At 41.5% G+C, this 57,671-nt stretch carries 43 protein-coding genes and 2 tRNA genes (2 of these 45 cut by a window edge); 17 read left to right on the forward strand and 28 right to left on the reverse strand.

Annotated features, from left to right (window positions below):
* Positions 1-73, reverse strand: partial view of an acyl-CoA thioesterase gene (locus tag IPP86_14770; GenBank protein MBL0139768.1) — the start only. 338 nt of this gene lie to the left of the window's left edge; only the first 73 of its 411 coding nucleotides appear in the window; it begins with the start codon at positions 71-73; the stop codon falls past the left edge of the window.
* 71 nt (positions 74-144) lie between these two features.
* Between IPP86_14770 and IPP86_14775 the strand changes: the two genes are divergently transcribed.
* The 4 genes from IPP86_14775 (at position 145) to IPP86_14790 (ending at position 4,768) form a co-directional block, all read left to right on the forward strand.
* Positions 145-915 (forward strand): 5'-nucleotidase C-terminal domain-containing protein, encoded by a 771-nt coding sequence (locus IPP86_14775; GenBank protein ID MBL0139769.1) that lies wholly within the window; start codon positions 145-147, stop codon positions 913-915.
* On the forward strand, positions 890-1,840 hold the full coding sequence (locus tag IPP86_14780) for a metallophosphatase (GenBank protein MBL0139770.1): 951 nt from the start codon (positions 890-892) through the stop codon (positions 1,838-1,840). The genes IPP86_14775 and IPP86_14780 overlap by 26 nt, the downstream gene beginning before the upstream one ends.
* Before the next feature lie 143 nt (positions 1,841-1,983).
* Entirely contained in the window at positions 1,984-3,423 is a 1,440-nt protein-coding gene (dnaA, locus tag IPP86_14785) for a chromosomal replication initiator protein DnaA (GenBank protein ID MBL0139771.1), read from the forward strand.
* A gap of 184 nt (positions 3,424-3,607) precedes the next feature.
* A complete protein-coding gene (locus IPP86_14790; GenBank protein ID MBL0139772.1) occupies positions 3,608-4,768 on the forward strand; it encodes a hypothetical protein in 1,161 nt (386 codons plus the stop codon).
* Positions 4,769-4,798: 30 nt separating this feature from the next.
* On the opposite strand, the gene IPP86_14795 is transcribed toward IPP86_14790, so the two are convergent.
* From IPP86_14795 to IPP86_14805, 3 genes are all read right to left on the reverse strand, one after another.
* Positions 4,799-5,311: a DUF4833 domain-containing protein gene (locus tag IPP86_14795; GenBank protein ID MBL0139773.1), complete on the reverse strand. Its 513-nt coding sequence runs from the start codon at positions 5,309-5,311 to the stop codon at positions 4,799-4,801.
* 210 nt (positions 5,312-5,521) lie between these two features.
* Positions 5,522-5,597: transfer RNA gene (locus tag IPP86_14800), tRNA-Lys, on the reverse strand.
* A 50-nt stretch (positions 5,598-5,647) separates the two neighbouring features.
* A tRNA-Lys gene (locus tag IPP86_14805) sits at positions 5,648-5,720 on the reverse strand.
* 306 nt (positions 5,721-6,026) lie between these two features.
* Between IPP86_14805 and IPP86_14810 the strand changes: the two genes are divergently transcribed.
* From IPP86_14810 to IPP86_14820, 3 genes are all read left to right on the forward strand, one after another.
* A complete protein-coding gene (locus IPP86_14810) occupies positions 6,027-6,863 on the forward strand; it encodes a deoxyribonuclease IV (GenBank protein MBL0139774.1) in 837 nt (278 codons plus the stop codon).
* Positions 6,864-6,962: 99 nt separating this feature from the next.
* Positions 6,963-7,391, forward strand: coding sequence for a GNAT family N-acetyltransferase (locus IPP86_14815; GenBank protein MBL0139775.1), 429 nt, complete (start codon positions 6,963-6,965; stop codon positions 7,389-7,391).
* 179 nt (positions 7,392-7,570) lie between these two features.
* Positions 7,571-8,434: a hypothetical protein gene (locus tag IPP86_14820; GenBank protein MBL0139776.1), complete on the forward strand. Its 864-nt coding sequence runs from the start codon at positions 7,571-7,573 to the stop codon at positions 8,432-8,434.
* Positions 8,435-8,509: 75 nt separating this feature from the next.
* Here the strand turns inward: IPP86_14820 and IPP86_14825 are convergent, their stop codons facing one another.
* The 5 genes from IPP86_14825 to IPP86_14845 form a co-directional block, all read right to left on the reverse strand.
* On the reverse strand, positions 8,510-9,079 hold the full coding sequence (locus tag IPP86_14825) for a YqgE/AlgH family protein (protein ID MBL0139777.1): 570 nt from the start codon (positions 9,077-9,079) through the stop codon (positions 8,510-8,512).
* 97 nt (positions 9,080-9,176) lie between these two features.
* Entirely contained in the window at positions 9,177-10,433 is a 1,257-nt protein-coding gene (locus tag IPP86_14830; protein ID MBL0139778.1) for a T9SS type A sorting domain-containing protein, read from the reverse strand.
* 11 nt (positions 10,434-10,444) lie between these two features.
* On the reverse strand, positions 10,445-12,037 hold the full coding sequence (locus IPP86_14835; protein ID MBL0139779.1) for a S41 family peptidase: 1,593 nt from the start codon (positions 12,035-12,037) through the stop codon (positions 10,445-10,447).
* Between the two features lie 226 nt (positions 12,038-12,263).
* On the reverse strand, positions 12,264-14,612 hold the full coding sequence (locus IPP86_14840; GenBank protein MBL0139780.1) for a TonB-dependent receptor: 2,349 nt from the start codon (positions 14,610-14,612) through the stop codon (positions 12,264-12,266).
* Between the two features lie 159 nt (positions 14,613-14,771).
* Entirely contained in the window at positions 14,772-16,004 is a 1,233-nt protein-coding gene (locus IPP86_14845) for an NAD(P)/FAD-dependent oxidoreductase (GenBank protein MBL0139781.1), read from the reverse strand.
* Between the two features lie 262 nt (positions 16,005-16,266).
* Here IPP86_14845 and IPP86_14850 point away from each other — a divergent pair, with 262 nt between their 5' ends.
* Positions 16,267-18,348: a DNA mismatch repair protein MutS gene (locus tag IPP86_14850; protein MBL0139782.1), complete on the forward strand. Its 2,082-nt coding sequence runs from the start codon at positions 16,267-16,269 to the stop codon at positions 18,346-18,348.
* A gap of 585 nt (positions 18,349-18,933) precedes the next feature.
* On the opposite strand, the gene IPP86_14855 is transcribed toward IPP86_14850, so the two are convergent.
* The 10 genes from IPP86_14855 to IPP86_14900 all read right to left on the reverse strand — a co-directional run bounded on the left by IPP86_14855 (position 18,934) and on the right by IPP86_14900 (position 33,276).
* Positions 18,934-19,971 (reverse strand): hypothetical protein, encoded by a 1,038-nt coding sequence (locus tag IPP86_14855; protein ID MBL0139783.1) that lies wholly within the window; start codon positions 19,969-19,971, stop codon positions 18,934-18,936.
* 31 nt (positions 19,972-20,002) lie between these two features.
* Positions 20,003-20,977, reverse strand: a complete 975-nt coding sequence (locus IPP86_14860; protein ID MBL0139784.1) for an AAA family ATPase — start codon at positions 20,975-20,977, stop codon at positions 20,003-20,005.
* An 81-nt stretch (positions 20,978-21,058) separates the two neighbouring features.
* The gene (locus IPP86_14865) at positions 21,059-22,408 is read right to left on the reverse strand and encodes a peptidylprolyl isomerase (GenBank protein MBL0139785.1); all 1,350 of its coding nucleotides are present in this window, start codon (positions 22,406-22,408) and stop codon (positions 21,059-21,061) included.
* Between the two features lie 150 nt (positions 22,409-22,558).
* Positions 22,559-23,410 carry a hypothetical protein gene (locus IPP86_14870; GenBank protein ID MBL0139786.1) on the reverse strand — a complete coding sequence of 284 codons (852 nt, stop codon included), beginning with the start codon at positions 23,408-23,410 and terminating at the stop codon, positions 22,559-22,561.
* A gap of 223 nt (positions 23,411-23,633) precedes the next feature.
* Positions 23,634-25,592, reverse strand: a complete 1,959-nt coding sequence (locus tag IPP86_14875; protein ID MBL0139787.1) for a peptidylprolyl isomerase — start codon at positions 25,590-25,592, stop codon at positions 23,634-23,636.
* 232 nt (positions 25,593-25,824) lie between these two features.
* Entirely contained in the window at positions 25,825-27,294 is a 1,470-nt protein-coding gene (gene guaB / locus IPP86_14880) for an IMP dehydrogenase (GenBank protein ID MBL0139788.1), read from the reverse strand.
* 192 nt (positions 27,295-27,486) lie between these two features.
* On the reverse strand, positions 27,487-29,526 hold the full coding sequence (locus tag IPP86_14885) for a gliding motility-associated C-terminal domain-containing protein (protein ID MBL0139789.1): 2,040 nt from the start codon (positions 29,524-29,526) through the stop codon (positions 27,487-27,489).
* A gap of 48 nt (positions 29,527-29,574) precedes the next feature.
* Positions 29,575-30,864, reverse strand: coding sequence for an insulinase family protein (locus IPP86_14890; GenBank protein MBL0139790.1), 1,290 nt, complete (start codon positions 30,862-30,864; stop codon positions 29,575-29,577).
* 19 nt (positions 30,865-30,883) lie between these two features.
* Positions 30,884-32,125 carry an insulinase family protein gene (locus IPP86_14895; GenBank protein ID MBL0139791.1) on the reverse strand — a complete coding sequence of 414 codons (1,242 nt, stop codon included), beginning with the start codon at positions 32,123-32,125 and terminating at the stop codon, positions 30,884-30,886.
* A 197-nt stretch (positions 32,126-32,322) separates the two neighbouring features.
* A complete protein-coding gene (locus IPP86_14900) occupies positions 32,323-33,276 on the reverse strand; it encodes a nitronate monooxygenase (protein ID MBL0139792.1) in 954 nt (317 codons plus the stop codon).
* 141 nt (positions 33,277-33,417) lie between these two features.
* Between IPP86_14900 and IPP86_14905 the strand changes: the two genes are divergently transcribed.
* Both IPP86_14905 and IPP86_14910 read left to right on the forward strand, forming a co-directional pair.
* The gene (locus IPP86_14905) at positions 33,418-34,413 is read left to right on the forward strand and encodes an NTP transferase domain-containing protein (GenBank protein MBL0139793.1); all 996 of its coding nucleotides are present in this window, start codon (positions 33,418-33,420) and stop codon (positions 34,411-34,413) included.
* Positions 34,414-34,592: 179 nt separating this feature from the next.
* Complete coding sequence (locus IPP86_14910) at positions 34,593-35,861, forward strand: serine hydroxymethyltransferase (protein ID MBL0139794.1); 1,269 nt, start codon at positions 34,593-34,595, stop codon at positions 35,859-35,861.
* 50 nt (positions 35,862-35,911) lie between these two features.
* Here IPP86_14910 and IPP86_14915 read toward each other — a convergent pair whose 3' ends face one another.
* Both IPP86_14915 and IPP86_14920 read right to left on the reverse strand, forming a co-directional pair.
* Positions 35,912-39,403, reverse strand: coding sequence for a T9SS type A sorting domain-containing protein (locus IPP86_14915; GenBank protein ID MBL0139795.1), 3,492 nt, complete (start codon positions 39,401-39,403; stop codon positions 35,912-35,914).
* Between the two features lie 295 nt (positions 39,404-39,698).
* Entirely contained in the window at positions 39,699-40,859 is a 1,161-nt protein-coding gene (locus IPP86_14920) for a homogentisate 1,2-dioxygenase (GenBank protein MBL0139796.1), read from the reverse strand.
* A gap of 320 nt (positions 40,860-41,179) precedes the next feature.
* On the opposite strand from IPP86_14920, the gene IPP86_14925 reads away from it, so the two are divergent.
* The 6 genes from IPP86_14925 (at position 41,180) to IPP86_14950 (ending at position 49,953) form a co-directional block, all read left to right on the forward strand.
* The gene (locus IPP86_14925; GenBank protein MBL0139797.1) at positions 41,180-43,939 is read left to right on the forward strand and encodes a hypothetical protein; all 2,760 of its coding nucleotides are present in this window, start codon (positions 41,180-41,182) and stop codon (positions 43,937-43,939) included.
* A 139-nt stretch (positions 43,940-44,078) separates the two neighbouring features.
* Positions 44,079-45,119: a fumarylacetoacetate hydrolase family protein gene (locus tag IPP86_14930; protein MBL0139798.1), complete on the forward strand. Its 1,041-nt coding sequence runs from the start codon at positions 44,079-44,081 to the stop codon at positions 45,117-45,119.
* 79 nt (positions 45,120-45,198) lie between these two features.
* Entirely contained in the window at positions 45,199-47,418 is a 2,220-nt protein-coding gene (locus tag IPP86_14935) for a bifunctional (p)ppGpp synthetase/guanosine-3',5'-bis(diphosphate) 3'-pyrophosphohydrolase (GenBank protein ID MBL0139799.1), read from the forward strand.
* Positions 47,419-47,467: 49 nt separating this feature from the next.
* Positions 47,468-47,941: a transcriptional repressor gene (locus IPP86_14940; GenBank protein ID MBL0139800.1), complete on the forward strand. Its 474-nt coding sequence runs from the start codon at positions 47,468-47,470 to the stop codon at positions 47,939-47,941.
* 253 nt (positions 47,942-48,194) lie between these two features.
* A complete protein-coding gene (locus IPP86_14945; protein ID MBL0139801.1) occupies positions 48,195-48,542 on the forward strand; it encodes an STAS domain-containing protein in 348 nt (115 codons plus the stop codon).
* A gap of 142 nt (positions 48,543-48,684) precedes the next feature.
* Entirely contained in the window at positions 48,685-49,953 is a 1,269-nt protein-coding gene (locus IPP86_14950) for an adenylosuccinate synthase (GenBank protein ID MBL0139802.1), read from the forward strand.
* Between the two features lie 24 nt (positions 49,954-49,977).
* Here the strand turns inward: IPP86_14950 and IPP86_14955 are convergent, their stop codons facing one another.
* The 7 genes from IPP86_14955 to IPP86_14985 form a co-directional block, all read right to left on the reverse strand.
* Positions 49,978-50,943 (reverse strand): S1/P1 Nuclease, encoded by a 966-nt coding sequence (locus IPP86_14955; GenBank protein ID MBL0139803.1) that lies wholly within the window; start codon positions 50,941-50,943, stop codon positions 49,978-49,980.
* Between the two features lie 66 nt (positions 50,944-51,009).
* A complete protein-coding gene (locus IPP86_14960; GenBank protein ID MBL0139804.1) occupies positions 51,010-51,678 on the reverse strand; it encodes a hypothetical protein in 669 nt (222 codons plus the stop codon).
* Positions 51,679-51,839: 161 nt separating this feature from the next.
* A complete protein-coding gene (locus tag IPP86_14965) occupies positions 51,840-52,535 on the reverse strand; it encodes a response regulator transcription factor (protein MBL0139805.1) in 696 nt (231 codons plus the stop codon).
* Positions 52,532-53,593 carry a sensor histidine kinase gene (locus IPP86_14970; protein ID MBL0139806.1) on the reverse strand — a complete coding sequence of 354 codons (1,062 nt, stop codon included), beginning with the start codon at positions 53,591-53,593 and terminating at the stop codon, positions 52,532-52,534. Before IPP86_14970 ends, IPP86_14965 begins: the two co-directional genes overlap by 4 nt.
* Positions 53,594-53,719: 126 nt before the next feature.
* Positions 53,720-54,478, reverse strand: a complete 759-nt coding sequence (locus tag IPP86_14975; GenBank protein ID MBL0139807.1) for a 2-phosphosulfolactate phosphatase — start codon at positions 54,476-54,478, stop codon at positions 53,720-53,722.
* 75 nt (positions 54,479-54,553) lie between these two features.
* On the reverse strand, positions 54,554-55,657 hold the full coding sequence (gene gcvT, locus IPP86_14980; protein ID MBL0139808.1) for a glycine cleavage system aminomethyltransferase GcvT: 1,104 nt from the start codon (positions 55,655-55,657) through the stop codon (positions 54,554-54,556).
* Between the two features lie 100 nt (positions 55,658-55,757).
* The gene (locus IPP86_14985; protein ID MBL0139809.1) at positions 55,758-56,834 is read right to left on the reverse strand and encodes a glycosyltransferase family 4 protein; all 1,077 of its coding nucleotides are present in this window, start codon (positions 56,832-56,834) and stop codon (positions 55,758-55,760) included.
* A gap of 227 nt (positions 56,835-57,061) precedes the next feature.
* On the opposite strand from IPP86_14985, the gene IPP86_14990 reads away from it, so the two are divergent.
* Positions 57,062-57,671 carry the beginning of a polysaccharide biosynthesis protein gene (locus tag IPP86_14990; GenBank protein MBL0139810.1) on the forward strand. Its footprint extends 1,268 nt past the window's final position, so 610 of the gene's 1,878 nt are visible here — the first part of the coding sequence; it begins with the start codon at positions 57,062-57,064; its stop codon lies off the right edge, out of view.

Genomic DNA, 57,671 nt, shown 5'->3' on the forward strand with positions numbered 1-57,671 from the left:
TTCCATAGTAAACATAACCCATTTGATCAGTTTCTGCATAGCGCACTCTCACCTGTACTTCGCTCGTATACATTGCAAATAAATTTTTCTGTGAAGATAAAAATGGAATTAAAATTCTTTATCATTGTTGAGTAATTTACAAAAATGATTTTGGTCCATCGGAATTTATTGCTTTTCGCGCTGACCATTACCCTGTTAACCGGTTGTTCTACAAAAGTCAGTTTACAAAAAACAGAAACAAAGGAATATGCATTTTCAAAAGATGGAAATGCTGACATTGATTCTGTACTTGATAAAAGAATCCGGCCTTACAGGGAGAAAATGTCGGGCGATATGAGTATCGTACTTGCAGAGAGTGTGCATCCTCTGGAGAAAGCCACTCCTGAAAGCAGACTGGGAAATCTGGTTTCAGATGCATGTATGTTGCAATGTACTCAGCGTTACAGCCCGGCAGATGGCAAGGCTCCGGATTTCCTGGTGCTGAACAATGGAGGTTTGAGAAAAGGATTGCCGAAAGGAAATATTACGAAGGGCGATGTATACGAATTGATGCCTTTTGAAAATGAATTGGTAGTTTTAACAATGAATGGTGAAAGTGTCAAAAAAATTTTTAACTTCATCGCTTCCAAAGACGGAGCACCTGTTTCAGGTACCCGTTTTCAGATTCAGGATAAGCACGCAATAAACATTACAATCCAGGGAGCACCATTTGATTCCAGCAAAACATACAAAGTAGTCACTTCTGATTATCTTGCAAACGGTGGCGATCAATTCTCAATGTTTTCAGAGTCCACCTTGCGGGAATCAACCGGATTGAAAGTTAGAGACGCGATTATTCAGTATTTATACATCCAGGGAAAAACAGAACAAAAAATTTCTGTTGAGCCCGATGGCAGAATCAGCTATGTCAAGTAGAAGAACCTTCATACGAAATCTTGCAGGCAGCGCGGCACTAATCGGTTTGACCGGTATTCCGTCGGAGCTCTGGGCTCGTCATGAACTCGTTAAACTGACGATCCTACATACCAACGATGTGCATAGCCGAATTGATCCTTTTCCTGACAATGATCCGAAATACCCGGGAATGGCAGGTGTTGCAAGACGTTCAGCCCTGATCCGGAAGATTCGTGCGGAAGAAAAAAATGTCCTGCTTCTGGATTCAGGTGATATTTTTCAGGGTACACCCTACTTCAATTTGTATGGTGGAGAACTGGAACTTAGTCTGATGAGTGATATGGGCTATGACGCGGCGACAATCGGCAACCATGATTTTGATAATGGAATTGACGGATTGATAAAACAAATGCCACATGCAAATTTTCCATTCGTAAACGCAAATTATGATTTTTCTGATACCGCATTGAACGGAAAAATCATACCTTACAAAATATTTCAGAAAGGAGGCCTGAACATTGGCGTCTTCGGACTTGGTATCGAACTCCAGGGACTGGTAGACGCAAAACTTTACGGAAACACACGCTACACCGACCCGGTGACAAAAGCAAACGCGACTGCACAGTTGTTAAAACACGAAATGAATTGCCAGCTGGTAATCTGTTTGTCTCACCTGGGTTACAAATACAACGAGAAAAAAATTTCAGATGAAATTCTTGCTCAGCAAACTTCAAACATTGATCTTATCCTGGGTGGACACACTCATACATTCCTGGATGAACCTGTATCGTATAAAAACACTGACGGAAAACAAGTACTCGTTGCACAGGTAGGCTGGGCAGGTATTCGTTTGGGTCGTGTCGACTTCTACTACAATGTACATTCCGGAAAAAAAGAATCATTCGGCTCAAGTGTAAAAATTTCTAGAAAAACAATAGCCGTTTAATTTTTTTTTTATTTTTTTTTGAAGAATCTTTGTTAGCGAATTTCAGTACTCAATATCACTAAGAAATTCCTCTTTCGAGGGAAAGGGAACACAAATTGGAAAACGAAACACAACCATTAAAAAAAATTTTCTTGGAGACAACTATGGAGAAAACTTGCGAGAGTGTTTGGAAAAAATGTCTGCAGATCATTAAGGACAACGTAAGTGCTCAAAGTTTTAAAACCTGGTTCGAACCTATCAAACCTGTTAAGCTGGAAGGCAAAATTCTGACCATCGAAGTGCCCAGTCAGTTTTTCTACGAATGGCTCGAAGAACACTACATCACCCTGCTTCGCAAAACAATCCGTCAGCAACTCGGTACGGAAGGCCGTCTCGAGTACAGTATCGTGATGGAGCACGCGAATGCGGATGCAAAACCTTACACTGTGAAAATCCCTACCCGGACTCATGGTGATCTGAAAAACAGTCCTGTAACTGTACCGCTGAATGCAAACAGCAACAGTACGATCCGGAATCCATTCATCATTCCCGGTCTGAAAAAGGTAAACGTTGAATCTCAACTGAATCCAAACTACACCTTTGAGAATTTCATCGAAGGTGATTGTAACAGACTTGCACGATCTGCCGGTTACGCGGTTTCAAACAAGCCTGGTGGCACTTCTTTTAATCCATTACTGATCTACGGTGGCGTTGGAATGGGAAAAACCCACCTCGCGCACGCGATTGGTATTGAAATTAAAAATCAACATCCCGGGAAAACAGTTCTTTACGTTTCTTCTGAAAAATTTACGCATCAATTTATTGATGCCGTAAAAAATAACGAGCAAAACGATTTCGTACATTTTTATCAAATGATTGATGTACTGATCCTCGATGATATCCAGTTTTTTGCAGGTAAAGAAAAGACTCAGGATGTGTTTTTCCATGTGTTCAATCACCTCCATCAGACCGGTAAACAACTTATCCTTACATCGGATAAAGCCCCTGTGGATCTGCAAGGTATGGAACAGCGCTTGCTCAGTCGCTTTAAGTGGGGACTGGCTGCGGATCTTCAAATGCCCGACCTCGAAACACGTATCGCTATCCTGAATAAGAAGATGTACCTGGATGGAATTGAACTTCCAAAGGACATCGTGGAATACATCGCCTACTCCATCACTTCCAATGTTCGTGAGCTGGAAGGTGCATTGATTTCAATCCTTGCACAGGCTTCCCTGAACAAAAAAGCGGTTACTCTGGAGCTTGCCAAACAGATGATCGACAAATTCGTGAAAAATACTACTCACGAAGTTTCTATCGATTACATCCAAAAAGTTGTTTGTGACTATTTTGACCTTCCAATCGAAATGTTGAAGTCAAAGACCCGCAAACGCCAGGTTGTTCAGGCACGCCAGATTGCCATGTATTTCGCCAAGAATATGACCAAGTCATCTCTGAGCAGTATTGGTGCTCATTGTGGCGGAAAAGACCACGCTACAGTGCTTCACGCCTGCCGGACCGTCAATAACCTCATTGAAACTGATAAGAAGTTTAAAGCAAGTGTTCTTGAGCTTCAGAAGAAGATCAGCATCAACGGAAAATAGTTCGTTTAACCAAAACCAAACATTAGCCGCCCTGAGCTTTCAGGGCGGCTTTTTTTATACCCGGACGGCCGGCAGGATGAATTGCTTATACAAGTGGTCTCATGACTCTATCCGATCCGAATAAGTTAAAATTTAAAGAGTCGATCCTGTCCAAAAAAAATTAATTTTGTTCAGCCAACATGCTATGAAGATCACTGAAGTAAGCTCCGCAAAGGACGAAAAAGATTTCCTCAACATCAGCCGTAAAATTTATGCGGATGATCCGAATTGGGCTATGCCTTTGGAAAAAGATATAAAAGCTGTTTTTGACCCGGCACAAAACAAGTTTTTTCGCCATGGTCAATGCACACGATTCGTACTTCGCGATGATCAGGGTGAATGTATTGGAAGAATCGCCGCTTTTATCAATGATAAATTAGCCAAAAGAGAACATCCCTATACCGGAGGTATTGGCTTCTTTGAATGTATCAACGACCAAAAAGCTGCTCACTTGCTTTTTGAAACCGGAAAAAAATGGCTTGAAGAAAGAGGCATGGAAGCTATGGATGGCCCGATAAATTTCGGGGAACGAGATAGCTGGTGGGGTTTGATTACGGAGGGGTTCACTCCTACTCCTTATAAGATGAATTATAACAGACCTTATTATAAAGAACTGTTTGAGTCCTATGGATTCAAGACATACTTTGAACAATGGTGTTATTCGCTCAAAGTCATGAGCAAGTTGTTGCCAAAATTTTATGAAAGACATCTGAATGTAAAAAGTAATCCGGATTACCAGGCTCGACATCTCAGGAAAAAAGATCTGGAAAAATATGCAGAAGATTTCAGGACAGTATACAATAAAGCATGGGGCAACAAGCATGGTGCCGGGAAGGATCTGGAAAAAAAGCAGGTCCAGAAATTTTTTAAATCCATGAAACCTGTCATCGATGAAAAAGTCATCTGGTATGTGTATTACAAGAATGAACCAATAGCCATGTGGGTCAATCTCCCGGATATCAACCAAATCTTTGCCCGTTTCAAAGGGAAATTTGGTTGGATCCAAAAACTTCAGTTCATTCTTCTTTTGAAACGAAGAAAAACCAAAAAATTCATCGGACTGGTTTTTGGAATTGTACCTGAATTTCAGGGCAAAGGAATTGACAGCTTTATGATTGTTGAAGGAGCCGCACTCATACAGAAAGAAAAACTCTACGACGATTTTGAAATGCAATGGATCGGAGATTTCAATCCCAAAATGATCAGTATCGCTGAAAATCTGGGAACGTACAAAAGCAGGACACTGGTTACTTACCGTTTTCTATTTGACAGAACAGCAGAATTCAAGCGTCATCCGATGATTTGAATAGATAGGTTGCCTGATTGAAAAAATAGATCAGGGTTTAAAATGCTCTATGATTGGCTGCTGTGTTAATGGATCTTTTCCGGTAATTTCTATATCCACAATATTGGGAAACCAAAAAGTACCGCCATCCAGATAAATAAAGATCCTTTTTAATTCTGCCATCTTCCCGTTGATGGAAACAAATGCTTTGTATTTTTTTCCGTCAGCATCTCCAATGAGATAAAATTTCTTTTTCTCATAGGACACAAAATTCAATACAAATTGTCCGGGATGCCCTTTCACAGGTGTTGCCTGAATTCCGTATGCATAGCGGCGTTGCACATAATTCAAATCCGTACGTGAACTGTCAGTAGCGTATTGCAGCCAGTAAATTTTAACAGGATCCTCGAGGTTGATTTTGCCTGAAGGCAAATAATTGGTTTCGTATACAATTGAATTGGTATTCTTACTCCTTTGGACATAAAATAAACTGTGGTCTGTTTGAGGAGGTACGGGATAACTTGCTGCCAAAGCGCTTCTCGAACTAATTGTATTGTCAGCCATGCTCCAATTGATCCCACATGGAAATATAAATAGTAAGCTTAGGATCAGGTATCTTAACATGGATCGGATTAAAGTATTGCAATCATATACGAAGTCGAATGGCTTAAGTTCTGATTTTCGATGATCCCGATCCTCTGAAAAAAAAGAAAATTGATCGATGTAAAATTTAATTATGCTAGTGTATCAGTAATCTCAGAATCTTTTCCGGATTGGTGTCCTCGACAGGACTCGAACCTGTGGCCCGCTGATTAAGAGTCAGCTGCTCTACCAACTGAGCTACGAAGACAATTAAAAGGAAAAAAAAAGGAACCATACAGTTCCTTTTTTTGTTTTCAGTGATCCCGCTGGGACTCGAACCCAGGACCCATACATTAAAAGTGTATTGCTCTACCAGCTGAGCTACGGAATCCTACTTGTTTAAAGCGGGTGCAAAAATAGGATTATTCGGGAATCTGCAATAGTTTGTGGAAAAATATTTCAAATTTACTAAGTTTTCAGGCATTCATGGGTGATTGCTTCATACGTTTGATTCTCAGGCTGAAACAGTTCAATTCTTCCTGGAGTCCGGATGTCTTCAACAGTTGCATTAATAGGTTATTCAAAAAAAATGTAAGTACACTGAAATGGCCCGGCATTTTTTCCTCAAAATATGATTCTGAACAATCAAAAGAGAGGGAAATATTACCTTTAGAAGACCAACTTCCATCCAATATCTATGAAACCCACACTTCTTGGTGTTCATTGTTCAATTAGTGGCGGACTTCATAATGCATTTGAAGAAGCGAACGCATTAGGCATTGATACTTTTCAGATTTTTACACAAAATCAACGACAATGGATTAACAAATCCATCGATAAAGAACAGGCCTCACAATTTGAAGCTGCCTGGAAATCCAGTAAGGTCAAAATAGTGTTTTCACATTGCTCCTATTTGTTGAATCTCGCCAGTGAAGATCCTGAATTGAGAAGAAAATCTGTAGACGCGTTGACCGGAGAAGTTCACAGATGCCATGACCTCGGGCTTTCCTTTTGTGTACTGCATCCGGGTGCTGCTAAAAGTCAGTCACCGGAAATTGCAATAGAAAACATTATACATGGACTAAAGCATGTTTTGAAAAGTACAGCTCATTCGCATGTAAAAATTCTTCTGGAGAATACAGCCGGTCAGGGATCAAGCGTTGGTCACTCTTTTGAACAGCTTGGAAAAATGTTGCATGGTGCTTCATCCTCTCGAATAGGAATTTGTTTTGATACGTGTCATGCATTTGCCGCAGGTTATGATCTGCGTACCCGGACCGCATTCGAAGAAACCATATCGGAATTTGAAAAGCACATCGGACTGAGTCACCTTCAGGCCATTCATCTGAATGATTCCAAAGGAGAATTGGGCTGTAAAACAGATCGACACGAACATATTGGAAAAGGAAAAATTGGAATCGAAGCCTTCAAACTCGCTTTAAAACATTTTGCAAAACTTCCAAAAGTTCTCGAAACAGATAAAGAGGATGATATGGACAGAAAGAACTTGGATATACTGAGGAGCCTGGATTAGGGTTCGATGTTCAAGGTTTATAACGGTTTCAAGATAGCACTAACCACCAAGCACTAAGCACTAACCACTAACAACTAACCACTAAGCACTAAAAAAAAAATGAAAGTAAAACGCGCAAGTACACCTGAAGAAATCCTGAAATGTTTCGATGCGATTCATTCGCTTCGTCCAAAGATGACAAGAGAAAACATTGTTGAGAGAATCACAGGGATGATGTCTGAAGGATATATATTAATATATGTAGAAGACGATGGAAAAGTTCCCTGCTTTTGTGGGTACAGGTATGCAAACCTCCTGGCTTGGGGAAAAGCGATATACATTGACGATCTCGGAACAGTTGCTGAAGGAAGAGGAAAGGGTTATGCTTCCGCTCTGTTGGATTACGTATTTGATGAAGCGAGAAAAAATAGTTGTGAGCAAATTCATCTTGACTCCGGCTGTTTTCCGGAGCGCTATGATGCCCATCGATTGTATCTGAACAAAGGATTCAACATTGTTTCTCACCATTTTACGTATAAATTTAAATGAGCCAAAGGGCAGAAAAGCCTCATTTTACCTGATATTTTAAAGGAAAAATGAATTTTCACTACCATTCAAAATAAAAAATATCAATTAACAATAAACGATTTAAACCATTGCCTGTCCCGGGGGTCTTAAGCTCATAAAATCACAATTCTAAAAAACCCCATTACAAAAACATTTTAAAAATGAGCAAGACAAAAAATCTTCTTTCCTTACTGACAATTGGTATTGCCGTGTCAGCTATGACAATGATGAGTGGTTGCAGAAAAGAAAACAACAATTTATCTGACAACAAAGACGACTTTTCAAGCTCTGCCGCGGATCTTGGACAAACAGAAAACATTTATTCTGATGTGGACAATATGGTAGCGCAGGCTTCAACATCCACTACCGGTGGCATTGACCAGCGTACCGGTGCTCCTGCGGAAGATCTTCAGTTCAATTTTACGGGATGCGCATTAGTAACCAGAGACACTGTGAATCATACATTAACAATTGATTTCGGTACGGGTTGTACCGGTCATGATGGCCGACTGCGCAGTGGTAAAGTGATTGTTACTTACACCGGAGGAGGCTATTTCACTCCGGGAGCTTCCTGGGTAGTTACTTTTGACAATTACTTTGTGAATGGCCGTCATATCGAAGGAACCAGAACTGTTACCAACAACGGCTTTAATACATCCGGAAACATGAACTGGAGCATCAATGCTGTAAACATGAAAGTTACACGTCCTGACGGCACGTGGAGAACATGGAACAGTCAGCGTACCCGTGAAATGATCCAGGGATATGGTGACAGTTTGTATGTCAACGACATTTACAAAGTAAATGGCACTGCCAATTCCACCAATAATTCCGGTGATGTATTCAGCGCAGTGATAACAGATCTTATCCGCGACAATTCATGCTATTGGATCACCAGCGGTACGATCGCCATCACTCCTTCAAGCGGAATAGTGCGCACAATTGATTTCGGAAACGGAAGCTGCGATGATCTTGCTACAGTCACTAAGAATGGAAATACAGTGAGCTTCCATCTTCGTCCCTGAATAATAAAATAATAAAAAAGAAAAAGCTCACCGGAATTGTCCTGTGAGCTTTTTCATTATAAAGTTTTGTGAGTTTTAATTGATCCCCGGATCCTCAGGGAAATTGTTCAGGATTCCGTATACGTGACCCATTTTCCGAAGTACACTTCCCCAGACCACTGTTGGTTCTTCAAGCAATGTGCTGTATTGATCAGCTTCAGTAATCCACCAGTTTTCTGATTTTATTTCTTCTTCCAGTTGCTTGGAATCCCATGCTGAATATCCCGCAAGGAATTTTATCTGATCCGGCAAAATCTCACCGGCTTCGATCATCATTTTTAATTGCTGATAATTTCCTCCCCAGTATACACCCTCTGCAATTTTGTGACTCCCCTCCAATGCGGGAACGGAATGCACATAATAAATAGAATCCAAACGTAAAGATCCGCCCCAATATACAGGAGCATCGAATTCAGGGAAATCATCCAATGCCTCGTGGATCAATAAAGGTGTAGGTTTATTGATGATAAATCCGATGGAACCTTTCTTGGTATGCTGACTGATCAGCACCACAGAACGTTTAAATGTTGGCTCAGGGTTAAAAGGCTCAGAGATCAGCAAGGCGCCTACTTTCGGTTTAGGTTTCCGACTGCTCTTCTTGGCCATGTTGGTTTACGTTTATATTGCTTTAACTAAAATTGGATACAAAAGTTCCAGTACAAACGCCTGAAAGCAGTTTGTCTTATTAAAAACCAATAAAAAATTAATTGAGAATAAGTATCTTCTTGTTAATCAGTATATTATCTGATTTCAAGGAAAGGAAATAAAGACCAGGATTTTTCAATAAAAAAGCTGGAATCTCAAGTTCTGACCTTCCCGGCGGGTAAAAATTCATCCCGGAATCCCAGATGACTTTTCCGGTAATATCGCTCAGCTGCAGGTTTGCATAAGCTGAATGTGTTGTTTGAAAAGTAATTTTCCCATGATCCTGAATTGGATTTGGATACACATTCAGGTTAAAGACAGAAGTATTTTGTTCTTCTATTCCGCTAGTCGGACCGATATCAAACCATGCATATACCGGTAAATGATCAGAAGAGTAATACAAAGCATTCGCCACGTTTGTGGGAACAGCGGTATTGGTGCCATAGTTCACAGACTGATCGTAATGGTTTCCGTCGTTTCCCATCGGTGTGAGCGAACCGGGTTGATAATAAATACCTGTGGGTTCAGTTACAGCACGAGAAAGTAAAATCATATCAAAGCGATCATTCATACCTCCGTATGAACCACCGCCAAGGGAATTTAATCTTGTCGACTGAGTGTGATAAATACTGTAAACCGGATCGTTCCAGGTGCCTGTCATGATTAGCGGATCATAAAACCTGCCATCAGTACCAGCATGCGGCTGAAGAAGTTTCTGATAAGCGCTTTCATAGTCGCCATAGATATTAAAATCACCACATACTATAAAGTTAGTTCCGGCTGGCAGCTGATCAGTAACCGCCCGAAGATCGTCCACCTCCCCTGCTCTTTGCAACTCATTGGAAGTTCCACTGCTCGCTTTAAGATGAACAGCATAAATCAGAATTGTATCGTCCGTCGCTTTGAAGACAAGTGTAAATTGACTGATGTCTCTGAGCGATGTTGTAATCCGGACGTTACTCACAAACCGAAAAAGTGAATCCTTGTAAAAGATGCCATTGTTCGTATCCTGTCCCTGAATATAAGTTCCCTGACGGTATACAGGACCATTGGCATTCATCACACTATTCAGAAACCAGGTGGTACTATAAGTCGAAGTATTTTCTTCTGTGACCAGAATATCCGGTTCTTCGTATTGCACAACTGTACGGTAATCAGGACAGCGATCGGTACTATCCTGTGTTGCCGAACTGGTATTCGGCCAGTTGAGCAGATTCCAGCACATGATTTTCACAGATGAAATCTGTGCAATCGCTGGCAAAGAAATCAGTGCCATACCGGCAAAGAAGAAAAAGAAACGTATGAGCCTTGGCATTATTACAAAAATTATTTACCGGCGAGTTTCATTTTCTCGAATGTGTTGTTGCTGATTGCTTCTATCGCTTTTTGTAATGCACCATTGAGATCATTGATCACTTCAAAATATGCATCCGTATCCCAAAGATTTCGGGCTAACAAAGCTTTGAGTTGAATTTTTATTAGCGGTAAGGAAGCATTATAGCCGGCAGTATCCATGGTTACCCCTTGTTTTGCAGCAAATGCAAAAAAGTCGTCGAGGAATTTTTGTTCAATTTTAAATTTCTCGCGGAACACCTGGATGGTTGGATAATCTGTTTTTAACTGATTACGGTTGTTATCGGTATAGGTCAGTGTAAAATCATTTAATGCTCCTTTGCGAAGCAGGTTGCTGTAATAATTGCTGCCCATAGTTGTATCAAGTGGAACAAACAAATCCGGCATAATTCCACCGCCACCTTTTACAACACGTTTTGCATTGGTAAAATACTTTGTTGAATCAGCAAAATGAATGCTGTCCGCATTAAACAATTCGCCTTGTTTGTACCGGTTGTTCAGATCGGAATCGTATTCATCTTCATCACCCAATTGATAAGGTTTCTGAATACATCTTCCTGAAGGCGTATAATAGTGTGCAACGGTCAAACGGATGACGGAACCATCAGGCAACTGAAAAGGTTTCTGAACAAGGCCTTTCCCGAATGAACGGCGACCGATAATCAGTCCGCGGTCCCAATCCTGTACAGCTCCGGAAACAATTTCAGAAGCAGATGCGGATGTCTCGTCGATCAGAATTGCAAGTTTTCCTTTTTCCCATCCTCCGGTAGTAGTAGAATTAAAATCGTCAGACGGACTGTTTCTGCCTCGTGTGTATACAATTTTCTTTCCTTCAGAGAGGAATTCATCCGAAAGTTCTACAGCACGGTTGAGATAACCACCACCGTTATTTTGCAAATCCAGGATAAGACTGGTCGCGCCTTGTTCTTTCAGTTTGCTCAAAGCCTTTTTAAATTCTTCTACCGTTGAATCAGCAAAACGGCTGATTTTAATATAACCAATCTGCGGAGCGACCATGTAGGAGGCATCCACACTAAACAATGGAATCTGATCCCTGGTAATGACGTATTCAATAAGCTCAGGAACCCCACGACGGAAAATCGCTACTTTCACTTTCGTTCCTTTATCGCCGCGAAGTTTTTTAAGGACATCATTGTTAGTGATTTTGATACTGGCTACATTTTTATCATCAATGGTAACGATCCTGTCACCGGCACGAATTCCGAGTTTTTCAGAAGGGCCTCCGGGAATGGTTTGTGTGACCATGATGGTATCTTCATGGATATTGAATTGAATTCCCACTCCTTCAAACTTACCCACCAATGGTTCATTCATTTCACGCATTTCCTCAAGCGGAATATAAACTGAATGCGGATCCAGGGTTTTGATCATCGCTTTCAAAGCTTCTTCGGTAAGCTTCTTATCATTTACCGTATCCACATAATAATATTTAATCACTTCCAGAGCATAATCCATTTTTGTAGGCTGGAGCGCCTGTGAGTATGAGGAATGAATAGTTCCTGCGAACAAGTAAGCAGTAAGAATTAATGCCAGGTAACGGGAAATCACGTTTTGATTCATTTTGATTTTCATAGATAAATTAAAGGAAATACAAAGATACGCACAGAGGTGTTAATAAGTGTGAATGCGCTTATTTCTTTCAACCGGAGCTATCTTAATAAAGTTTCATGCAATCCGGCTAATTTGTGATAAAACGCTTCTCTCCTGCCGGAATCAAGCATTCTACCGGCAAGATAATCTGAAGAAGAAATGAAGAAATTTTAAGCGGATTTTATTTAGGTCTTTTTATTCCAAAAGGAATCTTCAGATTCACACACACGTTTCTTCCCATATCACGAACTCCAATTGTGCGGATGAGTGACAGATGATTGAAATAACCGGTGTTCATCAGGTTATTCGCCGAGATGCTCAAATCAAACATCTCGTGTCCCCAGCGGAAACTACCTCCGAGGTGGAGATCCAGAAGATCATAGCCTTCGCTTGTTGTTTCAAAGGTGGCCACTTCTCCCTGTTCAAAATATTTGCTGTATACAAGCTGCAGGTATGGATTGTACACATAATTCATTTTGTTCTTTTTAAATTTCAATGCGGCTACAAATTTATCCGCCGGTATATAGGGTAGGTTTCCTCCATTCTCCAATTCAGCCTTCATGATTCCGTACGACAAATTCAAATCAATCCATTGCGCTTTTTCAGGGTGGATATCAAGGGCAAATTCAGCGCCTGAAATTGTAGCATCGTCCTGGCGATATTCATAGAACGGAAGTAATGAATCTACACCACCGATTGAAACGGTTTTGAATCCTCCGTTATTTTTCAAATAAATATAACCTGTAATTTTATTATAAAAACCTTCCAGATGGATATCTAAATTTTTGCTATTCAGTATGGCAGCAAAATCGCCTTCCAAATTTTGTTCAATGTCGAGGTTTTTATTTCCTGCTTCAAAACGATAGGTTCCCTCGTGTTTTCCATACACTCCCAACTGAGCATAATTTGGCGCGGTAAAACCGGTTGAAACATTCGCCTTCAATGTAAGGTGTTCAATCGGATGATAGGCAGTACCGATAGAACCATTTGCCAGAGAGAAATTCCTGTCAAATTTTAGAAATGGCCGTTCATCCGGACTTACTGAAATTTCGGAACTTTCATAGGATTTAACACTCAGACTTCTCGCATCAAATCGGCCGCCGGCAAGGAAATTCCATTTCTTCACATCATAGCGAATCAAGGCGTAAAATCCAAGATCAGTTTCGTCAGCATCCGGAACCAGTCCTTCTTTTCCTGAATTCTTATTACTTTGAATCAATCCCTGTGTTCCTATTGTGTAACCAAATTTTTTCTCTGAATTGGAAGAATATTTTAAATCATAAGTAATGGAATTAAGTTTTAACGCGATTGCATCTTCTTTTTGCTTATCAGGCAATGGTTCGAATTCCTTACGGTCGTTAAGCTGATATGATAAATTGAAATTGACTTTCGAAGAACCCAACACGATTGTATTTTCCAGAGCCGCCACATGGGAAGTCACATCCTGATAAGGAGCTTCCATTTCCCGGTCACGTTGTTCGGCATTGAGGTCACCGGGTTCAAGGGTTGAATCATTTTCAATTTCAACAATTCCGATTTGTTGATTCAAATAGGAATAAGTGAATTTACTGACTCCCCATTTTTTACTCATACCAATCACAAATTTACCATTGGTAGACATGAATTTTGAATTGGCTGCAAACTCTTTGTCTTCCGTATTCTTTTTCACTTCTTCTCCTTCACCCTGTACATAACTGGTATGAGAATTCGCGCCAAAGCGGACGGAATAGAAAAGTCCTTTTGCGGATGTACCTTTTACACCTGCTTCTGAAACGATACCCAAGGTGTTTGTATGAAATCCAAGATTTACATCGCCTACTACATTCCCACTGATGGCCGGTTTTTCATCCGTAAAAATGATGGTTCCTCCCATGGCATCAGCACCATAAATCAAAGCGGCAGGGCCTTTGATGACTTCCACTTTATCGACTCCATTTTCATTGATGCCCATGTCGTGACGGTCATCCCAGGGCTGATTATCAATCCGTGTACCATATTGATAAAGCAATAAACGGTTGAATGATAAACCACGGATCACAGGTTTGGTGATTCCGTTTCCCAGAGAGATTTTATCAATACCCTGCTCATATGACAAGCGTTGCAGTAATCCCATATTTCCATCGCGTTTGAGATCATGTGCAGAATAAGTGATTACGGGATAAGGTATATCATCCGGCAATTTTGTACTGTTGCTCGTAATTGCAACCTCTTCCAATTCCATAGCAGACGGCTCCATTTCAATGTTGAGCACAGTGGCGCTGTCTTTTGTGTTGATTGTACGAACAACAGATTTATAACCGATTCTCGTGAACTGAATATTCACCACTCCTATTCCGACATTTCGTAAAATGTAAGTTCCTCCTTCTTTAGAAATATCATAGCGATTAAAATCCGGAATATATACGGCAACATTATCCAGAAATTTGGTTTTGTCCTTTTGATCCGAGACAATTCCGCTGACGGTATGCTGTGCCATTGACTCCATTGACAATGCAAAAATGAAGATCACCAGGGATAGATACTTGTACATACTTAAATATTTGCAGTAAAAATAAGTAAACTCCGCTAATGATGAAGCGGAAAATAAAATAGAACAGATTGATGTTGAGAGAGTTCTAAAGTATTTTAAAACCGGTCCGATTTTTCAAACAATTCAGGCAATATGTGTATGTGATTTTTCCTGATATGCCTATACGCCTGACATGGATTCGCCGGCAATATATCCGGTTGTCCATGCTGCCTGAAAATTAAAGCCACCCGTCAGTGCATCAATATCCAATACCTCTCCTGCGAAATACAAATTAGGGACAACTTTACTTTGCATGGTTTTGAAATCAACTTCCTTTAATGAAACTCCACCACAGGTTACAAATTCTTCTTTGAAAGTTGTTTTACCGCTGACTGTATATTTATCCGAATAAATAATTTCGGAAAGACGATTCAATTCTTTTGAAGAAAAATCCGCCCAGATAGTATCATCAGAAATACCGGCTTTGTAGACTAAAAATTCCCATAATCGTTTTGGTATTCCGGTAGATGGTGTTTGTGCTACGGCTTTTTTAGGAGAGTTCTTTTTTAAAGAGTGCAGGAACTCTTTTATCTCCTCCTGATTGAGCTTACCTGTCCAGTTGACATTTATTTCAAACTGATAATTCAATTCCTCCAGCTTTCTTGCACCCAGTGAACTCAGCTTTAAAATCGCAGGGCCACTCATTCCCCAGTGTGTGATTAAGAGTGGGCCTTCCTGTTGAAATTTTGTCCCGTTAATCTTAACCAATGCATTGGAAACACTCAGTCCCATCAACGAGGTAATCTGATTTCCCGGCATATTGAAAGTAAACAATGAAGGAACCGGAGGAACAATTTTATGTCCCAAATCCGCGAGCCAGTTGAAGGAAGCAAGCGAAGGAAATCCGCCACTGGCGACAAGGACAGCATCCGCGATAACATCCTCGTGTCCGTCAAAAAATAAACGGATCTTTTTTGAAGGCATTGGCTGCAACTTTTTCACTTTGGCTTCCCTTTCTATAATCACTCCTACCCGGTTTGCCTGTTCCAAAAGACATTCAACAATTGTAGAAGAATCATTGCTGATTGGAAACATTCTCCCATCCTCTTCCACTTTCAAATCAACTCCATTATTCCGAAACCATTCTACTGTTTGTTCCGGTCCAAAACGATGAAAAGGACCCAACAATTCCTTACTTCCTCTTGGGTAAAAGTGTACTAAAACCGAAGGATCAAAACAGTGATGCGTCACATTGCAGCGTCCGCCACCGCTGATTCTGACCTTGGTTAAAAGTTTATCACTCTTTTCATAAATGACCACCCTTGCTGATGGATTCATTTGTGCCGACTGAATTGCAGCAAAGAAACCGGCAGCACCTGCACCAATTATTGCGATATGTCTGGGTGAATCCATTTGGTGGACTAAGATAGGGAATCGTTGGTAGTTGTTAGTTGTTAGTTGTTAGTGCTTGGTGGTTAGTGCTTGGTGGTTAGTGCTTGGTGGTTAGTGCTTGGTGGTTAGTGCTTGGTGGTTAGTGCTTGGTGGTTAGTGCTTGGTGGTTAGAGACTGGTGCTTAGTTGTGAGTGGATTTGATGTTTATTGGATGTGCGGTTTTATTCAATTTTCATATTAAAATTCATATTGTCATGTGAAGAAAATTCAAATCTTTGCGGGGATGAAATTATTCGGTGACGATACTTTAGCATTGTTTGAATTTGACAGGGTCAGAGACCGTGTGGAACATCATTGCAGATCGGCTTCCGGCAAGCGTAAAGCGCTGGAACTCGCACCAATAGCGGATCGCGACTACCTCACACTGGTCTTAAAGCAAGTTGATGAATTCAAGCAAACACTGAATCAGCATGGTTATTTTCCGGATCTGACTTTTGAAGACTTTGAAGAAGAATCCCAGCTATTGCTTATTTCGGGATCCATGTTACTTGAAGTGCAGTTCAGTAAGATCCGATCAGCATCCGTCTCCATTAACGCGATCCTGAAATTTCTGAATGACCGGAAAGCTTCTTATCCCAATCTCCTCCTGCTGACTCAAAATGTCTACATCACGCAGGAAATTATCGCGGCAATTGACTCGATCATCGATGCACATTCACAGGTAAAAAGCAGCGCCTCTCCAACTTTACAGGATATCCGGAATCAATTGAGTTCTAAACGGCGCGAAGCAGATAAACGCTTCCGTAGTTTTATTCTGGATCTGAAGAAAAAAGGTTGGTTGCGTGATAACGAAGAAAACTTTTACAACAACAGACGTGTACTTGCCATGCCTTCTGAATACAAAAGAGAAGTCAAAGGCATTGTGCATGGAAAAAGTGAAAGTGGGAAAACCACATTTGTGGAACCGGAAGCACTGGTTGAACTGAACAATGAAATTGCGGAACTGGAACAGGATGAACGCTATGAAATCAACCGTTTGTTACGGGAGTTAACGGATACATTGCGTCCGTTCAGCGCTTTGATCAGAGCCTATCATGAAGTGCTGACAGCATTTGATCTTGTGAGGGCAAAAGCAAATTTCGCTCTGGAGATCAAAGCGAATTTACCGCAGTTGAGTAAAAATTCAGTCGTGCGCCTGGTTAATGCATACCATCCCCTGCTCTATTTACAGAATCGTATTCAGAATAAAGAAATCATTCCGTTGTCCATTGAACTCAAGCAGGACAGCAGGATTGTGATCATCAGCGGACCAAATGCCGGAGGAAAATCGATTACCTTAAAAACGGTCGGGCTCTTGCAGATCATGTTGCAAAGCGGTTTGCTCGTTCCCGCGGAAGAAAAATCAGAAATGTGTTTCTTCAATCATTTACTGGCAGATATCGGCGATAGTCAGTCAATAGAATACGCTCTCAGTACCTATAGCTCCCGCCTGATCCGGATGAATCAGTTTCTTCGGATGGCCAACAACCGTACCCTGATTCTGATCGATGAATTTGGCACGGGTACGGATCCTGAGCTTGGCGGAGCGATCGCGGAAGTTGTACTCGAGGAATTGAACAAACGAAAAGCTTTTGGTGTGTTTACTACCCATTACACCAATATCAAATTGCTGGCGGATCATCTGGATGGCGTACGCAATGCTTCCATGCTTTTTGATCCTGAGACTTTGCAGCCCAAATACAAATTAATATCCGGACAACCCGGAAGTTCCTACACTTTTGAAGTAGCTGAAAGAATCGGTTTACCAAGACATGTTTTGGACAGAGCAAAGAAAAAAGTACAGCAGGACAAAATCAAACTGAACGCGATGTTATCCACTTTGCATTCACAAAAAGTGCAGCTTGAACAACAGCTTCATTCTTTGAAGAATAAAGAAGACCGGACCACCGCTTCTGCTGAAAAATTCGAGCAACTGCGTGAAAAGCTGGAAAGCAAACTGGAACAGGAAAAATCCAAACGGGACGAGAATCGCAAGCTCCTCGAATTGGGACGACGCATGCAAATTCTCGCGGAAGAATGGGATAAGTCAAAAGACAAGAAACCCATTATTAAAAAGTTTGTCGGTCAGATGACCGCAGAGAAAAAGAAAAAAGCCGCTGACAATGCTCCCGAAAAAATCGAGAAACGTCGCCAGGCTTTAATCGAAAAGCTGAAAAAAGAAATTCAGATTGGCAGTAAAGTGAGGATGCTGAAAGGCAAACAAATTGGTATCGTTGAAGAAATAAAAAAGAATACGATTTATGTCAACTTCGGAACAATGTTGGCAAAAGTGGCGATTGAAAACCTGGAGATTGCGGAGGAGTGATTTTGGATTTTGGATTTTAGATTTTAGATTTTAGATTTTAGATTGATGAGTTACGAGTTACGAGTGAAAAAATTTGGGGGGGAAAAAAAAAAAATTTTTTTTAAATTTTTTTTTACAACCCCCACCCCCGCGGGGGGGGGGGGGGGGGGGGGGTGGGGGGGGGGGGGGGGGAGGGGGGGGGGGGGGGAAAAAAGGTGCCGGGTTATGGTTGGGGGGGGGGGGCCCTTATTACCCAAAAACCCAAAACCCCCCCCCGCGGGGGAAAAGGGGGGGAAAAATAGTAAAAAATTTTGTTTTTTTTTTTGTTGGGTTGAAAAGATTGTTCGTTTTCATTCCTCATTAATCACAAAGCGCATTTGCTATAAATAAAAGTATTTAAGAGCAAACCACTCAGCAACCTAACCCCGGGCGCAGCGAGGAACGAGCGGAGCACGGGAAGGGCGGAATTGAGGAGAACAAAAGGATCGTTCCAAAAATTCTTTCAAAAATATTTTCTGATTTGGTGGAATGATTTCTATAATAGCGAAAATGAGGATCAGTTCTAGAGAATTTCCGGACATTGACAATCCGGAATGATGATGTTTTTTACAGTACGGAGGCCATTGTATCTTTTCCAATGATGTAAACCGGTAACAGAAGATTGATCAGGATGATGATGATGGAAAGTGCCAGGGTTTGTACAGGCTTGTTCCGAAAAAGGTAATCAAAAGATAAAACGAAGGCAGGAAAACATAGACACAATAGACGATTGATATCGTATGCAATGAATAACTGAAAAAACGGGAATATCAGCATGCAGGATAATACAATGGTGGTCCTGTATTCTTTTTTCTGAATTGTTGAGATGAGGGCAAGTAAGGGAAGAATCCATGCCATCCGAAAACTGTAAAATACTCCGTTGAATAAATGAGAAAAATTCGCGTAAATATTTCCAATGATATTTTCTTTGCTCAGATAGAAACTGAAATCATAACGAACAGGAGTAAACTCTGAAATTGTCCAGCGGAAAAGAGCGTAAAGGATAATAACAGGAAGTAAATCAAACAGACTTTGTTGAAGAACTTTTTTATAGGGAAGTTCCCTGTATCTCCACAAAAGTAATCCCGGAAAAGCGAAGATGGAGGATTCATGATTGAGCAATACAAGTAATAAGCAGGCTACAAATGCAATTCTGTTTAATCCCGGAAGCAGACAGATCATCAGAAATTGCCAGCTTATGCTGTCGACATAGCCCGGACCGGCCAGACATAAAAACAGCATGAAAGAAAAAGACAGCAAGGTGACTTTGATAAATCCGGCATACAACGGAATGCTGCCCAAGAGGGAGAAACGTTGGACGAGGGTCATGAATGCAATCATCATGATCCAGGGAAACAGGAAAAAGAGCTTCCCGCTCAATCCAATTGCATGAGCAAGTAATGGTGAAAGGATTCTGTATCGGGCGGGATTTTCTGTAGAAAAATCAAATGGCGCGATGGACAAATTCGAAAAAAGAATTCCGTGAAACTGCACCTCCCTGGATGGGTGAATCCAGAACCAGGCAATCGCAAAAAGTAACAGGGAAAAGCCGGCAGAAAAGATCCACGACAGGTAATATCCAGACCGGATCTTTTCTTGAAGCATGAAATAATATCAGGATTATTTCAGGGAATGTTTAACTCTGAAGCAGGTCGTTGATGATCTTTTCAACGGTTACTCCGTCCGCTTCAGCTCTGTAATTGCGAACAATACGGTGACGAAGAATCGGATGAGCAACAGCTTTGACATCCGCGATATCCGGGGAGAATTTTCCGTTGAGCGCGGCGTGACATTTCGCGCCAATCACCAGGTATTGTGATGCACGTGGACCGGCACCCCAGGAAAGGAAATTATTTACATCCTTGGTAGCTGCCGCTGTGTTTGGACGGGTTTTGGTTGCCAATGCAACCGCATATTGCAACACATTATCAGGAATCGGAATACGACGAATGAGTTCCTGGAAATAGAGAATTTCCTCGGCAGAAATAATTTTCTCCAGCTTCGGACGATAATCGGATGTAGTATTTTTCACCACCAATAATTCCTGTTCAAATTCAGGATAGGTCAGCAATACGTTAAACATAAAACGGTCGAGCTGTGCTTCCGGCAACGGATAGGTTCCCTCCTGTTCGATCGGGTTTTGAGTCGCGAGAACGAAAAATGGGAGATCAAGGGCATAGCGTTTCCCGGCAGCAGTTACTGCATATTCCTGCATGGCTTCCAGCAGCGCGCTTTGCGTTTTTGGAGGTGTCCGGTTGATTTCATCGGCAAGGATAATGTTGGAGAACAAAGGCCCTTTAATGAAACGGAAATGACGGGATTCGTCAAGAATTTCTGTCCCGATGATATCCGAAGGCATCAGATCCGGAGTGAACTGAATCCGGTTGTACGTGAGTCCGAGTGACTGAGCGATGGTGTTTACCAAAAGCGTTTTTGCCAATCCGGGTACGCCCACCAACAGGCAATGTCCGCGACTGAAAATGGAAATGAGTACATCACGTACAACTTCATCCTGTCCGATGATGACTTTTCCGATTTCCTTACGAAGAGAATTGTATTTTACGACGAGATCCTGAACTGCTTCAACATCGCTTTTATAATTTGCTGCCATAGGCTGATAGTAGTGCTTAAATTTAGTGTAGACTGATTATTGGTCTGCTTACGGATTTTTCCGAAATGCAAAATAAAAAAACTATTCGTTCAACTTCCAGTGCTTCAGAACCTCGCATCCGGCATATTCCTGGTTGATATGGAAATATGTTGTTTTGCGTTTTTTCTCCACCCATTCACTCAGTGCTTTGTTTTGTTTTTCCTGCAAAGCGACTTCCTGAATTTTCTGGTAATCATCTTTCAGGTTGGCTTTGTGCGGCTGAGTCTTGGATTTCACTTTAACGATCCTGTAGGCATTTTTATTATCCGTTGTAGTCATCAGCAAAGGCGCAGAGATACGATCCAAAGGCATGCTGTCGACCTGGAAGAACAATAAACGATCAATCTTATCGGGAGCAAGGCGGGTTGTATTGGTCTCCGGATTGATCATCAGACCTCCGCTGTTTCGGGTATCTTCATCGTCAGAATACTTTTGCGCGGCTTCTTCAAAAGTGATTGAGCCCTTGTTGATTTCTGCACGAAGGCTGTCGAGGAAATAAACACTTTTTACAAGATCCGCGTCATTTGTTTTCGCCTGAAGAAGGATGTGACGGACATTGATCTGATCCGCTCTGCGTTCGATCAACTGGAGAATATGAAAACCAAATTTTGTTTCAATCACCGGTGATACTTCGCCCGGTTTCAGACGAAAAGCCGCGGCTTCGAATTCAGGTACCATGGTACCACGTTCAAACATACCGAGCTCTCCTCCTTTTTTTGCTGAACCCTGATCCTGTGAATACAATGCAGCGTACACAGCGAAATCTTCACCGGTCATGATTTTGGTACGGAACTCTTCGAGACGGGCTTTTACTTCCTTTTTCTCCGCTTCACTCACCGGAGGATTGCGAACGATTTGGGCAATCTCCATTTCCGCGTCGATATAGGGAAGGCTGTCGGAAGGAATGCTTTCAAAATAAGCCCTTACATCGTTTGGAGTGGCAGTGATATCCTTTGTAATCTTTGATTGCATGGTTTGAACCAGCAATTGATCGTGGATCATTTCACGAAATTCAGTTTTGAGCTGACGGATGCTTGAATGAAAATAAGCTTCCAGTTGTTCTTCGGAACCGATCTGGCGAATGTAATAACGCATCCGGCGATCCAGTTCACCTTCCACCTGAGATTCAGGAACAGTCACACTGTCGATATCGGCCTGGTTGAGGAGCAATTTCTGCATCAGCAGCTGATCAAAAATGAGGCAGCGGGTGTTTTCGCCGGTTTCCATTCCCTGTGCCGTAAACTGGACATATTGCTTTTCAATATCAGAACGGAGAAGGATTTTATCACCGACAACGGCCATTACCTGATCAATTACCTGTTGTGCCGAACCGGTTGTACTTGCAAAAAGTAATACAAGCAGTATGTAACGAGAAATTCTATTTTTTTTCACCAGAAATTTTGAATCTATAATTTGAATCGCAAAGTTAATCTTTTATACCGCTTAATGGAAAGTTTTTGAATCCCTTCCGGCCATCTAATATTATGTAAGACAAGTTCTTAATGAATCTTAAAATATTGGTTCTTCCCTCCGGTTCCGGATTCAATAGACTTCAACATCCCCGCTTTTTCGGGCATCCTCATACGCTTTTTGCTCCATCTGCTCAATGAGCTTCAGTTTTCGCTGGTTGATGATCAGACTTCTGATGTTGTTCTTCTCAAAGCTTAAAGGAGAAGTGCTGTTTTTGATCATGAATCCCTTGATACTCACCATGTAAACATGACTTGAATCCTCGATTTCAATATTCCTGTTGTTCTGGAGGAATTGTTCTTTGTCGTAAGTCTTGATTGGAATTTCCTTTAATAAATCGTCAAAGAGCAGCCAGGTCTGGTCATCCAGAAAATAGTTAACGGCATATTGATGGCAATATTCTGCAAGTGCTTCACGATCTTTCGTAGAATTGCTACGGTAGAGGTTTCTCACTTTGTCCATTTTCGGGGACTTCTTGTTCAATTTAAGATAGATTACCTTAATGATATTGTCCTTGAGTTCAAAGTTGTTCTGATTGGCCTTATAATACTCTTCAATTTCATTGTCGGCCACGACGGTATCCAATTTTTGAGCGATCAATTCCGTCTCGTAAGCGTAGGTGATTAGGGTCTTGCGGTAATCTTCAAGCTTTTTCTCGACATTCTTTTTTTCTTCATTCAAGTTGTTTTCCGCCTTTTCCAAAACTGCCTGCTGACGAATCCAATTTTCAATAAATGACTTGGTGATATTGACGCTGTCTTGTTTGGATGCTCCTTTCGGAACCACACCCTGCAGATCATCCGGATACAAATAATAATTATAGGCACGGGCAATAGCATCCTTCCCCCTGTCTTCCTGGTTCTTCCTGAAGTAGGAACAGCCTGACAGTGTTGTTAGAATGAGAGTTAGGAGGAGAAGGCGCACTGGCTGGATTTTAGATTTTAGATTTTAGATTTTAGATTTTAGATTTTGGTAGAATGGAAAAAAATGAAATGACTCCGTACTCCATTCTCCCGGATGTATCGATGTTCGTCCCTTGTCCCTCGTCCCTGACAATTCGATAGCCAGTGCTTATTCAATGTTCGCTCAAAAAAGTATGGCGCTCGCTTTTTCAAGGAACGCCATATTTCTCTATACATAGATAAGATTATTTATTAGCGATGGAATCGACAACATCCTGCTTGATTTGAACGGGATATTTGGCGCGTAAGGTCTGGATCCATTCTTTTTCAAGAGCATTTTGATAATCGGCAGTTACCAGTCCTTTTGATTCATCGAGTGATTTTGGCTGAGCAGGGAGAACCTGTTTTACATCGACAAACACAACCTGATTGTCTTTCGGGATGTCTTTTGTCAGTCCGGTTTTCCATTCGATTTTATCGATGACTTCGTTATCATTTTTCGCAAACTTCGCGGATTTCACCTGAAGATTTAATTGTGAGCTCTTGTTGATTTTTGCAAGAAGGGTATCAACATCATCAATTTTCTTCATTTGCTTTCTGACTTCTTTTGCAATTTCAGCATTTGCGCAAGTGTAGACAGTAGCATCAAGACGATCACCCCACATGTAATTTGTTTTATTCTTCTCATAGAATTCTTTGAGACCGGTGGTATCTTTTACCGCTTTTGACCAAACCTTTTTATCGGTAAGTTCAAACAGTAAAATTCCATCACGATACTCACCCATGAGATTGCGGAAATCAGGATAGAGAGAATCCAGTTTTGTTTCTTCGTAAGCCAAACAGCTTTCATTTACCCAATCGGTGTACATGTTTGAAGCCAGTATTTTTGGATCGAGTCCTGCTCCTCTTTTGCTTTGGTGATCGGCAACATAGGTTGCGAAATCTTTTTGGGAGTAGAATTTGTTACGGAGAGAGAACATGTTTCCTTTGAGAGCAGCCGCATTGTCGGCAGACCATTTACCTGAAGATAAAGTGGTGTCAATGGTTTTCATGAATTCATCTTTCGCTTTTGGAACTTCCATGAAACCATATTTCGCTTTGATTCTGGAAATCATGGAGGATTTGCTCAGCTCTGAACGGGAATCTTTCTGAACTTTTTGTTTCAGATCAGCCTGGAGTTCTTCGTAAGTACCCAATGATTTCTTCTCAATCAATTTGATGATGTGCCATCCGTAGGAAGTACGAACTGGTTCTGAATAATCTCCGGCAGTTTTTAAAGCGAACGCCGCTTTTTCAAATTCAGGAACCATTCTTCCTGTTCCAAACATTGGCAGCAAACCACCGTTTTTCGCGGAGCTCTGATCATCGGAAAACTGACGGGCAAGGTCTTCGAATTTCTCACCGGCTTTCAGTTTGGTGTAGATTTCATTTATTTTCTGAACAGCTTTGGTAGAATCATCTTCCTTCGCGTTAGCGGCAACTTTCACCATGATGTGTGCAACTTTCACTTCACCCTGAGCCGGACGGGAATCTGTTACTTTGATAATGTGATAACCGAAACGGGTACGAACCGGAGCGGAGATTTCACCATTCTTTGTATTGTATGCAGCTGATTCAAATGGATAAACCATTTGCATCGCGCTGAAGTAACCGAGATCACCACCATTGTCTTTAGCTGAAGGATCGTCGGAATATTTTTTCGCGGAAGCTGTGAAATCAGCGCCTTTCAACAATTCACCACGAACTTTCATGGCTTTGTTATACGCTTCGATAGTATCTTTTGGTAGAGCATTCTGATCGCATTTGATCAGAATGTGGCTGGCACGTAAATCCGTTTTCATACGTGCATAAGCTTCCTTCAGCAGGTTTTCGCTGACATCTTTATCTACCAGGTAAGGCTGAGCAAGTTGTTTGCGATAGCCACCGAGTTCATCAACGAAAGATTTGGCAGTATCCATTCCAAGCTCCAATGCTTCACGCACTTTGAGTTTGTAATTGATATAAAGCTGGAGATATTCGTTTACTGCTTTCTTATCGAAGGTAGTTTCCTTTGTATTGTTCTTTTTGAACACACGTTCAAACTCACTCTTCGGAATGTTTTCGCCGGCGATGTTGAGAATAACAGGATCACTTTTATCCTGGGCAATTCCGGCCACAGACATACTTAAAAATAACAATGCAGAAAGAAAGAGGTTCTTATTCATATTTGATTAATGTATTTGGGAGCGCAAATTTAGCAATCAATCGTTTCTATCAAAACATTGCAAAATTGACAGAATTAGGGAACTTTTTGATGAAGTATCTGTGAAATGTTTAAAAAACAATGGTTTTGAGGCTGATTTTAACACGTCAGCCAATCAAATGAATTTCAATCAGGAAATCAGGAATTATCGACAATAAATTCCATTAGCGGAAAATACCAGAATGACCTGTTAATTAACGATGGTAGTTCGGTGCTTCCTTGGTAATCGCCACATCGTGAGGATGACTTTCCTGAACACCGGCAGCGGTAATACGGATAAAATTGGCTTTCTGGAGTTCATCAATATTTTTCGCTCCACAATAACCCATACTTGCCCGCAAGCCGCCAACCAATTGATAAAGCTCCTCTCCCACCTGTCCTTTGTACGGAACCCGGCCGACAATTCCTTCCGGTACGAGTTTCTTTACATCATCCGTTTGAGCCTGGAAATACCTGTCCTTGGAACCTTCACGCATCGCTTCAATGGAACCCATTCCCCGGTAGCCTTTGAATTTTCTTCCTTCGTAAATGATGGTTTCACCCGGACTTTCTTCGGTACCTGCGAGTAAAGATCCCAACATGACGGTATCCGCGCCGGCAGCAATGGCTTTGGCGATGTCTCCGCTGAAACGAATTCCACCATCTGCGATCACACACACGTCAGTATCTTTCAGTGCTTCCGCGACCTGGTAAATGGCTGTAAACTGAGGAACACCGATTCCGGCAATGACTCTTGTAGTACAGATCGAACCCGGACCAATACCAACTTTCACAGCATCGGCTCCGGCCTTAGCGAGATATCGTGCTGCATCAGCAGTGGCAATATTTCCAACGATGACCTGGAGTTTTGGAAAAGCTTTCTTTATTTGTTTCAGAGTATCGACAACACCTTTGGAATGTCCGTGGGCAGTATCAATAGTAATTACATCCACTCCGGCTTCAACCAGTGCGCGGGCACGGTCAACAGCATCTTTGGTGACACCGATGGCAGCTCCAACACGCAAGCGACCAAATTCATCTTTACAGGCATTCGGACGTGATTTAACTTTCAGAATATCCTTATAAGTAATCAGGCCAATCAATTTTCCTTTTTTATCAATTACAGGAAGCTTCTCAATTTTGTATTGCTGCAAAATAGCTTCCGCTTCCTTCAGATCCTTTACACCGGTGGTGGTGATCAGGTTGTCCTTGGTCATTATTTTTGAAACAGGCAGACTGAGATCTTTTACAAAACGCAAATCCCTGTTGGTACAAATCCCGACGAGGATATTGTTTTTATCCAAAACCGGAATCCCTCCAATTTTGTATTCCTTCATCAGCTCCATTGCCTCGCGAACAAGCGCATCCGCGTGAAGCGTGACGGGATTACTGATCATCCCGCTTTCACTGCGTTTTACCTTTCTTACTTCAGCAGCCTGTTGATCAATCGTCATGTTCTTGTGCAACATTCCAATGCCACCTTCCTGAGCAATAGCAATAGCCATTTCAGATTCGGTGACCGTATCCATCGCGGCTGAAAGAATAGGAATGTTCAGACGAATTTTCTTCGTCAGGTAAGAACCAACGTTCGTTTCGTTCGGAAGTACTTCCGAATACGCAGGAACAATCAGTACATCATCGTAGGTAAGGGCATCGCCGAGAAATCGGCCTTGAGCAACTTTCATAGTGCAGACAGGGATAAAAAAAGTTGCACGCAAAGGTAAAAAAATAAGTGGAGGATTTGGTTGAAATGAATGCGGAAAGCAATTATTTCTCCGAATTCTTCATCAAAAATTGCGAAAAATTGAGGGCATTAAAACATGTTCGCTAGACCAAAAGACTCAAGCCTGATTTTGAACAACATACAGGCACATGAATTATCGAATGAGTGTCACTGCTCCTACTTTCCGGATTTCAGAACCATCCACTTTCTTCGCTTTAATCTGGTAGATATACACACCTTCGGGTGCCTGAGCCTGATGTGTTGATCCATCCCACCGTGCATGGGGATTGTCGGTAGAATAAATATTTTCTCCCCAACGATTAAAGATATCAAACGAATACTCCTTTGTATCCACAAAGCCATTGAAAGGACCGAAAGATTCGTTCAAATTGCCACCGGGATGAAATGCATTCGGTATAAAAATCACTGGCTCCTGCCGCAGGCAAATTTCATTTGACAAACTGGAGTCAAGAAAGAAATAAGGATTACCCTGAGATTCTATTGCCTGGATGGTATAACAGAATTCACCATCGCTGTAAAAATCATCAATTACAGTATCTGTAAGCATCAATAAATTTCCATTGGAAATTGTAGCAATCGGAACCGGATCACGGAAACCATTGACGGTTCTGTACACATTGTAATAATCAACACCTGTCGGCCACTCATTGTAAAGATCCCAGGCAAGTGTATTGGTATAATCAGGATTGGAAAAACCGGTAAGTAGAATCGATTTACTGATTTGAGAATCATAAACTCTCAAACCGCAGGAATCAATGGTAGAGATTTTGTAATAATATGCCTGAACCGCAGGATCAACACCAAAATCAGAAATAGAAATGTAAGCAGAACCAGTTGCAGTCAATGATGCGATGGAAACAAATGGTCCGGTTGGTGACCCGGAGCGAAGCAGTTCATAACCTGTCACAGCAGCGGCAGCATCCACATAGGCATCCACTTTTATGGAATTCGGACCTGTTACTGTAACGCGACGTATATATGAAAAAGTTGGTGGTGGCGGGAAAACAGGAACAAGACATACTTTGTTAGATGTAGATGACCTTGGTCCACCGGAATCAATTGCACGGATCCGATAGCAAAAATTTGATCCGGAAATCAGAGTGGTATCTCTGAAAGAAGTTGTTGAACTTGTCCCTGCAAGCGACTCCGCTCCTCCATTGACACTTACCCAAATTTCATAGGTTGGCGCAGTGCTCCAGAAGCTGTAAGGCGTCCAGGATAAATTGATCGCGTGCGTACACAATTCAAAATTCGCCCGTGCAAAAATGGTGGAATGAGGTAGACTTTGAGCGCTCTGATTCGCACAACTGTCCAGAGCAACAACTTCGATGGTCTGCAATTCGGTTGTCGCGGGAATGACACTGCTATACGATGTACTATTGATTCCGGCAACCAAAGCAATAGGTTGAAAGTTTCCAGTCTGATCCTTGTATTGAACCTGGTAAAATGAAAGGTCGGATGGAGTTCCCACCAACCATGCGACGACAACATTTCCATTTGCATCCACACTCACCGAATCAATTGTGGGAATATTGGGAGGTGTTTTGTCTTCAAATATATCACCATCGAAATTGGATATTGATTTGCATCCGCTCGAATCAGTCACTTCAATTTTATACTTCACCGTATCACGACAAATGTAAATCTCATCGGTATAAGTCATTGGTACAGTTGCAGTGTATGCATTAACCGAATCAATCAGTGTGAAGATTCCGGCGGGATATTCCCGATAGATTTTATAATACACGTAGTTGCTGGAGATGGGCGGTGTGTGCGTCGGGTTCCATACCAGATTCGCAAAACCATTGTTTGGTGTCACATTCAGGTAAATTGCCTGAACTGTATCCGTGTATTGATCCGGATCGCCATTGTTGCTTTTAAATACTACATAATAGTAAGCCAGATTGGTTGTTGCAGCGGCGGCATTGTCGATCGATTGGGTATTGTTAAAAATGAAGATGCTGTCGCTCAATGAAAATGGTCCGGAAGCGACCGTTGAATGATAGACGTAATATTTCTGAAAAAAAGCCCCTTGCAAGCCGTTTTTATCCCAACTGACTGTTGCTGCGCCGCTTGCGTCAACAGAAATGCAGCGAATATTGAAGGCTTGTGAATCCATTGCCATGGAATTCAGCAATACGATCAGCAATACAAAAAATGGAAGTTGACGCATCCGGACGAAATAGCGCCTAAATTTACGCTTTCCCCTTGAGTGAGGCAATTATTTCCGTCCGACTACCAATTCGTAAAACATGCTGGAATCAAGGTATTTATTGGCCAAAGCCTTGATTTCTTCCGGCTGAATGGTACGGACTTTCTCCAGATACTTCTGGTAATAATCATAACCCAGACCGTGCAAATGAAGCGAACGGAATCGATCCGCCAGGTGAAAAGCGCTTTCGATACCTTTTATAAATGTACCACGCATGTAATTGCGTACCATTTCGAGTTCTTCCTCATCTACCAATTCAGTCTTGAGGAGGTCTATTTCCTTGTAAATTTCTGTCAACGCCGGAATCGTAACATCAGCACCCACTTCGGTAGAAATAAAGAAATACCCTTCCTGTTTCATCGAAACAAGTGCGGAGCCAATTCCATAGGTATATCCTTTGTCTTCACGAATATTGGACATAAGACGGGAACCAAAATATCCACCAAGAACGGTATTGAGAACTGCCATCCCCGGATAATCCGGATGGTTACGATTGAACAGTCTTCTACCGATCCGAATCGCGCTTTGAACAGCTCCTTCTTTGGCAATAAATTGTTTTTTATCGCCGGTATAATTCATTTCCGCGACAGCAAAAGGTGTTGCCTGAGCGCCTGACCAGTTTTTATCTCCGAAAAATTTATTCAGCAATGACAATGTCCCCTCGCCTATCATTCCGGACACAATAATCACACAATGATTACTCAGGTATTGCTGTTTGTGATAAGTCTGCAGAACTGATCTGTTGAGTTTATCAAAATCTGTTGGCTCCACATAAAATCCATATGGATGTTTATTTCCGAAAAGAATTTCATTGAATTTTCTTCGGGCCAGTGAACCGACTTTCTCATTTTCTACAATGAGACGCTGCTTGTTATTTTGTTTGTAAACACCGAGTTCAGATTCGGGGAAAACCGCATCAGTAATCATTTCCCGCAAATAAGGCAAGGTTGATTCAAGATGCTTGTTTAATGTATACAAGTTAACGGTGCAATAATCCGCGTTCTCTTCTGTCTCGTAAAAAGCGCCATAATAATCCACACCATCCGCGAGTTGCTGTGCATTGTGTTTTGAAGTGCCCTCACCCAACATGCGGTTGGTAGCGGAATGCAGCAAGCCATTGGTTGGGTCAAAGGTTCTGTTCAGGAAAAGCAGTTCCACTTTTACAAGATCCTGAAAACCTGAATTTATATAATACACCGGGACACCATTGTCCAGTTTGTAGGGTTTTGCTTCCTGTATATCAACGGCACCTATTTCGATAAGTTCCGGTTGTGATTTTCTATCGGGAGAATTCTTCATGCTCATAAATTGGAGAGGATTATTTTTTCTTTGCCAGATAATATAAGGTCGAACAATTTTCTTCCCTGAATATTTCCTGAGCTTGTTTGAGAATATCTTCCCGGGTAACCTTCTGGTATAATTTTATTTCTGTGTTCACAAGATTAACATCACCCATGTATTCAGCAAAAGCCAGATTGAGGGAACGGCTGGAAAGATCCATTTCTGAAAATTCAATTGTGGATTCTACTTTGTTCTGCACTTTTTGCAACTCATCCACTGAGACCAATTCTGTAATAATCTTATTTATTTCCTCCTGAATGGCTGCTTCTGCTTCCTTCATGGTTACACCTTTTACCAATTTGCCCTCGATCACGAGCAGGCTCTTGTCAAAGTCGGCTGTTTGATAAGCGTTGATTTCAGTAAATAGTTTTTTCTGCTTGAGCAGTGAATTGTAAAGTCGGGATGATTTTCCTCTGCTCAATATATCCGTGAGCAAATCGACCGCATAAAATTCAGGATCCAAACGCGAGCAGGAATGATAGGCTTTGTAAATAGAATCGAATGGAATGTCACGTTCCACGGTGAGTGAACGGGCTTCTGTTTGTGGTGGTTCCGCGGGATAAGGCGTGCGCGGACTGATATTTCGTTTGATCTCTCCGAACCATTTTTCCGCCAGTTCAAAAACTTTTTCCGCCTTAATATTTCCTGAGACCGTCATGATGGCGTTGTCAGGACAGTAATAGCGAAAGAAGAAACCTTTCACATCCTCCATGGTCGCATTTTCGATATGCGAAATTTCTTTACCGATAGTTGCCCATTGATAAGGATGTACTTTATAAGCAAGCGGGCGAAGCAAGAGCCAGACATCTCCATATGGCTGGTTGAGATAGCGTTGTTTAAATTCCTCGATCACCACGCTTCTTTGCACTTCCAGACTTTTTTCTGTGAAAGCAAGGCTTAGCATACGATCACTTTCAAGCCAGAAAGCAGTTTCGATATTTGTGGCAGGAAGGGTTTCGTAATAATTGGTGATGTCGTTATTGGTAAATGCGTTGTTATCACCACCGGCGACCTGTAATGGTCCGTCAAAATCCGGGATGTTGACAGAGCCACCGAACATCAGGTGTTCGAACAAATGCGCGAAACCTGTTCGGGAAGAATCTTCATCCCTTGCTCCTACTTTGTAGAGAATATTTACGTTGACCAATGGAGTGGCATTGTCTTCATGGACAATTACCTTCAGTCCGTTGCTGAGTGTGTGCGATTTAAACTGGATCATATAGAATTGGAAAGATCTTCAGCGAAGGTAAGAGATATATTCGTTTATGAATTAAATTAAAGATTCGTTTATGAACACTGAAATCGTTAAATAATATGCAACTGTTCTCAATAATTCAAATGCATGTAAAATAAATTTTGACTATGACAATTGATGTGTCAGATGTCAGTCATATTGAAGAATAGGAACATCATAGATTAATCCACTTCAAGAGAAACAACTTTCTTCCTCGCTTCAAGGAATTCGTTCCATACTTCTTTCACAATTTCCTTTGCCGGTTTAATCTCACGTATGAAAGCTGAGATCTGTCCGATTTCAAGTTCGCCTTCTTCCATATCTCCTTCGAACATCCCTTTTTTTGCACGCGCTCGTCCGAGCAATGTCTTGAGTTCTTCCACAGATGCGCCGCGTAATTCAGCAGCTTCAACTTCTTCTGCAAATTTATTTTTAATCAATCGAACCGGAGTGAGTTGCTTCAGCGAAAGTCGTGTATCACCTTCTTGTGATGAAATTAATTTTTGCTTAAAATTCTGGTGAGCAGACGATTCCTCAGAAGCTACAAATCGGGTTCCCATTTGAACACCTTCCGCGCCAAGTGCAAACGCGGCAAGCATGGTTGTTCCGTCACCAATTCCTCCGGCTGCAATCAGAGGAAGCTTTGTGACTTTACGAATCATAGGAATCAAAACCAGAGTTGTTGTTTCTTCTCTACCATTGTGTCCGCCGGCTTCGAATCCTTCCGCGACAATGGCGTCCACTCCTGCTTCTTCCGCTTTGAGAGCGAACTTGGAATTCGCGATAACGTGAACAACTTTGATTCCTTTGGATTTCAATTCTGCCGTCCAGGTTTTGGGATTACCTGCTGAAGTGAAAACAATTTTCACACCTTCTTCAGCAATGATTTGCATAATCTCCGGAATGTTGGGATACAAAAGCGGAACATTAACGGCAAAAGGTTTATTCGTTGCCGCCTTGCATTTTCGAACGTGCTCCCTGAAGATATCAGGATACATCGAACCGGCTCCGATTATTCCCAATCCACCCGCATTACTCACAGCAGATGCCAGTTCCCATCCACTGCACCATATCATACCTGCCTGAATTATAGGATATTCGATATCAAACAATTGCGTAATCCTGTTGTTTTTCATAATGTTAATTTAATCCGGAAATTGTGGTCGCTGGTGACTCCAAAAGTAATACTTTTACGGCTTGACAGAATTTGAAACATGGTTTGAAATGATTTCGGTTTTTTAATCCGGGATCAGGGATGAAAGAACAAAAAATCTGATATGAAAGTAATTATTCCTGTCGCGGGAATCGGAAGTAAATTAAGGCCACACACGCACACGCAACCAAAAGCACTGGTTCCTGTTGCCGGCAAACCGATTCTTTCGCACATCGTTGATAATCTCATTGAAGCCGGAATGCGGGAGTTCATTTTTATTGTGGGTTATCTCGGTGATAAAGTTGAAGAGTACATCAAAACAAGTTATCCCGGAATTGTAAAAACATTTATCGTTCAGGAACCACGTGAAGGAACCGGACATGCTGTATGGCTTGCTCGTAAACATGTTTCTGAAACTGATGAAGTCATCATCGCACTCGGAGATACCATTTTTGATATTCAGTTGAGAGATGTCATCGGGCAACCGGAGTCTTCACTTGGTGTCAAAAAGGTGGATGATCCGCGGAACTTTGGTGTGGCTGAACTGGATGAACACGGTTACATCAAACAAGTTGTTGAAAAACCTCCTATCCCAAAATCAAATCTTGCACTTGTCGGTATTTATAAAATAAAAGAAGGTCGGCAATTGATGGAGGCTTTGGATAAAATGATTTCATCCGGACAAACCAGTCATGGCGAATATCACCTGACCGATGGAATCGCGATTCTTCTTTCCGAAGGCGCGAAGATGAAAACCTTTCCGGTGGAGAACTGGTACGATTGCGGAAATAAGGATAGTCTGCTCGAGACCAATGCAGTATTACTCAAGAAAAGCGCGAACGCTTCAAAAAAATATTCCTTCGAGAATACCATCATCATTCCACCTGTAAGTATCTCCGAACATTGTAAAATCAGCAATAGCATCATCGGACCTAACGTTTCGATTGGTGAGAACACGATTATTGACTATTCCATTCTCAAAGACGCGATTATTGGCTCATATTCAGAAATCAATAATGCGGTTTTGCATCACAGTGTCATCGGTAGTGATGCCTCACTTCATGGACAAAGCCAGTCGCTGAATTTAGGAGATAGTACGGAGATTGATTTTGGAACTTAATTAATTGGTTGTTGGTTGTTGGTTGTTAGTTGTTAGTTGTTAGTTGTTAGTTGTTAGTTGTTAGTTGTTAGTTGTTAGTTGAAATTTAGATTATAAAATAAAACTAAAATCTAACATCTAAATTCTAAAATCTACAATCTAAATTCTAACAACTAAAATCTAAATTCTAAAAAAGAAACATGGAAAAAGATACAGAAATATTTGCCCTTATTAATCAGGAAAAAAAACGTCAGGAGCATGGAATTGAACTGATCGCTTCTGAAAATTTTGTAAGCAAACAAGTCATGCAGGCCATGGGTTCCTGTCTGACAAATAAATACGCCGAAGGACTTCCCGGAAAACGGTATTACGGAGGATGTGAAGTTGTAGACCAGGTTGAACAAATAGCAATTGATCGCGCAAAGACTTTGTTCAATGCAGCCTGGGCCAATGTGCAACCACATTCCGGAGCACAGGCGAATGCGGCTGTGATGCTGGGTTTGTTACAACCCGGAGATGCGATACTCGGTTTTGATTTATCTCATGGCGGACACCTTACACACGGTTCTCCGGTGAACTTCAGTGGTAAATTATATCAGGCACATTTTTATGGAGTAAATCCTGAAACCGGACAAGTGGATTACGATGCTATGGAAGTCACTGCGAAAAAAGTGAAGCCAAAGCTGATGATCGCCGGTGCTTCTTCTTATTCAAGAGACTGGGATTTCATTCGAATGCGTAAAATCGCGGATGAAGTGGGCGCTTTTCTGATGGCGGACATCGCGCATCCTGCCGGACTTATCGCACGCGGACTTTTGAACGATCCTCTTCCCTATTGTCATGTTGTGACAACAACTACACACAAAACTTTACGCGGACCACGCGGAGGCATGATCATGATGGGAAGAGATTTTGAAAACCCGATGGGATTGAAAACACCGAAGGGCGAAATCAGAATGATGAGTTCAATCATGGATGGCGCTGTTTTTCCGGGTACACAAGGCGGACCACTGGAACATGTAATAGCAGCTAAAGCGGTTGCGTTTGGTGAAGACCTTACGGACGATTATCTGAAATATTGCGTTCAGATGGTGAAGAACTCTCGTGCCATGGCAAAAGCATTTGTTGATCTGGGCTACAAAGTAATCAGTGGTGGCACTGATAATCACAGCATGTTGATTGATCTGCGTTCCAAAAACCTCACCGGAAAACTGGCTGAAAATGTTTTGGTAAAAGCGGATATCACCGTCAACAAAAACATGGTTCCTTTTGATGATAAATCTCCTTTTGTAACATCCGGTATGCGTGTAGGTACACCGGCGATGACGACCCGGGGAATCAAGGAAAAAGATTGTGTGAAAATTGTTTCGCTGATCGACGAAGTATTAATGAACAATGAAAATGAAACGAAAATCGCCGCGGTGAAAAAGAAAGTAAACGCGATGATGGAAAAGTTTCCGCTTTATTGATTCAGTAACTCTTCCGGTTTATTTTCATTAAGCCTGGAAAATCACCTTGCTTACATCTTGATAAACTTCAGATAAAGTACACCTGAATTGGTATTTACTTTCAACCTGTAAATACCTTCAGAAAGTCCATTTGTATTAATATTCATGGAGGGAGAAATACTACTCTGTTCAAATTCTTTTAATTCTTCTCCCAAAATATTTATAACTGAAACAGATTTAATGTTTTCCAATCCGGAATCAATTTGAACATTCAGATTATCAATTACCGGATTTGGATACAGTTGAATTTCCGGAACATTCAATTCATTCACACCTATTACACAGCTTGATAATTTCTGAAGACAGAAATTATCGATTTGCCATCCTTCATCCTGAACGGATGCATCTGAACCAAAGCGAAAGCGAAAGACCACATTGGATTTATCAGGGAAATACAAATCATGACTGGCAAGCTCCCAACCGTTGCTTGTTCCACTCCAACCCGGAACCGGCGGAAGTTTCAAACCACTGATGTAAGAAGAATTATACCATCCGGGTTCGCCACTGTTTCCAATAACATTCCAGGTATTTCCATTATCCTTCGAATATTCTACTGTACCACCATCTTCAAATTGTTCTGTTTTATAACGGTGATAAAAACTCAATTTGTAACACGCGGATGAATCAGCTACAAAGACAGGAGTATATAATGCGGATGCATCACCCGGTTTGTAAACATTCATCGAATCAGTTGTCCAAGAAAGTGAACCATTGTAGGAGCCATTCAAATAATTTTGACCAGGGTTTCCTAAAGTCCATTCCTCATTCTGAAATTTTCTTGTGAGCGGATTCATGGTCAGCCAGGAAGAGTTGCTCCCTTCAAAATCTTCGCACCATCCATTCTGATCTATCGCAGGTAAGGTGTCGAATACACCTGCAACAGTGCAAGCTTCATCATCAGCAGTCCATTCATCGGTATGGTTTCCCGGAGAAAGAGTACGAACACAAATAGCATGAAGTCCGGGCGAAGAAACCCAGGCTTGTGAAAATGTATGAAGCACGGAATCTCCTGGCAAAAGTGAACTGATCAGTTGCACGCTGTCGTGTAAAATTATTTGTCCGTCTTCTACAAGATTTACATTCACATTCTGAAACGATCGTGCACCGGAATTATAGATATAACAACCTACAATTTGCGATGCTGCACCCGGACTGAAGGGATCCTGTACATCCATCAATTCCGAGGGCCGGGCGGAATACGCCGGTTGGGATTCGATACGAAAGGCATCAACGGCCCAACCATTCGCGGTGATGGAATCATTTGAAGAGAAGTTAAAACGAAATTGCACCAGTCCGCCGGAATAGCCGGAAAGCATATTCATCCTATATGAACTTTCGATGTAACCAACTGTATTTCCTGACCAGGCCGGTTTGTTCGAAGAAAAGATCGAAACATTTGTATACCAGTTCACCGCTAATGGATCAGCAACAGTACCAAGTGTGTTCCATGTATTTCCTGCATCCGTTGAATATTCCAATCGCCCTCCATCCATTCCCTGTTCTGCATTCATCCAATGATTGAATTTAATCACCGGTGAATAAGCATTACTGAAATCAAAGAGTGGCGAATACAAATATTCATTCATCCGGTTTGAATAATCACCATCAAGATTTGTTTTCCAGCATTTGTTTCCAGTATAAACATCGTTGATAATAGTGGATTGCGGTCTGCCCCATTCCCATACGGTGTTTCCTGAACCGGTATAAAAATTTCGCACAAACTCCGGGTCACTTGCATAAGGAGGCTTCAGCAAAGGAATTCCAAACAAAGGCTGGGAAATAGAATCATTCGAAACATCTCCATCCGCGGTAGTTTGTATACTTATGGTGAGTATAAAATCAGATGCGCGGTATTCTAAAGTATCTATAATAATGTCGAGCGCTTCTGATGGATGCAATAGTCCGTTCCAGTTAAAAGCTTTCATTGCTTCACCGGCAACTCCATAATTTACCGTGAACTGAGCGATATCTGAAGCACCTAAATTTCTCACACGGATACTTATCGTATCAATACTTCCTTCAGTTTTGTTTCCGGAAGGTGATGCCAACCTGTTTAAACTCATATCCACTGCGGGCGCGGCCCGAATACTGAAATCATCAATTGAAACACCATCAGCAGTATTGCTGCCGTCAGATTCGAAACGAAAACGAAACTGTACATGAGCTCCGGCATTGTTCAATGCTGATAAAATGCAGGAAGATTGGATCCAGCCATTGCTGTTTCCATCCCATCCGGGACTGTTTCCCAATCCAGCGATGGATGAATCGGAATACCAATTACTGCTGTTTTCTTCTCCGGCGGAGCCTAATAGATTCCATGAGATTCCGGAATTTGTAGAGTACTCAATGCAGAATCCGTCAAACCTTTTTTCAGTATTTCGATTTTGCCAAAAACTAAGTTTCGCGTTAACGAGATTTGTAAAATCAAAAAAGGATGAATACAAATAACTCTCCGCATGATTTTGATAGGCGGAATTCAGATTCAGATCCCAGCAGGAATTTCCTGAATGTGTCGAAGTAGTTGTACCAAAGGAAGGCAAACCATTTTCCCATTGCGTTCCTGTTGCAGAACTATCAATCCATGTACCTGAGGAAATCTCATAATCATCCGCATAGGGAACAGTTGACAAAGGAAGCGCCTGAATTACTTTACAGATTTGATCATTTGAATGATCACCATCACCTGGTAAATCTGTGAAAACACAAAGCGAGTTAAATCCGCTTTGAACAAACCACAAAGTTGAGAACCTGAATGTATCAGTTTCTGCAGGCAAAAGATTGCCTGTCCAGGCTTGCCTCAAAGGCATACCCGCATCGATTGAATAGCCGAGATCCATAGCAGTGATCGGAAGGCTGCCATGATTTTTTATTACAACATGAATAGAGTCGAAAGAATTCTCCAGTGCTATCGGCATGGGATAGAACACCGAAATTATTTCCGCGTCATTCGGTGATGCAAATTCGATTGAAAAATCATCGATAGAATAACCATCGAAGGTTAAAGAATCTCCGGAAGTGAACACAAAACGAAACTGCACATTTCCCGAGATTCCATTCAAAGGAACAAGCGTGTAGGACGATTGTATCCATCCGTTTGAATTCCCGCACCAGGCCGGTCTGTTGCTCGCTTCGATATTATTTCTTGTGTACCAGTTGTGTCCATCCGGATCACCGGATAAACCCAGAGTTGTCCAGCTTCCTCCATTGATGGAATATTCAAGACGCGTACCGTCAAAATAATCTTCCGTATTAAAATTCTGCCAGAATGAAAGCAGTGTATTGTATTCACCATTGAAAGTGATTACAGGCGATACAAGACAGGTTAATGAAGAATCTCTGTACGGCGCATTTAGTTCAATGTCCCAGCAGCTTGATGGTGAATGCGCGGTTGATGTGGATCCGTAATTCGGAACTCCCTGCTCCCAGGAACTTCCTCCTGAATGTTGAACAGTCCAGATACCTGTTGAATCAAAATTATCATGAAATGGGAGTGAATATGACATTCCCGAAAAGGGAATGAATAGCAATGCCAAAACAAAGCCGGAAGCTATCCGGAGAAGCTTTGTATTTAACCAGCCCTTGCAGGCTTGTATTTGATGAAAAAACATCCTTGGCATCGTCATACTTAAAGTACGGATGATATGCCTATAAGTTCATGAAAGTCAAGGTTAAAATCAGAAAAAGACAGGATGATTCTTACACTTTATTTCCTTCGATTTTAGCAATGAAATAGTTAACCGGTTAACACAGGAAACAAAGCAATTCGTAAAATTAATTCTGCTTATAATATTGAAGAAATCAATCCGTCAACCAGGATTTATGATAATCCTTGTTGATAATTTTCACAGCATCTTCAGTAACCCAGAGAGGTTTAAAAGTATCAATCATCACAGCAAGTTCCTTCGTCTCCGTCTTGCCTATCCCCTTCTCTACAGTTCCCGGATGAGGTCCGTGCGGTATTCCTCCCGGATGTAAAGTGATCATTCCGCGGGTAACAGATTTACGGCTCATAAAATCTCCATCGACATAATACAGCACTTCATCCGAATCAACATTACTGTGATTATATGGAACGGGTATCGCGAGTGGATGGTAATCATACATGCGGGGAACAAATGAGCAAATCACATAGTTGCGAGCTTCAAATGTCTGGTGTATCGGAGGTGGTAAATGTACACGTCCTGTTATCGGTTCAAAATCGTGTATTGATAATGCCCATGGATAATGATTCCCATCCCAGCCTATAGCATCAAAAGGATGGGTAGCATATATATAAGGATAAATCATCCCTTCTTTCTTGATGCTGATTTTGAAGTCACCCTTTTCATCATAAGTTTTCAGGTTCTCCGGGCGGCGAATATCACGTTCACAATAGGGAGAATGTTCTTCGAGTTGTCCATATTCATTACGATAGCGCTTACAGGTTTCAACCGCTGTGAAAGATTCAACAATGAGCAATCGGTTTTTTTCCGTTTTGAATTCCAGCTGATAAATAGTACCGCGAGGGATGACGAGATAATCTCCATAAGCAAAATTGATGGAACCATATATGGAATAAAAAGTTCCTTCTCCTTCATGAATAAACAAGACCTCATCCGCATCGGCATTTTTGAAAAAATAATCCTTCATGGATTTCCTCGGAGCCGCGAGGGAAATGTGCAGATCATTATTTACGAGCACAGCCTTCCTGCTTTGAAGATAATCGTCGGCCGGAGCAATATTGAATCCTTCGAAACTCTGATGCATCAGCGAACGCTGATATGCAAGTTTGGGTTCCACAGTGTATGCTTCACCAACTTCTTTGATCATTGTAGGAGGATGACAATGATAGATCAATGAATATACGCTGGAAAATCCGTGTGTTGAAACGAGTTCTTCGGCATACAGGCTACCATCTTTTTTTCTGAACTGAGTATGTCTTTTCGGAGGGACCTGTCCGAGCACATGATATTGAGGCATGGTGAATTATTTATTTATCAAAATTAGCTAAATCTGTTGAAGCAGGAAATCCGGATAAAAGTAAATTTTTTTACAAAACAAACGATTGCATTTCATTTTTCAAGAAAAGTTGAATCAAATTTTCACAAAGATTAAAAGGAACACCTCGGAAACAAGCCTGAATCGCTGATTCAGCCAATTATTGTTTCAATCTTTAAAAAATCTTACAGCTGTAAGGTTGATCCATTATAGTGGGAACCAAGGCATCGGGTTTGCGATTAACTTGGTATCACAAGGCTACGTGTTTCTTTTCGTGAACATATAGCTTAAAATTCTGACCCATGAAAAAGTCTAAAATGCAAGTGTTCGTTGAATTTGCGGCCATGCTTTCGCAAATTCGAAACACTAAAAGAGAAGGTAATAAAACCTCTCGTAAGCCGGTCCGTGGCAAAGGACGTGCAGCATTAATAGTAATATTAATGATGGTTACGTTTCAAATGTCTCAGGCGACGACTTATTATTCCAGGACAAACCTTGGCAACTGGACTACGAATGCGACGTGGTCGACTGTTGGATATGGAAATGCAACCAATACAGGAACTTACCCGAAAGCGGGTGACGTTGCGAATGTTGGAAATGGCTATACCATATACATCAATGCTGTTGTTACCTGCGCAACGCTGAATATCGGACAGGGAACTTCCGGTATTCTGGAATTCAAATCGACAGGGAATTACAGTCTGACAGTCACCGGTAACATCACCCTCAATACCGGAGCTAAATTCTGGTACAATACAGCGACAAATCGTACGCATACAGTTATTGTCGGAGGAAACTTCGCCAATTTCGGAACGGTAGATTTTTATTTCGCTGCCAGTCAGATTGCCAATGTCATCTTCAATGGAATCGGAAGCAGCACTGTTTCCGGTATTGGAACATGGGATCTGAATACAGTTACATTGAACAAATCAGGTTCAACTACCGCTGCTTTAAATGTTCAGGCCAATGCTTTCGAATTGGGGATAAAAACTTTTGTCGGAACATACGGCACTTACAATCACAACAACACAGGAACCTATAATATCAACCCGACTGCGGGTACATTTACCATTGGACCGAACATGGTCTATAAAGTTCCGCAGGGAACAATGTGGTTCGCTTCTGCGGCGCCGGATGTATTGTTGCAGGGTTCACTCTATGTAAATGGTGGTACTGTAAAAGTCGGTACTACTGCCGGAGTACAAGGATTGCGTTCAGATCAGAATGGAACATTTGTTCCTTACCTGGAAGTGAGCGCAGGATCATTGATCGTTTATGGCGGTATTACTTATGGTGGTGGTTCGACCAATGAACCTTTCAGCTTTAAAATGACCGGTGGAAGTATCAGTCTGAATACAGGTACAACCGGAACCAATCGACAGGTGTTTGTAGTAAACGATAAAGTAAACAGCGTTTTCAACATGACAGCCGGAACTATTACTATAGAAAAACCGAATATCACCGGTGTTGCTACTATCGACGTTTCGATTCCGGGAACATTGGGTACGGTGACAACTACAGGTGGAACAATCGTATTTGGAACAACAAATACTGCCAATGGCGCCATCTTTAATTTCAAACCTTATCCAAGTGCAACTTATCCGAATTTTAAAATTACAGGTAATTCGGCAAATACAGGAACACTTGCAACTTCTACAGGTACCACACAAAACTTTAAGCTGTTGAGCTTGTACATTGATGTCAATAAGACATTCGATATTCGCTCAGTATCCGGAGCTACAGGCGACTCAAAAACAATGACCCTTACTTCCACCGCAAATGGTGTTGATGCACTTTACAACAACGGAACATTTACAGCGAGAACAAGTACGGTTACCTTTAACCCAACAGGTGCCCAGGCTATTGGTGGAACCAATGTGACTACGTTCTATAATCTTTCCATTAACAATTCAAACCACATTACATTGAATAAACCGGCGCAGGTTTCAAATTTCCTGTCGATGGTAAATGGAAAACTTTTGACAACAAATACAAACGTACTCACTTGTCTGAGCGCCGCGAATGCCAACATCGGATCAGTATCTTCTTATGTTGACGGTCCGATGATTCATACAATTGCAACAGCATCCAATACAACCAGGACCTATCCTATCGGTAAATCCGGAGCTTACAGGGCTGTTGTGTTAACCGCGCAACATACAAACGCGACTTCGGTTACCTACCGCGCTGAAATCTTCAATTCAGCAGCATCAGGATTACCATATACTTTGCCTCCATCCATTTCAAACGTATCGAATGTACGTTATGTACAATTCACACGACAGAATGTTGCCAATTTCAGTTCCGGTAAACTTCAGATGTATTACGATACAGACGACGGTGTAGCGGATAAAAATACCCTGTTGATGGCGCATGATAATGGAACTACTCAGTGGCAAAACTTTGGTGGTGTCGCTACTGCGAACTGGTCAGGAAATATCACCTCAAATACTTTCAACAATTTCCATACTTTCTTTGCTCTTGGAAATCCTCCGGGCGGTGGTAACCCACTCCCTATTGAACTTGCTACTTTCAGCGCTACGCTGGTGAACAAACAAGTTGATGTGAAATGGACTACACAGGCAGAGATCAACAACCACTATTTCACTATTGAGCGCTCTGCAGATAATGTAACATTCAGCGAGCTGGGACGTGTAGATGGTGCCGGAAATACGACAACAACACAAAACTATTCCTTCACTGATTTTCATCCGCTCACAGGGGTATCTTATTACCGACTGAAACAAACGGACTACGATGGCAAATGCGCTTATTTCCCGGCATCTGTAATTCGGAATATCCGTAAGGGAACCTTCCTTGTGTATCCTAACCCTTCTACTTCACAGGTTGTTCACCTGAATTATGGTGATGACCAGTTGAAATTCTTCACAATTACGGTTCAGGATATTACGGGCAGAATTATACCATCTATGGTTGAACCTGAAGAAAACGGGAATATGAGACTTACCATCGATGAAGCTTATATCCGTCGCGGAGAAATGCTCCTCATTGTAGGTCAGGATGGACACGAAAGCATTCAGCAAAAGCTGATTATAGAATAATATTGAGTTTCATGGTTTAGTTTGGTTAGATTTAATGGTTAGTCAGAAAGGGTCCCTTTGGTCGGGGACTCTTTTTGTTTTATTACCTTTTCAGTCCTGCCCTGAGTTTCGTATTTTTGCAGGGAAACCTACGCAACTCATGAAACTAGTCACCTACAGTATCGACCATCACGAACACCTTGGAATCTTTTTTCAGGACCGTATCTACAATCTCCCTGAAAACGCACTTGCACTTGAAATGCCCGCTCTTCCTGATCATATGGGCGATTTCCTGAAGCTTGGAGATGCAGCCATGGAGGAAGCCAGGAAAATCGAATCTGCCATCAAAAGCAGCAATCCGAAGGTGAAAGTTGCTCATGCGGGAGAAGCCGATTTGCTTGCCCCTGTTCCGCATCCAAGTAGTTGCCGCGATGGTTACGCATTCCGTCAACACGTGGAAGCAGCCCGGAGAAACAGAAAGGTGCCTATGATTCCTGAATTTGACCAATACCCAATTTTTTATTTTACAAATCACAATGCGATTCAGGGACCGGGAGAAATATACTGTATGCCGGATCATTTCCAGAAACTCGATTTCGAACTGGAAGCAGCTATTGTGATTGGCAAAAAAGGCAGGAACATCAAGGCAAAAGACGCAGATCAATTCATTGCCGGGTATATGATCATGAACGACATGAGCGCACGTACCCTTCAGATGGAAGAAATGTTGCTCAATCTTGGACCCGCAAAAGGAAAAGATTTCAGTACCGTGATTGGTCCATGGCTGGTAACACCGGATGAACTGGAGGCCTATAAAGTTCCCGCTAAAGCCGGTCATGTCGGTAATGCTTACAATCTGGAAATGGTTTGCCGTGTAAATGGCAAGGTAGTGAGCCAGGGAAATGTGAAAGAAATGGACTGGACTTTCGCGGAAATCATCGAGCGTTGCGCCTATGGAGTTGATATTCTTCCGGGTGATGTAATAGGATCCGGAACTGTTGGAACCGGATGTTTCCTTGAACTGAATGGAACAGGATTATTGAACGATCCGAATTACAAAGTTCAATGGCTGCAACCAAATGATGTGGTTGAAATGGAAATCACAGGTTTGGGAAAGCTTACGAATACCATCCGGAAAGAAAATTCAGACTTTTCTTTGTTTGCATTAAAGAAAATGCCGGTTGAATCACCTCAAAACTAATTGTATTTTTAGTGCTGCAGATTCACCTGAATCCGGCAGTGAGAATTTATTGTTCAGGTTATACCCCTAATCATTAGAAATGTCTGACCCGGTCACACATATTCAAAGTGCGGAAGCTGAAAAAGATCAGATTCTAAAAGCATACAAGGAGCTGTTGCGTGCCCTGCGCCCTTCTCTTGGTAAAGGCGATAAGAAAATGATCCGTCTGGCTTTTGATATGGCTTTGGAGGCGCATAAAGACATGCGCCGTAAAACAGGAGAGCCCTACATTCTTCATCCGCTTGCCGTCGCTCAAATCTGCGCGGAAGAAATCGGACTGGGACCTCTCGCGATTGTTTGCGCACTCCTGCACGATACGGTTGAAGATACACATATGACTCTGGAAAATATCAAGAGTTCATTTGGTATCAAAGCAGCTTCGATTGTCGACGGACTCACAAAAATTTCAGGAGTTTTTGACAAAGGGACTTCATTGCAGGCGGAGAATTTCAGAAAAATGTTGCTGACGCTCTCTGATGATGTGCGTGTGATCCTGATTAAGCTGGCGGATCGTTTGCACAACATGCGAACATTGGATTCGATGAAAAGGGAAAAGCAGCTGAAGATTGCATCCGAAACTGCATACCTCTACGCTCCACTTGCCCACAGACTTGGTTTGTATTCCATCAAAACTGAGCTGGAAGACCTGGCCATGAAATATACCGAGCCGGAAATTTACAATGAGATCACGAGTAAACTGGCGCAGACAAAACGGGAGCGAACACGATTCATTAATGAATTTGTTGATCCCATCAAGGATGAGCTGGGCAAACAAGGATTTAAATACGATATCAAAGGGCGTTCGAAATCCATCCACTCCATCTGGAGTAAAATGAAAAGACAGGCCGTCACTTTTGAAGAAATATATGATCTCTTCGCAATCCGTATCATTATTGATTGCGATGAAGAGAACGAAAAAGCAATGTGCTGGAAAGCATATTCCATCATCACTGATTTTTACCACCCCAATCCTGACCGTTTGCGTGACTGGATCTCCACGCCAAAAGCGAATGGTTACGAGTCGCTGCACACAACGGTGATGGGTCCCGGAGGTAAATGGGTTGAAGTACAGATTCGTTCAAGACGAATGGATGAAATCGCGGAGAAAGGATATGCCGCGCACTGGAAATACAAGGAATCAGCGGCGGAATCTGCGCTGGATGAATGGATCCAGAAAATTCGTGAATTGCTGGATAGTCCGGAAACAAACGCGCTTGATTTCATCGATGACTTCAAATTGAATTTGTTTAGTGATGAGATTTTCATTTTCACTCCATCCGGTGATATGAAAACTCTGCCTTCCAATGCAACAGCCCTCGATTTTGCCTTTGAAATTCACAGTGATTTGGGAAGTAAATGTATCGGCGCGAAGGTCAATCATAAACTCGTTCCGCTCTCTCATAAATTGCGCAGCGGTGACCAGGTAGAAATTCTCACATCCAATAAACAAAATCCCAAAGAGGACTGGCTCAATTATGTCGTTACCGCCAAAGCTAAATCAAAAATAAAAACCGCGCTGAAAGAAGAAAAAAAGCGTGTAGCCGAAGACGGAAAAGAAATTCTTGAAAGAAAATTCAAGCACCTCAAGATTGATTTTAATCACGATAATATTAATGAGCTCCTTGCCTATTACAAGATCCCGAGCTCCATGGAACTATTTTATCGCATCGCGAAAGATGTGATCGATATCCAGGACCTGAGGGATTTCCTGCAGGACAAAGGAACTATCAAAGCAAAAACTCCTCAAAGGATCGAACCGCAATCACTGGAGCAAATCGTAAAAACAGTGCGTGGTTCCAGTGACCTGTTGGTGATCGGGGAAAATCTGGATAAGATTGACTACAAATTATCACCTTGTTGTAGTCCGATCCCTGGTGATGACGTTTTCGGATTCATTACCATCAATGAAGGTATCAAGATTCACCGCGTCAGTTGTCCCAACGCAATTCAATTGATGTCGAATTACGCCTATCGTATTGTAAAGGCGAAATGGACAAATCAACAACAAATCGCCTTCCTTGCAGGTGTACGTATGACGGGAATTGATGAAGTTGGTGTAGTGAGTAAAATCTCAAAAGTAATTTCGAGTGAATTGAAAGTGAACATGCGCAGCATTGGCATCGAATCCAATGACGGTATCTTTGAAGGAACAATCATGCTCTTTGTTCACGACACACATCATCTCGATAAACTGATCAAGAAACTGAAGGAAATACATGGAATACTTACTGTAAGTCGTATCGACGGAGGAACAAAATAATTTTTTTTGGAAAAAGAAACGATTCTACAATCCGGGTTAAGCAAATACAATGTCCCACAAAGATGAAAAACCGGAAGTCCGGAAACTTTTTACCGAATACCTGAAAAAACACGGGCATAGAAAAACCGCTGAACGGTTTTCTATACTGGATGAGGTGTATTTGTCCAATGAACATTTTGATGTCGACTCTTTGTACATGATGATGAAAAACAAAGGTTATCACATCAGTCGAGCGACAATTTACAATACCATTGAATTATTGCTCGATTGCGAACTGATTACTCGTCATCAGTTTGGAAAAAACCTGGCCCGTTTCGAAAAATCATATGCTTACAAACAGCACGATCATCTGATTTGCGAGGATTGTGAACATGTGTTTGAATTTTGTGATCCGAGGATTCAGCAAATTCAGAGCATGATGGGAGATTTACTAAAATTTAATATTACGCATCATTCCCTCAACCTCTATGGGAAATGCAAAGTGCTGGAAGAAAAGGGAAGCTGTAAACATAAAAAGAAGTAAAACAGGCCTCGCTGATTTTAATAAGCACTGTTGTAAATCCACACCGACAAGGGTTTTAATAGCCATTTCGGAAATAAGGCAAATTCATACATCCGGAAGTTTTCTCACATTTTTCAGAATTCATAGCACTTCTTTTCTTTTGATAACGAAGCTTATATTGCTGATTTTCAAAGCCATATTTACCTCTCTGCAATGTAGATATCTCGGAAAAAATTGCGAATCAAATAAGAATTAAACTATTACCTTCACACCCATGGACTTTAATTATAACATCACAAACAAGGGCACTTATGCCATTGTAGAAATGAGTGGCAACCTGATTGATAAGAACCAGGCAACACCTTTGTTGGAAGAAATTCAGGAAACGATCAATAAAGGGATCAACAGCTTCGTCATTTCAATGGAGCATTTCCGCTATCTGAATAGTAATGGATTGAATGTATTGGTAAATATCCTCACGAAAAGCCGTAAAAACGGTGGTGACACTACTATTTGCAGTATCAGTGACAAGATCAAAGAATTGCTGATCATTACCAAACTGAATACTGTGTTTACGATCACGGATGATCTTCCTGCAGCAATCCGCCAGTTTCAAAACTAATGGTATCCACACATTTTGATGATCATCCTGTGCCTACACAGGATGATTTTATTTTTTAAGGAAGGCTTGTAAAGGAATTCCACAACGCCTAATTTTCACAACCAAAATATTTAGTATTCCATCCACCTAATTTTTCTGAATCATGTCTGTTGACGTATTGCTCGGTCTCCAATGGGGAGACGAAGGGAAAGGTAAAATTGTCGATGTACTCACTCCCGAATACAGTGTAGTCGCCCGCTTCCAGGGAGGACCAAATGCAGGACACACACTCGAATTCGAAGGAATCAAACATGTCCTGCATACGATTCCATCGGGAATTTTCAGGAGCGACACAATGAATATAGTAGGAAACGGAGTTGTAATTGATCCGGTTACTCTGAAAAAGGAGATTGATGCACTGTTAAAAATGAAAGTTGATGTGAATCAAAAACTTTTCATTTCCAGAAAAGCTCATGTCATTATTCCTACCCACCGTTTACTGGATGCAGCATCCGAAGCGAGCAAAGGGAAAGAAAAAATCGGATCAACACTCCGTGGTATAGGACCAACCTATATGGATAAAACCGGCCGGAATGGATTGCGTGTCGGAGACATTGAAGCTTCAGATTTCATGGACCGATATACACGACTCCGCAACAAACACATGGAGTTGTTGAATCACATGAATTTCTCCTATTCACTTGAAGAACTTGAAGCTCCGTTTTTTGAAGCTGTGGAAGAAATGCGAAAATTAAATTTCGTCGACAGTGAATACCTCATCAATTCTCAAATAGCGGCGCATCGTCCTATCCTTGCGGAAGGTGCACAGGGTTCTTTGCTGGATATAGATTTTGGCTCCTACCCTTTTGTTACATCATCCAGCACCATTACTGCAGGAGCTTGCACAGGATTGGGCATCGCACCTGGCAGAATCGGAAAAGTGTTTGGAATTTTTAAAGCTTATTGTACGCGGGTTGGAAGCGGTCCTTTCCCTACCGAACTACACGATGACACCGGCGAAGCTATTCGTCAGGCTGGTCGTGAATTTGGAGCTACGACGGGAAGACCGCGTCGTTGTGGCTGGCTGGATCTGCCTGCTTTGAAATATACCATCATGATCAACGGAGTCACCGATCTCATCATGACAAAACCGGATGTACTGAGTGAATTTGATACGATCCAGGTTTGTACTCAATATAAAATCGACGGAAAAGTAATTGACTACATGCCATTTGATGTAGTAAATGCAAAGATTGAACCCGTCTATACTCCTCTCAAAGGCTGGAAAAAAGATCTTACCGGAATTACAAAGGAGGAAAATTTCCCTGCAGAATTGAAAAGCTATATTGCTTTTCTTGAAAAAGAACTGAACGTTCCGGTGAGCATCGTATCAGTCGGCCCTGACAGAGTGCAAACTATCCGAAGGAAATAAATTCTTTCCTGCTTCTCTCCCTAATTATTCTTCACGAACATTTTTCGTGATTTCAGTATTTAGCAATTCACCCGAAAGCTGTTGTTTCAGTGAATCCGAAATTTCTTTGTTCCTTTCTGTTACTAAATCCGGACTACCCGCGTTGATCCAGGCTGTATACCAGAGTGAACCTACGTCAAGGATAGCAGCTCTCAAGCGGCGTTCCACCTGCCCATCGAGCTGTTTGTGAAATTCTCCGGAGTACTCCTCACTGTACACTTTTACCGTGGTGGCTCCCCTGTTTTCAATGGCATATTTCCTGTCAGTCGAGAAATCACGACTGAGTATTCGTTCAAATAGCAATACGGAATCAAGAGCATTGAAACTGTCCTTCACGAATCTCCAGATATCTTCCTGGATGTGTTCGACATATTCTGCCCTTCCCAAGAGATAGTCGTATTGATCGCCATAAAGCTCCGGCAATCGAGATTCCCAAAATCCGTGTATGCCCGTCTGGTTGGTCATTTGTCCATTGTAATTTTCTGTACAATGCAAAGGCACATGTGCGTCACCGATGTAATGACCAATATTGGCTGAGTAATACAGTATCCTGTCGACATCCTTCGCACGAAACGCTTCGGTCAATCGAAACATCATGCTGTGGATATGCCAGGGAACAATACCATAGGCTTTCAGAGTGTCTTCTGTAAATTTCTCCACGGCAGTTTTCCAATACATCGGAACAGAATCAAAAGGATGTTCTCCATAATGATCAATGTCAATATAATGTCGCGGAGGTTCTTCTTTGTCTGAATATCTTCTTTTATCCGGATCGACTGCATGCTCTGTGAGAAAATCAATGTGCTCTTTGTAAAACCCAAAGAGATCCGGTGGCAGGGTAAAACAAGCCATATAATTTATTTTTCTGTGACCGTAAAAACCCCAACCGGAGGCATTCGGAGAAACCTGAGTGAAAAACAGAAACAGAATAAAATTCCTGAGCCAAATCATTTGGCAATACTAAACTCTTCAAAAATAAAGTGCAACCACTGTTTGCAGGTTTTTATATGAAACCCTTCAATGTAATGGTTGAACTACACGCTCCATGCTTTGCACATTTTTAAAAACAAAACTTCCATTTGCATCCATGGAATAATTGCAAAAACGTTCACCTCCTGTCGGACAACAATCCGCATCAGTAAATAAAAATAATTTGAACTTACGAATCATCAAATGCTGAATGGAATCCAAAACCCATCTGTCCCCACCCCTATATCCCTTTTTCTGAGCTTCATTCAATTCAGGAATTACTGCTTCTTGGATACTACCGTTTTTAATTTCATACGAATAAAGAAATCCCTGATTTTGCCAACCTAGATTTCCTTTTCGAGTCGAAACATAAAATTCCGGGAAACCATTTAAGTTTAAATCAGAAGTGAACAAAGATGTAAGGATTTGTCCGGAAGCATCACGCTCATAGGCTGGAAGAATGGTATCGCCTTTTTGAACATGAATTTGCAAACGAGAATGATCGCTGCCTCCTAAAGACACCGACACTTTATATTCACCTGAAACCAAATGACGGGTAATATTTGTATCCTCAACTAAAACCGGTTTAGCAGCTTCAACCTTTCGCACATCCGGATTCGAATCCGATGCCTGAACTTCCGTCACAACACGTTGCTGGTTCCCCTGAGGATTGCAGGAAGCCAGGAATATGAGGAGTGATAAGGCAATCAGGCGCATTGGATTTTAGATTTTAGATTTTAGATTTTAGATTTTAGATTTTAGATTTTAGATTTTAGATTTTTAAAGATAAAAAAAACTTCACTAACAACAAAGTACTAAGCACTAAGCACTAACCACTAACCACTAAGCACTAACAACTAACCACTAAAAACCAAATGCTACTTCACCTTAAACATGCTAAAAAATGCCTCCGAATAACTATTCCCAATCGGGATTTCCATTTCACCAATAGTGATAACTTTATTTCGTACTGCTTCGACTCTGTTCATCGGCACAATAAATGAGCGATGAACACGAACAAAAATACTGGAATTCAATTTCTCCTGAATTGCTTTTAAGGTCATCCGTACAACAATGGTCTTTTGTTTCTCCATATGAATCTTGATATAATCATCAAGACCTTCAATATACATGATCTCCGCTAATGGAACTTTGAGAAGACTATAATCAGCACGTACAAATAAATACTGATCCTGTGACGAATCGGTGGAAAGAGAAAGATTTTTATGATCGTTGGCTTTTTTTACGGCTTGAAGAAAACGTTCAAAAGGAAACGGTTTCAAGAGGTAATCCACAGCGCTGAGGTTAAACCCTTCAACAGCATACTGACTGTGTGCTGTTACAAAAATCACCATCGTTTCCTGTTTGATGGATTTGTAAAAATCAATACCGGAAATGGCCGGCATGTGAATATCCAGAAAAATGAGATCCACCGGGAATTTTTCCAGGTATTTCATCGCGTCATCGGTTCGGGTGAATGTTTTTTGCAGGGAAATAAAATCAACTTTACTGCAAAAATTCTCAAGCACCCTCAATGCCGGTGGTTCATCATCAATGGCTATCGCGTTGATCATTTCAAATGTAAGGTAAGAAAGACTGAGAAATCATTCGCGTCGTGCTGGATATTTAATGTGTGTCGGCCAGGATATAACAGCTCAAGTCTTTGACGGGCATTGTTCAGGCCCAATCCGGAATATGCAGCCGCCTGATTGACTGTTTTATTGATCGTATTGTAAACCTGAAATTCCAAAACAGAGTTTGTAATCATCAGATTTACCATGATGTAAGATGGATAATCCGGGTTCACACCATGTTTAAAAGCATTCTCAACAAAAGGGATCAACAACAATGGCGCGATATATTTTCCTTCAACAATCCCGCTCATGGTAAAATCAATCTTGACAGTATTTCCCAATCTGATTTTCTGCAATTCTATATAACTGGTAATGTAATTGACTTCCTTTTCAAGCGAAACATAAGTATCTCCGGCTTCGGTCATGACATAACGCATCATCCCGGATAACTGAACTATGGCATTGGCAGAATGCTGAGCATTTTCATCCAAAGCGGTTGCATATATTCCATTGAGTGTGTTAAACAGAAAATGCGGATTCACCTGAGCTTTCAGAAAAGCCAATTCAGCATTCAATTTTTCTTTCTGCGTTTGTTTCCATTGATTCGAAATACGAATCACCAGAGTGTATAAAAACAAAGCGACAAAAAGAAATAGATTGTGGCTCAACATGAAAAATAATGGCGGACCATGATGACCCTTCCTTCCTTCTCCATGTTGTACTATCTGGCCGTTTTCATCGTGATGAAAGTTATTCATGTGATGATGCTCATACGGTGCCAACAGTTGTGGAATAAACAAAACTAACAGTAAAGCAGCCAGGGCAATAGAATAGAATTCAAGATGCCGCTTTCTGAAAAAATATTTTGGAATGAAATAAAAATAATTCGCGTAAAAATAGCCAATCATGATCGTATAAGCGATCAGGTCACGAAATGTCTCACCATGGGTTATGAATTTCCAGGTCAGTTCAACATCGGGAGCCATTAAAACCGGAAGGGTCAGGAAGGCAACACAAGCAGCAACGTTTAATGCTACCCGCCCTATTCGCAGATTCATTAAAAAATTATTTCTTTCAAAAATAGGAAATGCAATCGATAACTCGGGAAAAAGAGGTAATTCCCTGAAATTTGGAGGTCAAAATACATACTCAGAAAAGGTCGGAGTGAATGAGTAAGTCAAGAATCAGTTGTTTGCCAGCATCTCAACAGATGCCATTTTCACCAAGGCACCATCCTTCAAAATTGGAATGACTTTCGTAAGATTCGGCGTCAGACAATATTTGATATCCTTTTTTAAATTCAATTTCGCCAGTCTTTCCTTATGTGACGCATGAGACATAAATTTATAAGGATCCTGTTTGGCCAACTGATACAAATATTTCAAAGCAAGACAGGCATCACCCAGTTTGATCTGATCATTCATGGCTGTCAAAGCCTCAGTAACGGCACCGGCAAAAATAGCATCTTCCAGGTTGAATTTATTTTTCCACCCACTGCAAAGCAACAAAACATTTCTTTGCTCCTGAATCAGCCACTGACACAATGCGTCAATGTTCAAAAAAGAACCGATCACAACTTTATAAGCATCCTTTGCAGCTTCGATAGCCTGGGTTCCATTGGTTGTAGTGATCGCAATAGTTTTTCCTTTGACAACATCACCCATATAACTGAAAGGTGAATTACCGAAATCAAAACCTTCCACCTGGATCGCGTCACGTTCAGCGCCGGCCAGATATCCTTTACGTTTCCATTCCCTGGCCTCTTCCACTGTAGCAACAGGAATGATTTTTTCCGCACCGTGTTCAAACGCGGTGCAGATAGCAGAAGTGGCACGTAAAATATCGATGATCACAACAATACTGTTATCATCAGCATAAACCGGATACAGATGCGGAGAAAAACAAGCATCAACCTTGATCTGTGGTTGGTGGTCTTCTGTCATGGAGAAATACTTAGAATAATAACGAATATACGAATAAAAAGAAATTTCAATTATTTAGCTCAAAGCCGCAAAATGCTACTTTTTGTAAAAAGGAATTTTAACCACTTTTGCTTTGAGCGCCTTATCACGGATGGGAATATAAATTTCAGTCCCTTCCTTCGCGAATTCAGGCTTCACATAAGCCATTCCAATCGCTTTCTGTAAGGAAGGTGATTGTGTGCCACTGGTGACTGTTCCAATGGTTTCTCCATTCGCGTTTCTTACTTCGTAATCGTGACGTGGAATTCCACGATCAATCATTTCAAAGCCGACTAATTTGCGGCTGACACCATTTTCCTTTTGCGCTTTCAATGCAGCGGAATTGGTAAATTCTTTGGTGAATTTGGTGATCCATCCCAAACCCGCTTCGATGGGAGAAGTCGTGTCATTGATGTCATTGCCATACAAACAGAAACCCATTTCAAGACGTAGGGTATCTCTGGCTCCCAAACCGATTGGTTTGATACCATAAGATTTTCCTGCTTCAAAAATTTTATTCCAGATCTGTTCAGCGTCTTTGTTTTCAAAATAAACTTCAAAACCACCTGCTCCGGTATAACCGGTAGCCGATACGAGCACATTGTCAATGCCCGCGAATTTTCCTTTATCAAAAGTGTAATACTCCATGTTTCGCAAATCCATGTCGGTAAGCGGTTGCAATACATCAACAGCTTTTGGTCCCTGAACAGCGAGCAGAGAGGTTTTATCAGAAATGTTGTGCATCTCTACACCTTTCGTATTGTATTTTTGAATCCAGTCCCAGTCTTTGTCGATGTTGCTTGCATTCACGACCAGCATATATGTTTTTTCATCGATACGATAAACGAGGAGGTCGTCAACAATGCCGCCGGTTTCATTCGGCAAACAGGAATACTGAACTTTTTTATCAAATAATTTGGAAGCATCATTGCTGGTAACCCGTTGAATCAGATCCAATGCATCCGGTCCTTTGAGGATGAATTCACCCATGTGAGACACATCAAATACCCCTACTCCGTTTCTGACAGTTTCATGTTCCGCATTTATGCCTTCATATGATACAGGCATCAGGTACCCTGCAAAGGGAACCATTTTAGCGCCCAGGCGGGTATGAAGATCAGAAAGAGCAATGTGTTTGAGTGTTGTTTCGGTGAGTTCCATGGTATGGTGATGAGATGAAATGAATGAACAAAATTCCTGTTTCCGGATGCACCCGGAACCAATAGATTTGAGCAACAAAGGTAAAATTTTTAGCGAATTCCTATTTCCCGGGCTTAAAGAGGGAGAGAAAATTAGGGGTATTGCTTTCTACCGAAAACTTTGACACTATCTTTTCCCGGGTATGCTGACTCAAACGACGAAGATATGCCTCATCACTCATTAGTTTTTCGAGATAAAATTTCCATTCCTCCAAATTACGGCATAAACAGCCATTCTGATCGTGATCCACAATATCCGCATTCACACCCACATCCGAAACAACAGCCGGAATACCCAGAGCCATGTATTGCAGAGCTTTAAACCCGCATTTCCCCTTTGACCAGATGTCATCCGGTAATGGCATCACACCAATATTAAAATTCAAAAGGTCATGAATTTCAGCCTGCTTAGACCATTTGATAAAACGAAGCGAATTCAACTTCCATTTTGGCGGAACATCACAGATTACATGAAACTCAAATTTGAATTTCTTCTCCAATTCCTCCAGGACAGGAACCAGCGGATCAAGATATTGCAAGGTCGAATGAGAGCCGGTCCATCCGATTGTAAACACATGATTGGTATGATCCGTTGTCGTATTATGATGTTCACGTGTGTCAATGGTGGTCGGATTATAGACGACATTCTTATTGAATTTTCTGGCAAACTCTCCAAGAAAATTGTTCCCGACACTAACCACAGAAACCCATCGGCAAATATCTTCCGTATTGCGAAAACGCTTCAGGAACATAGTGAGTTTACTGTTGCTCTCGGAAGCATTTGGAATCCAGATCGCGTCGTCAAAATCGTAAACTGTATGCTTTTTAAAGAGATGTGTGATCAGCCATTCAAAGATAGGCCAACCGGCAGGAGCTGCTTCGCGGTGAATGAAAACCACATCGTATTTTCCCATGCGGAACAAATCACCCAAACGCCGGAAACAACCACGAAAAATAGCGGCAATCTTTCCGGCCCAATGTCCTGGTTTATACAAAATATCCCAGGCTTTTTTATCCAGAAATGGTGATGTATCGTATTCTATTCCCTGTTGTCGCAATGCCGGAAAATATTGTTCAAATCGGAATCGCTGACTGGGTGCCTCTCCGGTAGGGTAAGGTGAAATGAACAAAATCCTCATATTCAATTTTTTCTGTGGGAGAAATGCAAGGGCTGACAAAGATAAAAATCTTTAAGGGCAAGCAATGAATTCAAAGCATTAATTGAGGTATTTTTGAGAAATATATCGACCAACAAGCTGCAGAATCTTATCTTTGAAACCATTGTTCTGAAGATCATCTTTGATACATAAATTTCAGAACATTTATTCTGAATTTTATTCCCCGGCGGAAAACCAATCTGGCAATTATGCGATTCAAACTCATCGAGAAAAACACCCCGCGCTGGATCATTTTTCTGATTGATATTGTTATTTGCCTGGGATCCATCATGCTGGCATACCAGGTGAGATTCAATTTCAGGGTTCCGGAGAAAGAAATAGAACACTGGGTGTATGTAATCCCGACGGTACTTATTGTTCGCGTCATCAGCTTTTATATTTCCAAAATCTACCAGGGTATTATCCGCTATACCAGTACACGGGATGCCCTACGTGTATTTTATACCATTACTGCAGGCAGTATTTTCATGGCCGTTGCCAACATGGGTTCATATATGTGGGCAAAATTTTTCCTCGTCCCCTACTCGATTATTATCATCGATTATTTCACGACAGTATTTTCGATTACCGCTTTCAGGATTCTGGTCAAATCCATTTACATGGAATTGAAAAATCCTTCAAGAGAGAAAAAAGAAGTCATAATTTATGGTGCCGGAGAATCAGGTCTGATCACCAAACGTTCTCTCGACCGCGACGCAGGTAGTCGTTTCAAAGTAATCGCGTTCGTGGATGATGATCCTGCAAAATCCGGAAAGACTGTTGAAGGCATCAAGATCTATAACGCGGATGATGACCTGG

The sequence above is a fragment of the Bacteroidota bacterium genome (assembly GCA_016720935.1).
Lineage (GTDB): Bacteria > Bacteroidota > Bacteroidia > AKYH767-A > 2013-40CM-41-45 > JADKJP01.

Bases quoted from the DNA above. Each gene is read 5' to 3' on its own strand.
- IPP86_14965 (MBL0139805.1), bottom strand. From the start codon at position 52,535: ATGATCAACGCGATAGCCATTGATGATGAACCACCGGCATTGAGGGTG.
- IPP86_14925 (MBL0139797.1), top strand. From the start codon at position 41,180: ATGAAAAAGTCTAAAATGCAAGTGTTCGTTGAATTTGCGGCCATGCTT.
- IPP86_14885 (MBL0139789.1), bottom strand. From the start codon at position 29,526: ATGCGTCAACTTCCATTTTTTGTATTGCTGATCGTATTGCTGAATTCC.
- IPP86_14890 (MBL0139790.1), bottom strand. From the start codon at position 30,864: ATGAAGAATTCTCCCGATAGAAAATCACAACCGGAACTTATCGAAATA.
- IPP86_14940 (MBL0139800.1), top strand. From the start codon at position 47,468: ATGTCCCACAAAGATGAAAAACCGGAAGTCCGGAAACTTTTTACCGAA.
- IPP86_14930 (MBL0139798.1), top strand. From the start codon at position 44,079: ATGAAACTAGTCACCTACAGTATCGACCATCACGAACACCTTGGAATC.
- IPP86_14905 (MBL0139793.1), top strand. From the start codon at position 33,418: ATGAAAGTAATTATTCCTGTCGCGGGAATCGGAAGTAAATTAAGGCCA.
- IPP86_14970 (MBL0139806.1), bottom strand. From the start codon at position 53,593: ATGAATCTGCGAATAGGGCGGGTAGCATTAAACGTTGCTGCTTGTGTT.
- IPP86_14845 (MBL0139781.1), bottom strand. From the start codon at position 16,004: ATGGATTCACCCAGACATATCGCAATAATTGGTGCAGGTGCTGCCGGT.
- IPP86_14955 (MBL0139803.1), bottom strand. From the start codon at position 50,943: ATGATTTGGCTCAGGAATTTTATTCTGTTTCTGTTTTTCACTCAGGTT.
- IPP86_14820 (MBL0139776.1), top strand. From the start codon at position 7,571: ATGAGCAAGACAAAAAATCTTCTTTCCTTACTGACAATTGGTATTGCC.
- IPP86_14825 (MBL0139777.1), bottom strand. From the start codon at position 9,079: ATGGCCAAGAAGAGCAGTCGGAAACCTAAACCGAAAGTAGGCGCCTTG.
- IPP86_14810 (MBL0139774.1), top strand. From the start codon at position 6,027: ATGAAACCCACACTTCTTGGTGTTCATTGTTCAATTAGTGGCGGACTT.
- IPP86_14775 (MBL0139769.1), top strand. From the start codon at position 145: ATGATTTTGGTCCATCGGAATTTATTGCTTTTCGCGCTGACCATTACC.
- IPP86_14945 (MBL0139801.1), top strand. From the start codon at position 48,195: ATGGACTTTAATTATAACATCACAAACAAGGGCACTTATGCCATTGTA.
- IPP86_14895 (MBL0139791.1), bottom strand. From the start codon at position 32,125: ATGATCCAGTTTAAATCGCACACACTCAGCAACGGACTGAAGGTAATT.
- IPP86_14875 (MBL0139787.1), bottom strand. From the start codon at position 25,592: ATGAATAAGAACCTCTTTCTTTCTGCATTGTTATTTTTAAGTATGTCT.
- IPP86_14780 (MBL0139770.1), top strand. From the start codon at position 890: ATGGCAGAATCAGCTATGTCAAGTAGAAGAACCTTCATACGAAATCTT.
- guaB (MBL0139788.1), bottom strand. From the start codon at position 27,294: ATGAAAGTTGCTCAAGGCCGATTTCTCGGCGATGCCCTTACCTACGAT.
- IPP86_14830 (MBL0139778.1), bottom strand. From the start codon at position 10,433: ATGCCAAGGCTCATACGTTTCTTTTTCTTCTTTGCCGGTATGGCACTG.
- IPP86_14860 (MBL0139784.1), bottom strand. From the start codon at position 20,977: ATGGCAGCAAATTATAAAAGCGATGTTGAAGCAGTTCAGGATCTCGTC.
- IPP86_14855 (MBL0139783.1), bottom strand. From the start codon at position 19,971: ATGCTTCAAGAAAAGATCCGGTCTGGATATTACCTGTCGTGGATCTTT.
- dnaA (MBL0139771.1), top strand. From the start codon at position 1,984: ATGGAGAAAACTTGCGAGAGTGTTTGGAAAAAATGTCTGCAGATCATT.
- IPP86_14815 (MBL0139775.1), top strand. From the start codon at position 6,963: ATGAAAGTAAAACGCGCAAGTACACCTGAAGAAATCCTGAAATGTTTC.
- IPP86_14840 (MBL0139780.1), bottom strand. From the start codon at position 14,612: ATGTACAAGTATCTATCCCTGGTGATCTTCATTTTTGCATTGTCAATG.
- IPP86_14920 (MBL0139796.1), bottom strand. From the start codon at position 40,859: ATGCCTCAATATCATGTGCTCGGACAGGTCCCTCCGAAAAGACATACT.
- IPP86_14960 (MBL0139804.1), bottom strand. From the start codon at position 51,678: ATGCGCCTGATTGCCTTATCACTCCTCATATTCCTGGCTTCCTGCAAT.
- gcvT (MBL0139808.1), bottom strand. From the start codon at position 55,657: ATGGAACTCACCGAAACAACACTCAAACACATTGCTCTTTCTGATCTT.
- IPP86_14985 (MBL0139809.1), bottom strand. From the start codon at position 56,834: ATGAGGATTTTGTTCATTTCACCTTACCCTACCGGAGAGGCACCCAGT.
- IPP86_14915 (MBL0139795.1), bottom strand. From the start codon at position 39,403: ATGTCATATTCACTCCCATTTCATGATAATTTTGATTCAACAGGTATC.
- IPP86_14950 (MBL0139802.1), top strand. From the start codon at position 48,685: ATGTCTGTTGACGTATTGCTCGGTCTCCAATGGGGAGACGAAGGGAAA.
- IPP86_14790 (MBL0139772.1), top strand. From the start codon at position 3,608: ATGAAGATCACTGAAGTAAGCTCCGCAAAGGACGAAAAAGATTTCCTC.
- IPP86_14975 (MBL0139807.1), bottom strand. From the start codon at position 54,478: ATGACAGAAGACCACCAACCACAGATCAAGGTTGATGCTTGTTTTTCT.
- IPP86_14850 (MBL0139782.1), top strand. From the start codon at position 16,267: ATGAAATTATTCGGTGACGATACTTTAGCATTGTTTGAATTTGACAGG.
- IPP86_14900 (MBL0139792.1), bottom strand. From the start codon at position 33,276: ATGAAAAACAACAGGATTACGCAATTGTTTGATATCGAATATCCTATA.
- IPP86_14795 (MBL0139773.1), bottom strand. From the start codon at position 5,311: ATGGCTGACAATACAATTAGTTCGAGAAGCGCTTTGGCAGCAAGTTAT.
- IPP86_14910 (MBL0139794.1), top strand. From the start codon at position 34,593: ATGGAAAAAGATACAGAAATATTTGCCCTTATTAATCAGGAAAAAAAA.
- IPP86_14935 (MBL0139799.1), top strand. From the start codon at position 45,199: ATGTCTGACCCGGTCACACATATTCAAAGTGCGGAAGCTGAAAAAGAT.